General features: G+C 59.3%; 39 protein-coding genes, 1 tRNA gene and 1 pseudogene (1 of these 41 only partly in view). 20 read left to right on the forward strand and 21 right to left on the reverse strand.

Going from position 1 to position 57,671, the window contains the following annotated elements:
- A partial coding sequence (locus ATHL_RS14590; protein ID WP_162787730.1) for a hypothetical protein occupies positions 1-1,987 on the forward strand: 1,987 nt, incomplete at its 5' end.
- Between the two features lie 128 nt (positions 1,988-2,115).
- On the opposite strand, the gene ATHL_RS14595 is transcribed toward ATHL_RS14590, so the two are convergent.
- Together ATHL_RS14595 and ATHL_RS14600 are read right to left on the reverse strand one after the other, a co-directional pair.
- Positions 2,116-4,509, reverse strand: a complete 2,394-nt coding sequence (locus tag ATHL_RS14595) for a glycoside hydrolase family 2 TIM barrel-domain containing protein (protein WP_062195425.1) — start codon at positions 4,507-4,509, stop codon at positions 2,116-2,118.
- Positions 4,510-4,523: 14 nt separating this feature from the next.
- Positions 4,524-5,177 carry a TetR/AcrR family transcriptional regulator gene (locus ATHL_RS14600; RefSeq protein ID WP_062195426.1) on the reverse strand — a complete coding sequence of 218 codons (654 nt, stop codon included), beginning with the start codon at positions 5,175-5,177 and terminating at the stop codon, positions 4,524-4,526.
- A gap of 197 nt (positions 5,178-5,374) precedes the next feature.
- On the opposite strand from ATHL_RS14600, the gene ATHL_RS14605 reads away from it, so the two are divergent.
- Both ATHL_RS14605 and ATHL_RS14610 read left to right on the forward strand, forming a co-directional pair.
- Positions 5,375-7,714, forward strand: a complete 2,340-nt coding sequence (locus tag ATHL_RS14605; protein WP_062195428.1) for a glycoside hydrolase family 2 TIM barrel-domain containing protein — start codon at positions 5,375-5,377, stop codon at positions 7,712-7,714.
- Between the two features lie 59 nt (positions 7,715-7,773).
- Positions 7,774-8,655, forward strand: a complete 882-nt coding sequence (locus tag ATHL_RS14610; RefSeq protein WP_201797990.1) for an LLM class F420-dependent oxidoreductase — start codon at positions 7,774-7,776, stop codon at positions 8,653-8,655.
- Here ATHL_RS14610 and ATHL_RS14615 read toward each other — a convergent pair.
- Positions 8,652-9,509 (reverse strand): MBL fold metallo-hydrolase, encoded by an 858-nt coding sequence (locus tag ATHL_RS14615; protein WP_062195431.1) that lies wholly within the window; start codon positions 9,507-9,509, stop codon positions 8,652-8,654. The genes ATHL_RS14610 and ATHL_RS14615 overlap by 4 nt on opposite strands.
- A 117-nt stretch (positions 9,510-9,626) precedes the next feature.
- Between ATHL_RS14615 and ATHL_RS14620 the strand changes: the two genes are divergently transcribed.
- From ATHL_RS14620 to ATHL_RS14635, 4 genes are read left to right on the forward strand one after another with little or no spacing between them, the layout of a single operon-like run.
- A complete protein-coding gene (locus ATHL_RS14620) occupies positions 9,627-10,076 on the forward strand; it encodes a Fur family transcriptional regulator (RefSeq protein WP_162787731.1) in 450 nt (149 codons plus the stop codon).
- Positions 10,077-10,114: 38 nt separating this feature from the next.
- Positions 10,115-11,041 (forward strand): metal ABC transporter substrate-binding protein, encoded by a 927-nt coding sequence (locus tag ATHL_RS14625; protein ID WP_062195434.1) that lies wholly within the window; start codon positions 10,115-10,117, stop codon positions 11,039-11,041.
- Between the two features lie 41 nt (positions 11,042-11,082).
- Entirely contained in the window at positions 11,083-11,901 is an 819-nt protein-coding gene (locus ATHL_RS14630; RefSeq protein WP_062195435.1) for a metal ABC transporter ATP-binding protein, read from the forward strand.
- Positions 11,898-12,752 carry a metal ABC transporter permease gene (locus tag ATHL_RS14635; protein ID WP_062195436.1) on the forward strand — a complete coding sequence of 285 codons (855 nt, stop codon included), beginning with the start codon at positions 11,898-11,900 and terminating at the stop codon, positions 12,750-12,752. Before ATHL_RS14630 ends, ATHL_RS14635 begins: the two co-directional genes overlap by 4 nt.
- On the opposite strand, the gene ATHL_RS14640 is transcribed toward ATHL_RS14635, so the two are convergent.
- A complete protein-coding gene (locus ATHL_RS14640; protein ID WP_062195437.1) occupies positions 12,749-13,159 on the reverse strand; it encodes an FmdB family zinc ribbon protein in 411 nt (136 codons plus the stop codon). The two genes, ATHL_RS14635 and ATHL_RS14640, sit on opposite strands and share 4 nt — an antisense overlap.
- 51 nt (positions 13,160-13,210) lie before the next feature.
- On the opposite strand from ATHL_RS14640, the gene ATHL_RS14645 reads away from it, so the two are divergent.
- Together ATHL_RS14645 and ATHL_RS14650 are read left to right on the forward strand one after the other, a co-directional pair.
- Positions 13,211-13,855, forward strand: coding sequence for a guanylate kinase (locus tag ATHL_RS14645; RefSeq protein ID WP_062195438.1), 645 nt, complete (start codon positions 13,211-13,213; stop codon positions 13,853-13,855).
- Positions 13,852-14,643: a rhomboid family intramembrane serine protease gene (locus tag ATHL_RS14650; protein WP_062195440.1), complete on the forward strand. Its 792-nt coding sequence runs from the start codon at positions 13,852-13,854 to the stop codon at positions 14,641-14,643. Before ATHL_RS14645 ends, ATHL_RS14650 begins: the two co-directional genes overlap by 4 nt.
- Positions 14,644-14,689: 46 nt before the next feature.
- On the opposite strand, the gene ATHL_RS14655 is transcribed toward ATHL_RS14650, so the two are convergent.
- Positions 14,690-20,647, reverse strand: a complete 5,958-nt coding sequence (locus ATHL_RS14655; RefSeq protein WP_062195441.1) for an Ig-like domain-containing alpha-2-macroglobulin family protein — start codon at positions 20,645-20,647, stop codon at positions 14,690-14,692.
- 188 nt (positions 20,648-20,835) lie between these two features.
- Here ATHL_RS14655 and ATHL_RS19770 point away from each other — a divergent pair.
- Positions 20,836-22,131: pseudogene (locus ATHL_RS19770) on the forward strand (preprotein translocase subunit SecA); the annotation flags it as partial.
- Positions 22,111-24,894, forward strand: coding sequence for a preprotein translocase subunit SecA (locus ATHL_RS19095; protein ID WP_420807576.1), 2,784 nt, complete (start codon positions 22,111-22,113; stop codon positions 24,892-24,894). The pseudogene ATHL_RS19770 and the gene ATHL_RS19095, both read left to right, overlap by 21 nt.
- Positions 24,895-24,907: 13 nt before the next feature.
- Here the strand turns inward: ATHL_RS19095 and ATHL_RS14665 are convergent, their stop codons facing one another.
- The 5 genes from ATHL_RS14665 to ychF all read right to left on the reverse strand — a co-directional run bounded on the left by ATHL_RS14665 (position 24,908) and on the right by ychF (position 31,725).
- Positions 24,908-26,134 (reverse strand): NAD(P)-binding domain-containing protein, encoded by a 1,227-nt coding sequence (locus ATHL_RS14665; RefSeq protein WP_062195448.1) that lies wholly within the window; start codon positions 26,132-26,134, stop codon positions 24,908-24,910.
- A gap of 210 nt (positions 26,135-26,344) precedes the next feature.
- Positions 26,345-27,358: a fatty acid desaturase gene (locus ATHL_RS14670; RefSeq protein ID WP_084001512.1), complete on the reverse strand. Its 1,014-nt coding sequence runs from the start codon at positions 27,356-27,358 to the stop codon at positions 26,345-26,347.
- 112 nt (positions 27,359-27,470) lie between these two features.
- Positions 27,471-29,111 carry an FG-GAP repeat domain-containing protein gene (locus ATHL_RS14675; RefSeq protein WP_062195449.1) on the reverse strand — a complete coding sequence of 547 codons (1,641 nt, stop codon included), beginning with the start codon at positions 29,109-29,111 and terminating at the stop codon, positions 27,471-27,473.
- Positions 29,112-29,185: 74 nt separating this feature from the next.
- A complete protein-coding gene (gene gatB, locus ATHL_RS14680) occupies positions 29,186-30,643 on the reverse strand; it encodes an Asp-tRNA(Asn)/Glu-tRNA(Gln) amidotransferase subunit GatB (protein WP_062195451.1) in 1,458 nt (485 codons plus the stop codon).
- 11 nt (positions 30,644-30,654) lie between these two features.
- Positions 30,655-31,725 carry a redox-regulated ATPase YchF gene (gene ychF / locus ATHL_RS14685; protein WP_062195453.1) on the reverse strand — a complete coding sequence of 357 codons (1,071 nt, stop codon included), beginning with the start codon at positions 31,723-31,725 and terminating at the stop codon, positions 30,655-30,657.
- Between the two features lie 54 nt (positions 31,726-31,779).
- Here ychF and ATHL_RS14690 point away from each other — a divergent pair.
- Positions 31,780-31,861: transfer RNA gene (locus tag ATHL_RS14690), tRNA-Leu, on the forward strand.
- 54 nt (positions 31,862-31,915) lie between these two features.
- Here ATHL_RS14690 and ATHL_RS14695 read toward each other — a convergent pair.
- Together ATHL_RS14695 and ATHL_RS14700 are read right to left on the reverse strand one after the other, a co-directional pair.
- Positions 31,916-32,746: an acetate and sugar kinases/Hsc70/actin family protein gene (locus tag ATHL_RS14695; protein WP_162787732.1), complete on the reverse strand. Its 831-nt coding sequence runs from the start codon at positions 32,744-32,746 to the stop codon at positions 31,916-31,918.
- A 6-nt stretch (positions 32,747-32,752) separates the two neighbouring features.
- The gene (locus tag ATHL_RS14700; RefSeq protein ID WP_062195456.1) at positions 32,753-33,391 is read right to left on the reverse strand and encodes a sulfite oxidase-like oxidoreductase; all 639 of its coding nucleotides are present in this window, start codon (positions 33,389-33,391) and stop codon (positions 32,753-32,755) included.
- Between the two features lie 140 nt (positions 33,392-33,531).
- Here ATHL_RS14700 and ATHL_RS14705 point away from each other — a divergent pair, with 140 nt between their 5' ends.
- From ATHL_RS14705 to ATHL_RS14720, 4 genes are all read left to right on the forward strand, one after another.
- Positions 33,532-35,229, forward strand: a complete 1,698-nt coding sequence (locus ATHL_RS14705) for a GAF domain-containing sensor histidine kinase (RefSeq protein ID WP_062195461.1) — start codon at positions 33,532-33,534, stop codon at positions 35,227-35,229.
- The gene (locus ATHL_RS14710) at positions 35,226-35,936 is read left to right on the forward strand and encodes a ubiquinone/menaquinone biosynthesis methyltransferase (protein WP_162787733.1); all 711 of its coding nucleotides are present in this window, start codon (positions 35,226-35,228) and stop codon (positions 35,934-35,936) included. Before ATHL_RS14705 ends, ATHL_RS14710 begins: the two co-directional genes overlap by 4 nt.
- 106 nt (positions 35,937-36,042) lie before the next feature.
- A complete protein-coding gene (locus tag ATHL_RS14715) occupies positions 36,043-38,676 on the forward strand; it encodes a methyl-accepting chemotaxis protein (RefSeq protein WP_062195464.1) in 2,634 nt (877 codons plus the stop codon).
- Between the two features lie 109 nt (positions 38,677-38,785).
- On the forward strand, positions 38,786-39,796 hold the full coding sequence (locus tag ATHL_RS14720; protein ID WP_062195540.1) for a mannonate dehydratase: 1,011 nt from the start codon (positions 38,786-38,788) through the stop codon (positions 39,794-39,796).
- A 28-nt stretch (positions 39,797-39,824) separates the two neighbouring features.
- Here ATHL_RS14720 and ATHL_RS14725 read toward each other — a convergent pair whose 3' ends face one another.
- The 5 genes from ATHL_RS14725 to ATHL_RS19385 all read right to left on the reverse strand — a co-directional run bounded on the left by ATHL_RS14725 (position 39,825) and on the right by ATHL_RS19385 (position 47,368).
- The gene (locus ATHL_RS14725; protein ID WP_062195465.1) at positions 39,825-40,460 is read right to left on the reverse strand and encodes an HD domain-containing protein; all 636 of its coding nucleotides are present in this window, start codon (positions 40,458-40,460) and stop codon (positions 39,825-39,827) included.
- A 45-nt stretch (positions 40,461-40,505) separates the two neighbouring features.
- Positions 40,506-42,881, reverse strand: a complete 2,376-nt coding sequence (locus tag ATHL_RS14730) for a tubulin-like doman-containing protein (protein ID WP_062195467.1) — start codon at positions 42,879-42,881, stop codon at positions 40,506-40,508.
- Positions 42,878-44,125, reverse strand: coding sequence for an imidazolonepropionase (gene hutI, locus ATHL_RS14735; RefSeq protein WP_062195469.1), 1,248 nt, complete (start codon positions 44,123-44,125; stop codon positions 42,878-42,880). Before hutI ends, ATHL_RS14730 begins: the two co-directional genes overlap by 4 nt.
- A 79-nt stretch (positions 44,126-44,204) precedes the next feature.
- Complete coding sequence (locus tag ATHL_RS14740; RefSeq protein ID WP_338024798.1) at positions 44,205-46,769, reverse strand: S8 family serine peptidase; 2,565 nt, start codon at positions 46,767-46,769, stop codon at positions 44,205-44,207.
- A complete protein-coding gene (locus ATHL_RS19385; RefSeq protein WP_062195472.1) occupies positions 46,652-47,368 on the reverse strand; it encodes a hypothetical protein in 717 nt (238 codons plus the stop codon). Before ATHL_RS19385 ends, ATHL_RS14740 begins: the two co-directional genes overlap by 118 nt.
- A gap of 141 nt (positions 47,369-47,509) precedes the next feature.
- Between ATHL_RS19385 and ATHL_RS14745 the strand changes: the two genes are divergently transcribed.
- The 4 genes from ATHL_RS14745 (at position 47,510) to ATHL_RS14760 (ending at position 52,077) form a co-directional block, all read left to right on the forward strand.
- On the forward strand, positions 47,510-48,046 hold the full coding sequence (locus ATHL_RS14745; protein WP_062195473.1) for a 2'-5' RNA ligase family protein: 537 nt from the start codon (positions 47,510-47,512) through the stop codon (positions 48,044-48,046).
- Between the two features lie 81 nt (positions 48,047-48,127).
- Positions 48,128-48,448: an Asp-tRNA(Asn)/Glu-tRNA(Gln) amidotransferase subunit GatC gene (locus tag ATHL_RS14750; RefSeq protein WP_062195475.1), complete on the forward strand. Its 321-nt coding sequence runs from the start codon at positions 48,128-48,130 to the stop codon at positions 48,446-48,448.
- 11 nt (positions 48,449-48,459) lie between these two features.
- Complete coding sequence (locus tag ATHL_RS14755; protein WP_062195476.1) at positions 48,460-50,043, forward strand: amidase; 1,584 nt, start codon at positions 48,460-48,462, stop codon at positions 50,041-50,043.
- Positions 50,044-50,100: 57 nt separating this feature from the next.
- Complete coding sequence (locus ATHL_RS14760; protein WP_162787734.1) at positions 50,101-52,077, forward strand: hypothetical protein; 1,977 nt, start codon at positions 50,101-50,103, stop codon at positions 52,075-52,077.
- On the opposite strand, the gene ATHL_RS14765 is transcribed toward ATHL_RS14760, so the two are convergent.
- The 4 genes from ATHL_RS14765 to ATHL_RS14780 all read right to left on the reverse strand — a co-directional run.
- Positions 52,024-52,602 (reverse strand): hypothetical protein, encoded by a 579-nt coding sequence (locus ATHL_RS14765; protein ID WP_062195480.1) that lies wholly within the window; start codon positions 52,600-52,602, stop codon positions 52,024-52,026. The genes ATHL_RS14760 and ATHL_RS14765 overlap by 54 nt on opposite strands.
- A gap of 81 nt (positions 52,603-52,683) precedes the next feature.
- Entirely contained in the window at positions 52,684-54,030 is a 1,347-nt protein-coding gene (locus tag ATHL_RS14770; protein ID WP_062195481.1) for a nicotinate phosphoribosyltransferase, read from the reverse strand.
- Between the two features lie 229 nt (positions 54,031-54,259).
- Positions 54,260-56,185 (reverse strand): hybrid sensor histidine kinase/response regulator, encoded by a 1,926-nt coding sequence (locus tag ATHL_RS14775; protein WP_062195482.1) that lies wholly within the window; start codon positions 56,183-56,185, stop codon positions 54,260-54,262.
- Position 56,186: 1 nt separating this feature from the next.
- A protein-coding gene (locus ATHL_RS14780; RefSeq protein ID WP_062195484.1) for a response regulator crosses the window boundary here: on the reverse strand, positions 56,187-57,671 show its 3' portion. The gene runs 204 nt beyond the window's last position; the window shows 1,485 of its 1,689 coding nt (coding positions 205-1,689); its start codon lies beyond the right edge, outside the window; it ends in the stop codon at positions 56,187-56,189.

Here is a 57,671-nt window from a genome sequence, read left to right on the forward strand (position 1 = left end):
CCCCTGCACACCCCCCGCCTCAGAAGTTATTGCACCCCAGCATGATTGCAATGAAAGAGGCCGCCCCCGCCGTCGACCGTCCAAAGAACAGATCACCGATATCCTCAAACACATTCCCGGCATTCACCCGGAGGATTTTCACAAACCCAAACAGCGTTCCGGAAAGAAAGCCAGTGATCTATGCTGTGATTTGCCCACCGCAGATGCCATCTTGCCGCTCATGGTAGAAATTTTCGACCGCTTCCGTGCCGAAGATCGGCCTCGCGCCGGCTTTGAAGAGTATGTATATGCCGGGCTCGGAAAACTCGATTCCCAAAAGCTGGAAGCGCTGGAAGCAGGCTTTGAGGGGTACCGGAATCTATCACCCCGGTTACGGGATTGTCTTTTCTCCGACCATCTGGCCAGGAAAATTCGTGAAGATGGGGTGAGCCCTGCCGAAGTCATCGAGGCTTTCATTCAAGAAGGATTGGCCTACACCGGACAGGTTCTTTTCTCCCATTCCAAAGGAGTAATGGGTCCGGGGCAGGTACGAATGTGGGATGCAGTTCTCCCGCCAACCCCCAACGGCTCTCAACAGCCCCGCATTTTCACCGGCCCCTGGCCGTGGATTACGGCTATTCGCCCGGACATCGGAGATTATAAAGAATACGGGAACAGGGCCAGTTATCAAACCTTATTTTCAACCCCTCCCTACACCTTTCAGCCCTATCAAATCGCCCGAGATTGTCAGGTTTCACAGAACCCCAATAAACCCGGTGAATTAATTGCCCGGTGCGTTCCTCAAACCCCGCCCCCTCCTCCACCAGGGGCCCTGTTTCCCAGCTTCTGTGAAGGGGGCGAAGACTACACCTACAACGGTCAGTGTTTGCAATTTCCGATAGTGGAGCCCGGTGCCACCATTGGCATTCGGGGGTTTAACTTTATTACAAGTACTGTCAGGGTATGGTTTGAGAACAAAGATACCGGGCTGAAAATATCAGTTGATGGAGCACCAGTTTTTGGAGATCTGGAAACTCCCGTGAAGGACGAACAGGGACATGTCATTCATGACTGGCGCGTCTCTGATACCGTGGTGGTTACCTTACCCAATGCGCACCCTAATCAACCAGGGGCTCCATTACCACCTGGCCTTTATACAGTCACAATCGAGGTGGATAATATACTGTCGGCAGTTTATGCCGGTGGAGTTGCTCCACGCCTGAAGACCAACGCCCTGATTCTCCAGATCGAACCTGACCCAAATGTCCACTTTCACTTCTGGAGTGAGCAGGGTCATTGTTACGAAGAAACCGATGGGCTGGGTTCCGATGAGATATGGTTCGATGCCTGGGTAGCCCATCTGATCCCTGCAACCACCCCGACCGGAAAGCACACATTGCAACCAGTGAAACACATCGAGTTCGACCGCGCCGCATGGGATGATATGGATTCGGGAGAAGATGCCGGAGGATACAGTGCAGACTTTTGGAACGGTTCTTTTAACCGCGGTTTCATGGTTGCCGGATTGATCGGTTTTGAAGTAGACAGTGAAGCCGCCGCCCGGGACCAGATTCGCGATTTTGGCTCGGCATTTGTCCATTATCTGGAGAGTATCTGGTCAGGGGCGCTTGCTGCAGAAGGAGCTGCTGCTTCAATTGCTAAAATGATCTCTCTCACCCTGACGCAGGGGTTAATCGCGCTCGCGGTCATTGCGGCGATTCTTCTGATTGTTGGGCTTGCATGGGCAAGCTGGGCACCAGCTGACCGCATCGCCATGGATCTGATCACCCTCAATGCCCGCGCCGCATGGAATCTTACCAGCAAGAACGGGCAATTTCCTCCAGTAGAAAGGTATCGGTTCGAGGAAGTGACTACCAGCCACAACCCCAGACCCAAGACCACCGATACACCCTCCTCAGTACGTTACGTGACAGAACATCGTTATACCACCCCGGAGGATGGCGAAGATTCAGACTACGGGATCACCTTTTTCCTGACCCGTGGATGAACGAAGGATAACCAGGAGAGATGTCATAATCTGAACCATCTCCGTTTCAACGATCAAAACAAGGTCTGAGGAAACCAGCCGGACCCTTTAAAGCGAGTCTGGCTGGCTTCCTCATCATTCTTACCCGATCACTGCGCTTGCAGCCGCAATGTGGTATCTTTCAAACCCTCGGCGCTGGCTTTCAGCACAATCTCCCCGGCCTGGCCGGTGGTGCGCACCACGGCCATCAGACGGCCCTGGTAAGCCTTACGCTGGTTTCCAACATACGGCTCTTCTGAAACCGGGTTGGCCGAGCCTACAGCGATCAGCTCACCTGCTCCCTCAACCTTCAGTGAAACGAGCGTATCGGCATAACGAACCACCGCTCCCTCACGGTCAACAATTTCCACAGTCACGTAGGCCAGGTCACCATACTCAGCCCGGAGGGCAGCGCGGTCGGGTGTTGCCCGCAGCGCAAACGGATCGCCGGTGGTCTTCAGGCTGGTTCTGCCCGCCTCCTGGCCATGGCGGTAGCCTATGACCTCCAAAACACCGGGCTGGTAGGTCACTTCAAAGGCCACTTTGTTCTCACTGGCCGCCCCGGCCGGTTTTCGCCCCACAGAGACGCCATTCACCAGCAGTTCCACTTCATCATCCACTGAGTACACATACACCAGCGTTGGCTTACCCTCAGAACCTGGGAAGCTCCAGCTGTCGATCACCGGTTCCCACCCCCACGGGCTGAAAGTGATCTTTTTCCCAAAATGCCGGGGGTCGAGCACTGCCAGGAAAGGCGCCTGCCGCACCCCCCAGAGGAGATCGCGGAAGTACGATTGCGGGCGTTTGAAACCACAGATATCAATATCACCGCAATTGGCCAGATGATAGGGGTAGGGGGCGGCAAAGCCTGCGTCTTCGTCAAAAGACACCCGTCCAATCCCCGCTTCACCCAGATAATCTACCGCCGTCCAGACGAAATCTCCGATCACGTAGGGCAAACGAAGAGTCGCATCCCAGAAGGCAAACGCGCGGTGCGGAAAAGTCTCGGTGCCGCAGATCACCCGCCCGGGGAATTTCTGGCCGTCTGACTCGTACCGCCTAACCAGGTAATTGTAACCAACCACGTCCAGAATCTCATTGAAGGGACGGGTTACCCTTCCCCAGCGGTCTTCCTGCTGGTCGGCTGAACCGGACTCGAGAAGTTCGAAAATATTATTAACCCCACCCTGCGCCATCAGAGGGATAAAATCTTCAAAGAGCGCTGGCACTGCCGAGGTGACCGGGCGGGTTGGGTCAAGCGAACGCACAAAATCGGCCTGCTTCTTCGCCCAGGTATAACCGTCGGATGCGCCCGTGCGTTCTCCGACCTCATTCCCGATGGACCACATAATCACAGAAGGATGATTGCGGTCGCGTTTTACCATCGACTCGGTATCGCGTTGCCACCAGTCCTCAAAATAGAGGTGATAGTCATTCGGGTTCTTCCCCATACGCCAGCAGTCGAAGGTTTCATCAATGACCAGCATCCCCAGCCGGTCACAGGCATCCAGAAATGCCGGAGCAGGCGGGTTATGGGCACTGCGCACCGCATTGAAGCCCGCGGCTTTCATCAGCTCAATTTTGCGCTCCTCTGCGCGGTCATAGCTGGCCGCACCCAGCAGCCCGTGATCGTGGTGGACGCAGCCCCCTTTGAGCTTCAGAGGCACACCGTTGAGGCGAAAGCCCTGTTCGGCATCTACGGCGATGGAGCGAATGCCAAAGGGGGTACGCTCAACATCCAGCACCTGCCCGTCAGCCAGCACCTCACTCACCAGTGTGTAGAGGGCAGGTTGTTCCAGCGACCACAACGTTACCTGCCGCACCAGCAGGCTCTGATCGACCTTCACGGTCTGGCTGGCTTCAAGCACCACCGGGCTTTCCACCTGACCCATCACCCGCCCCTGAGCATCCAGCACACTGGAGCGCAGGGTTACCCGTTCGGCAAGGGTCGAATAACTGGTAAGCTCCGTGGCCACCTGCACGGTAGAAGCCGCCGGGTCTGCCACAGGCGTGGTAACAAAGACCCCCCAGGGGGGAATGACCACTTTTCCACCCACCCGCAGCCAGACGTGCCGGTAAATGCCCGTACCGCTATACCAGCGGCTGTTAGGCTGGGCACTGTTATTGGCCACCACCGTGAGGGTATTCTCGCCTTCAAAGATAAGATAGGGGGTAAGGTCCACCACAAAACTGGTATATCCATAGGGGTGCAGGGCCACCACGTTCCCGTTGAGGGTGACTTCGGCGTTCATGTACACCCCTTCCAGCTCCAGCTGAACCCGTTTGCCCTTCCAGTCTTCCGGGGCGGAGAACTTTTTGCGATACGTGACCACACCACTCCAGGCATACCCACCGCCGCTTCCCGTAGGGTAACTGGCGTTTCTGGGCCGCGAGATCGAAGCATCGTGCGGTAAGTTCACCGGCTGCCACTGAGCCATCATCGCGGCAAACATTCCGCTCTGGTCGGTAAACTCCCAGCCTGAATCAAAATTCGTTTTAATCATGGTTCCCTCTCTTTTCAGGTGGATTCTGGTTTTAATCCGCGAATGTAGGTGCGGTAAATTTCCCGGTAGATTTCCAGGGCCTCATGATGGAACTCTCCGCGAATGTTCTCTTCCAGCAACGCCAGGCGGCTGATAACGCCGTTGATCAGGTTTTTAATCGCCACGGCGGCCAGTTCGGCATCCAGATCAGGGCGAACGGAGCCATCGGCCATTCCCTCACGGATCAACTGCGCCTGCAGAGAATACGCTCCCGGCCAGATTTCTTCTACCATCTCCCGCAGACGCACGGCGTTGCCCTCGCGGGCATAAAGATAGTTAAACTGGGCGATGAAACGCAAATGTTCCGGTGATGTCTCCAACAGCTCCTCGTAAAGGGCGAAGGATCGTTCGATTTTTTGCAGGCCGTTCCCCCCGCGTTGTAACACCTCTTTCTCCATCGTCTCCCGCATTTCTCGAACGATCTCCCGGAAGACCGCCCAGGCAATTTCTGGTTTGCTGGAAAAGTACTCGTACAGAGTCACGCGCGAAAGCCGGGCCTCTTCGGCAATGCCGGCCAGGGTCACCCGATCAATGCCATGCTGGATGAAGAGCTTCTCAGCCGCGGCGAGGATACGCTTCCGCTGGTTCTCTCGATGACTCTGGTAAATTCGGGGAGATTTGATATTCATGGTGTGGCAAATGCTATTATAATTCAAATTACAACATGCAGTAAAATTTTTAACAGCGTGTACGTTTTCAGTCCCGTGAAAAAGTAAGCTTCCAGAGACGAAGGGGCTTCAAGGAATACATCCTCATCCCGTGAACGTCTCCAAAGTCCGCAAAAACAGACTCATTTCCTTCTCATCCCCGCTTTTCAGGAGTTTTTATGATCAGACAATCCTTCAACCACGATTGGCGCTTCAAGCTCTACGATGGAAAACCTCTGAGCTGGTGGCGCCAGCCCGATTATTCCACCTGGCGCACCCTCAACCTGCCCCATGACTGGAGCATCGAGCTCCCGCGCAACCCCGACAGCCTTTCTGGCAGTTCCGGGGGGTACTTCCCTACCGGGCGCGGCTGGTACCGCAAGACCTTTACCCCACCGGAGGAGTGGCGCGGGAAGAAGGTCTACCTCGAGTTCGAAGGAGTCTACATGAACGCCGAGGTGTGGCTCAATGAGCACTACCTGGGGCGCCATCCTTACGGGTACACCAGCTTTTTCATGGAACTTACCGATGCGCTGGAATTTGGCAAAGAAAACGCCCTGCGCGTGCAGGTCGATAACGCCAGCGAGCCCAACAGCCGCTGGTATTCAGGCTCGGGCATTTACCGCCCGGTCTGGCTCCTCGTTGCCGATCCAGTGCATGTGGCCCCCTGGGGTGTTTATGTGACCACCCCCCAGGTGACCCCTCAGGCGGCCTTAGTGCAAATCCACACCCGTGTCCTCAACCAGCGCGAAAGCGATCACACCGTCACTCTGCGCTCCCGCATCCTCTCCCCTTCCGGTGAGCAGGCCGCCCTCGCCGAGAGCATCACCCCCATTCCGGCCATGGGCGAACACGAATTTTCTCAGACCCTGAAAGTAACCGATCCCCGGCTCTGGTCGCTCGAAACTCCCCACCTCTACCAGGTAGAAACCGAGGTGTGGGTCGACGGAACCCGTGTGGATTCGGCAACGACATCTTTTGGCATTCGCAGTATCGAATTTGACCCCGAAAAAGGCTTCCTGCTCAACGGACAACCCGTACTGCTCAAGGGCGGCTGTGTTCATCACGATAACGGTGTGCTCGGTTCCACTTCTTTTGCCCGCGCTGAAGAGCGCAAGGTCGAAATTCATAAAGCCAGCGGTTTCAACGCCATTCGCTGCGCCCACAACCCCCCTGCACCGGCTTTTCTGGATGCCTGTGATCGCCTGGGAATGCTGGTCATCGATGAGGCCTTTGATTGCTGGCGCGAAGGTAAAAACCCCTACGACTACCACGTGGTCTTTGATGACTGGTGGCAGCGCGACCTCGACAGCATGGTTCTGCGCGACCGCAATCATCCCTCCGTCATCATGTGGTCGATCGGCAACGAGGTTCTCGAACGCGATGGCCGCGGCGGTGGCGCACAGATTGCCGCCATGCTGGCCAACCGCGTCCGTCAGCTCGACCCCACCCGCCCGGTCACTTCAGCCATTTGCGACATCTGGGGCTCCGACGGGAAGTACACCTGGGAAAGCACCGACGTGGTCTTCGCCAGCCTGGATGTAGGCGGCTACAACTACCAGTGGAAACAATACCGCCCGGATCATGAACGCCACCCGCGCCGCATGATGATTGGCACCGAATCCTTCCCCATGGAAGCCCTGGATAACTGGAATCTGGTCGAGGAAGAAAGCTATGTGCTGGGCGATTTCGTCTGGACGTCGCTGGATTACCTGGGAGAGGCCGGTATCGGCCGGGTAGAATACGGCGAACCGATCACCTCCTTCCTGCCAGGGTACCCGTGGCATCAGGCTAACTGCGGTGATCTCGACCTGTGCGGTTTCAAACGGCCCCAGTCCTACTACCGCGACATCGTCTGGAAGACCGGCACCCGCCTCTATATTGCCGTGCATACCCCCGCCCCCGAGGGCAAAGAAGCGCACATCTCGCGCTGGGGCTGGCCCGACGTCTGGCCGAACTGGAACTGGCCCGGCCACGAAGGGCAGACCTTGAAGGTGGATGTCTACTCGGCCTGCGAACAGGTGGAACTGTTCCTCAACGGACGTTCGCTGGGGGTAAAGCCTTCCAGCAAGGCCGAGCGCTACACGGCCACCTTCGAGGTTCCCTACGAGCCTGGCCAGCTCAAAGCCGTTGGGCTTGAGGGTGGCAAACCGGTAGCCGAGGCCGTAGTAGAAACCTGCACTGAGGCCGCCGCCCTGCGCCTGACCCCCGACCGCTCCACCCTGCGTGCCACTGACGATGACCTGAGCTACGTCACTGTGGAAATTGTGGATGCGGCAGGGCGGGTTCACCCAACCGCTGACCGTCCGGTGTTCTTCACCGTTCAGGGCGAGGGAGTGCTGGCCGCCGTGGGCAGTGCCAACCCCATCAGCGAAGAGCCCTACCGTGGAAACATGCGTACCCCCTACCGCGGGCGTGCTCTGGTAGTGGTGCGCACCACTGGCAAACCCGGAGAGATTATCCTGCGCGCCCAGGCCGATGGCCTGACCCCTGCCGAGGTGACTCTCAGGGCCGGTTAATGGCATGGTTCTCACGCCGGGTGGAGGATACCCTCCGCCCGGCTTCTTCAAAGAGGTGCATGATGCGAGTGGGAGTGATTTTTCCGCAATTCGAGTTTGGAAATGACCCGGCGGCCATCCGCGACTACGCCCAAACCGCTGAGGCTCTGGGCTACACCCACATCGGGGCCGATGACCATGTCATCGGGCCAAACCCGCAGCGCCCCGGCGGCTGGAACGGCTGGGTTACCTTCCGCACGCCGTTTCACGAACCCTTTGTGCTCTTCAGCTTTATGGCCAGCATCACCCGGCATATCGAGTTCGAGACGTGTGTTCTCCTCCTTCCCCAGCGGCAAACTGTGCTGGTAGCCAAACAGGCCGCCACGCTCGACGTGCTCAGCGCCGGGCGGCTGCGGCTGGGGGTCGGCATCGGGTGGAATATCATCGAATACCTTGCGCTGGGAGCTGACTTTCACACCCGCGGGCGGCGCGTAGACGAGCAAATTACCCTCCTGCGCCAGCTCTGGACACAGCCCCTGGTTACCTTTGAAAGCCCCCACCACACCATTCCCGATGCTGGCATCAACCCCCTGCCCGTACAGCGCCCCATCCCCATCTGGATCGGTGGACAATCTGAAGCGGCCATCCGGCGGGCGGCCCGGCTGGGAGATGGCTGGATGCCACTCTATCCTAACGCCGAAGAGGCCCGCCCTGGCCTTGAGCTTCTTGACCGTTATCTGGCCGAGGCTGGCCGCAGTCGGGACAATTTCGGGCTGGAGGCCCGCATTCCTTTCGGCGAGGGCAACCCCACCACCTGGGAGCATCTCATCGAGGGCTGGCAGAAGGCCGGTACCACGCACCTTTCTTTGCTCACCACTTCCTGCGGTTTTACCTCCCCGCAGGAACACCTGAACGCCCTGCGGCATTTTGCCTCAGCCATCGGGCTTTCGGCTACAGGTTAATCCAGCGGCACCATCTGCCAGGCAGGCAACCAGCCCACCCGCACTCCACGCTCTCCGGCCCAGCGCTCCAGCGAGTCCAGCACAGGGCGAATATCATCCATCCAGCGCGGCATGGGGCGGGGGAGAAGCTCAAGCGGGCGGAAAAAGTCATCGTAATGAAGCGGGTAAATCACCTTCGCCCCCACCGCTCCGGCGGTCTCTGAAAAATAGGCGCGGCGGTAGCTATCGGGATGGCGGCTGAGCATGGCTATGGAGATCATCGCAATCTCTGCGCGAATACCGCTCAGAGCGCCCCTCACGAACCCCGCGCTCTCCTGAATCAGCAGGTTTTTCCCGCTCTCGTGCTCGATGAGCAGGCTGAAACACCCGCCATCTCTGAAGGCCCGCGCCCGGGCCGGAAACTTCAACGGCGCGGTGATCTCTCCTGCCGCCGCATTGGGCAGTACATGCCTGGAGGGGTAAAACGTGACGCGAAACGCGCCAAAAACGAGAGGCTCCCCCGGCATAACCACCCTGATCTGCGCCTCAGGCAGGCCATAACCCCGCGCAAGGTTGGCCGTCGAGGACGACCCCACCACCAGCGCCCCGCTTCGGCGAGCCACCTCGGGCGCATCCAGGGCATGATCATAATGCGAATGCCCCACCAGCACCGCCTTCAGATCGGTCACACCCGCCCGCGCAAGCCCCTGTTCAACCTGCGTCGCATCGGGTGCCAGCCGCCCCAGCAACACCCGGTGAAGGGCCGGACGGCTGAAAAACCCATCCGTGAGCAGACGGGTGTCTCCGTCATCCAAAAGCACACTGGTGACGCCCAGAAAACCAGCGCGCAATTCCTTCCGCGATGAACTTTGCATCCAGCCAAGTGTAACACAGCCAGCCTGCTCTTTACGGGGCTCTGTTTGGATGAGCACCCCTTGACAGAAAGGGAAGACCCCTTTAAAATGAAAATGATTTTCATTTTCGAGACGCCCATGAACACTTTACCTCTGGAAACCACCCTCACCGACTGGTTGAACCGCCTGCAGGAAAGCGGCTACCGCAGTACTGACCGCTGCGAGGCCATCGCGCGCGTCATCCTTTCCAGTCAGCGTGCCCTTGACCCCGTGGAAATTTTCGATGCCGCCCGCGCCGAAATCCCCGGCCTGGGGCTGGTCACCGTGTACCGCACCCTGCAAAAGCTCGAGGAACTCGGCCTCATCCAGCGCCTGCACCAGGAAGAGGGCTGCCGGCGGGTGCTCCCTGCCGTAAAGGGACACCAGCATTTTCTGGTTTGCTCTTCCTGCGGCATGGTGCGGTATTTTGAAGGGGATAACCTCGCCCCGTTATTTGAAGAGATAACCCGTCAGACGGGTTTTGCCATTCAGAATCACTGGCTCCAGCTTTTTGGCCTCTGTCCGGCCTGCCGCGCGGCCAGTGCTTGAGCTTCATTCTAAAGATATTGTTTCGATCAGGAATCGCCATGAAAAAGGTTTTCATTTTCATGCTTCTCGTCACCCTGCTCTGGGGGAACGCGGCCTGTCAGCCGAAACCTTCCACCTCTCCCCACGCCTCCGCTTCTCTCAAAGTCCTGGCTGTGGAGACCTTCCTGGCAGATATCGCCCGGCAGGTGGCCGGAGACCGTCTTTCAGTAGAGTCACTCTTGCCCATCGGGCTCGATCCACACGCTTTTGAGCCCACCCCGCAGGATGTGGCCCGCATCGCCGACAGCCAGGTGTTAATCATTAACGGCGCCGGTTTCGAAACCTGGTTGCAGAAGGTGCTCCAGAATGCCGGCGGCCAGCACCTGGTCATCGAGGCTTCTGCCGGTCTCACCCCGCGCCAGCCACAGCCCGGCGAACCCCCCACCGATGAACACGAGACCGACCCTCACTTCTGGCTCGACCCCACGCTGGTCATCCATTATGTAGAAACCATCCGTGATGGCCTGATCCAGGCCGATCCATCGGGCAAAGAGGTGTATACCGCCAACGCCGCCGTCTATATCGACCAGTTACGCGCCCTGGATTCCTGGATCCAGGAGCAGGTAAACACCATTCCCCCGGAACGGCGGATTCTTGTCACCAACCACGAGAGCTTTGGTTACTTTGCAGACCGCTACGGGTTTCGCATCCTCGGCACACTGCTCCCCAGTGTGACTACGGGCGCCTCTCCATCTGCCATGGAACTGGCCAGCCTTGCTGACCATATTCGCCAGAGCGGTGCTCCGGCCATTTTCCTTGAGACTGGCGCCAACCCCCAGCTGGCTGATCAGATCAGCCGTGAGACTGGCGTGAAGGTGGTGAGCGGCCTGTTCACCCATTCCATCACCCCACCAGACGGCCCCGCCCCTTCTTACCTGGCAATGATGCGCTATAATGTGACTGCCATCGTCACCGCTCTGCGCTGAACTCGCCGGGAAGCATTCTGTTATCCTCAAGAGGAACCCCTGTGACTGATCTCGACCTCACCCAGCCCGCCCGCCTCGATCTTGAAGACGTGAGCGTAGGCTACAACGGGAAAACCATCCTGCAGAACCTGACCTTTCAGGTTCCGCACGGGCATCGCGTGGCAGTCGTCGGGCCAAACGGCGCGGGTAAGTCTACCCTCTTCAAGGCGCTGGTCGGGCTTTTACCCCTCCGCTCGGGGAAAATCCACATTCACGGCCAGCCGCTGGGGCGCCACCACGATTGTGTGGCCTACGTGCCCCAGCGCAGTGAGATCGACTGGCGTTTTCCGGTCACCGTGGAAGACGTGGTGATGATGGGGCGCTACGGCCACACCGGATGGATGCGGGCCCCTTCCCGCACGGATCGCGCCATTGTGCGGCGTTGCATGGAACAAATGGGGATTGCCGACCTGGCCAGCCACCCCATCGGAGACCTTTCGGGCGGACAGCAACAACGTGTTTTCCTGGCACGCGCACTGGCTCAGGAACCACACATCCTCTTGATGGACGAACCCTTTACCGGTGTGGACGCCACTACCCTGGAAACCGCCCTGAACCTGCTCGATGACCTGCGCACACGCTCGGTCACGGTTCTCGTCTCAACCCACGACCTGACCATGGCTGCCCAGCGTTTCGACGAGGTGCTCTTACTCAACCGCCGCCTTATCGCTTACGGAGCGCCTGAAGAGGTCTTTCAGGCCGAGAATATCCGAACGGCTTTTGGCGGGCAGGCTCTCACCATTGACGGCGTCATCGTCACCGATCAGTGCTGCCCCGGAGAAGAAGAGCATTTCCATCTCCACCCGGGAGGACAACGATGATGCAGTGGTTCCTCGCCCCCCTGGGGTACACCTTTATGCAGCGCGGACTGCTCGCCGCCCTCATTGTGGGTGTGGTCTGCGCGGTGATCGGCAGTTACGTGGTCTTACGTTCCATGGCCTACCTGGGAGACGCCCTGGCCCACGCCATTCTCCCGGGGGTGGCCGTGGCTTATCTGATGGGAGGGAATCTGACGCTCGGCGCCCTGGTGGCCGCCATCCTCGTGGCCCTGGGAATTGGCGCCCTCTCACGGCAGGGCACGATTAAAGAAGACACGGCCATCGGCATTCTCTTTGCCGCCGCTCTCTCTCTGGGTGTGGCGCTCATCTCCTCCATCCGCTCTTACGCGGTTGACCTCAGCCACATCCTTTTCGGCAATGTCCTGGGCGTCAGCGATAAGGACTTAATCCTCACCGCTCTTCTGGGAGCGGTCATCCTCCTCACCATTCTGCTCCTTTACCGCCCCTTCCTGGTGCTCTCTTTCGACCCGGTGCTGGCCACCACCCTGCGCCTGCCCCGCGAGCTTCTGCGCAACCTGTTACTCGTGCTGCTTGCCCTGGCCATTGTGGTCTCTCTGCAGACGGTTGGCGTGGGGCTGGTGGCAGCCATGCTGGTGACGCCTGCGGCCACGGCATATCTTCTGGCGCGGCGTTTACCGGCGATGATGGCACTGGCGGCGCTCTTTGGGGCACTCTCAAGCGTAACAGGGATGTATGCCAGCTACTACCTGAATGTAGCCTCCGGAGCGGCCATCGTGCTCACCGCTACGGCCTTCTTTTTACTGGCTTTCTTCCTGGCCCCACGCAAAGGGGTGCTCTGGGGGTGGGTGCACCGCCTGCGCCGCTCTGATTAATCCAGGGCGAAATCATCATCGCCGCCCAGGCCCTCTGAGCTTTCTCCGCCCTCGGCCAGTTCAGGCAGTTCTTTTTCGATCTCCTCGGGGCTTTGTCCGGCTTCCAGGCGGTCGATCACCTCATCAAACTCAGGCCCCATGTCTTCTCCGGCTTCTCTGCTCATCTCACGCATCATCCGCCCCAGGGCACGCGGGTCGTCTTCCAGCCCGGCCAGGTTAGAAGGATCTGCCAGGCTTTCCAACCGGCTTTCTTCCGAGCGGGCGATCCGCACGCGGTTAATGCGGCGCTGCACGTTCTCGCTGTGGCAGTGTGGACAAATGGCTGGCTTTTTTCCATATTCCGCGTAAGTGAAGAAAAGCGAAAACCGCCGCCGACAGTCGAGACAACGATACTCGTAAGTGGGCATGAAACCTCCGAAATCAAGAGTTGCGCTTTTCTATTATAATCAAGCCAATCTATGAATTCTATAAACGAACCGAACCGCGAACATCTTTCTTTTGACCTGTATCATCCACAGCCTCTGGTGGTGGTGATTTCAGGCCCGTCGGGAGTGGGGAAAGACGCCGTGCTGAAAGCCATGCAGGCACGCGGACTACCCTATCATTTTGTGGTCACCATGACCAGCCGCCCGCCCCGCGAGAATGAAGTCGATGGGGTAGATTACTTCTTCACCACCCGCGAGCATTTCGAGGAGCTCATCCGGCAGGATGAGTTCATCGAATGGGCGCTGGTGTATGAGGATTACAAAGGGGTGCCGAAATCGCAAATTCGCCAGGCCCTGGAAAGCGGGAAGGATGTTATCCTGCGCGTGGATGTACAGGGAGCGGCCACCTTCCGCAAGCTGTGCCCCGAGGCTGTGCTCATCTTTCTCATCCCGCAGGACGAAGCCGAGTGGATGGAACGCCTGAAGAACCGGAAAACCGAAACCCCCGAAAGCCTGAAATTACGTCTGGAAACCGCCCGCGCCGAACTGGAACGGCTGAACGAATTTGATTATGTGGTGGTCAACGCCAACGACCGCCTCGATGAAGCCGTCGACACCATCGTGGACATCATCAACGCCGAACACCACCGCGTACACCCGAGAAGGAGCTGTCTGTGAGCCTGCCACCCTATTCAGGCGATGAGCCCCAACCACCCCGGCCCGCTTCTGAGGGGAACGAGCTGGGGCAAATCCACCCCGTTCAGGTCATGGTGCGGCTTCCTCAGGTCAGCCCCATCGTCACCTATCTGATCCTGGGGATCACCATTTTTGTCTTTCTCCTCCAGTTGATCAGCCAGAACCTGCTGGGAGCCGATTACCCCCTCGCCCTGGGAGCCAAGGTGAACACCCTGATCCGCCAGGGAGAAGTCTGGCGGTTTTTTACCCCCGCTCTCCTGCACGCGAGCATCTTACACATTGGCTTCAACATGTACGGGCTGTGGATCTTTGGCCGCAACCTGGAACGCAGTTACGGGCACCTCCGTTTCCTGCTCCTCTACGGGCTGGGAGCGTTTGCCGGAAACGTGCTCTCCTTCCTCCTTTCCAACAAGCCCTCGGTGGGAGCCTCCACCGCCCTTTTTGCCCTGGTAGCTGCCGAAGGGGTGTTCATCTATCAGAACCGGCAGATCTTCGGGCGGGAGCGATCCACCGCCATGTTGAGCAATGTGGTCATGCTGGTGGCAATCAATCTCTTCCTTGGACTGCGCCCCGGCATTGATAACTGGGGGCACCTGGGCGGCCTGATCGGCGGGGCGGTCTTTGCCTGGCTGGCAGGGCCTCAGTTCTTCGTCGCCGGAGAATACCCCCAGCTTCACCTGGCTGACCGCCGGGAACCGGTTCAGGTATGGACGGTGGCCGCCCTTGAGGCCCTGGCGCTCGCGGCTATCGCCGCGGCCGGAATTCTCTGACAGCAAACGGGGTTGCTCCCACCCAAAAGAGCAACCCCGTTCTTTTTTATCGGAAGATCAGGAGATCTCCCTTGCTCCGGCCTTCCACCTCAGGGAAGTAATACTGATAGGCGTGCGCCGGGATGACCTGAAAATCTCCGGCCAGTGCCGGTGAAAGGCGGTACACGAGGGTGTAACTGCCTGCAGGCAGGTAGGGGGCCACCCAGCGCACCCGGTCATCATAGACCTGAGCCTGCCCAAAATACCACCAGCCCCACCCACTGCGGAAAGGTGCCAGCAAGTCGTTTTCGGGCTGGGGCAGGTCAGGGGTGGCAAAACCCTGGCGGCTCGTTTTCAAATTGGGGTTGATGATCTCGGCTCCCGCGGGAATAAAATCTTCCACCACCACGTAGTACAGGTCTTCCGGAAGGGTGAGTGTCAGGCGCACCACCAGCCCGTCAGGGTTACCCACCTCGGCTTCCTGCACCGGAGCACAGACCTGCGCGCGGCAATCCACCCCGCCGCGGAAGTACTCCCGCTGGAGGAAAATGCCGCGTGAATAGGCCGGGGCCTCAGCCGCGGCGCGGCTCACCTGCAGATAAACGCGGTAATAAAGGCGCCCGTTGCCTGCCGTGCGGCTGATCTCCAGAGCGTTGGGGGCATCGGCCAGCAACTGGCTCAGCGGCGCAGTGACCGTCACCCCCTTGAGCGCCCCCTGCGGGCCATCAACGTTTCCGCTGGCAAAGAGCCCGCCGTTCAGGTCGGCCTGATAGGAATAGCTGGCCTGCAAATCTCCGGTGGATTGGAGCGCCTGGCTGAGACCCAGCAGGCTCCAGGCCGAATCGTAGCTGGAACTCCAGCAACCAGAGGGACGCCGGTGGAGCACCAGGTAGCGCACCGCGTCGGTGAGCAGTGGCGAAGCCGGATCGACGGAAGCCAGCGCGTACACGACCACCGCCGTGGTGTAGATGGGCGTGGCCCAGCTGCGCCAGCTCACTTCACCGGTCTGCCAGTGAGCGCCGGTGGCACTGCGTTGAGCCAGGCCCGCCAGGTCAGAAAGCAGCGTGCGGGCACGTTCATCTCCAGGTTGGATACCCTCCAGAGACATCGCCAGCATGGCCTTGTTCCACGGCGTTAACCTCTCGCGCAGATCGTAAAGAGCATCGAGGTTAAGATCGGTCATGCCGCTCTGTTGCAGGGCAAAGGTCACCAGAACTTCATCATCGAGGACTCCCCCGGAGACTTCGGGGCGCACCGACACCAGCGTCGCCTTGAGGAACTGCTGAGCACGGTTAATTGCGTCGGCGGTGACGAAGAAACCACCCTGAGAAACCTGATGAAGGGCAATCAGTGCGTATGCCGTCAAACGGCGATCACTCTTTTGATCGGTCACCCCTCCCCAGCTCCACCCGCCATCGGGTCGCTGCCATTGAAGCAGGTGGCCAAGATCCTGGCGAATGGCACGCTCCAGAGAGCTCTGCAGGTCTGGCGCCTGTAAATTGAACCCCTTAAGCGCGCGGTAGGCAGCGGCATTGGCCATTAACCGTGAAATTACCGGCTCGGTGAAATCTGTGGGGAAGGCGTCCATAGCCTTCAACCCCTGCAGAACTGTAGAAGCCAGCGAAGGGGTTAACTCAAGGCGTAACTCACCACCCAGCGGGGTGAAGCTGCGCGGCAGACTGACCACTTCGAGGCGCTTCCCACCTTCTGCCAGCAATCCGGCAGTGGCGTAGGTCTGGGTGGCCGTATAGCGCAATACCGGCAGGGCGCCCAGTTCGGTATGGGTCACGTCCTCCAGATCACCCGAAGCCGCCCGGAAGATCGGATCGACCGAGGGAACATCCTGTACAGTAGCCCACCAGTCAACCCGTTTGCGGCTGTTTGGCGGTACATCCACCTTCTGAACCGTTTCCACCCCTTCATCCAGGGTCAGACCGGGAGCCTCCATGCTCACTTCAACCCTGAGCGGCGCGCCGGTGTTATTCTGCACCACTGCGCCGAGCTGCACATGATCACCTACCACCAGGAAGCGCGGAGTGACGGGGCGCACCAGCAAGTCACGGGTGACGATAAGCTCTACCCGGGCCTCGCCAATCTGCATTGAGGCGTTCAACCCGCGGATGTCGGCCACCCAGGTCGTCAGGTTATCCGGCAGGCGAATTTCCACCGAAGCCAGCCCGTCTTCGTTGGTCTCCAGGGTAGGCACCCACAGTGCGGTATCTTCAAAGCGGGTACGTACTCCCGGAGAAACAGCCGCCTCTCCACCTCCGCCACCGCCCCGTCCCGGAGCGGCCGCGGCCTGTAATCGGCCAGAGTAAACGGTCAGGTTAAGGCTGGTCTGCACTCCCAGGGGTTGATTGCCGTAAAAGGCCTCAAAAATGGGCAGGCTGTTCGGATCACTCAGGGCAAGCACGGCTTTATCCACCAGGGCAAGCGAAAACTCACCCTGCACCGGGCGCCCTTCCGAGTCGGTGGCGCGCAAATTCAGACGCACCGTATCCCCCGGCCCGGCCTGCGGCGGGGTAAAGGAAGCCTCCAGCTTCAGGCGGAGTTCATCGGGGTTCACCGTCACACCCAGGTAGCCCTGCCGGAAGTCAGGTTTTCCATCCTGGGTACGCCCCATCAAAATCACCGAAACATAGATATTGGGCGCGTCGATCGATTCCAGCGGAAGGCGGAATTCATACAGAGCTTCGTTGACCTCTACCACATACGTGCGCATCACCCGGCTCCGCTCTACCGAAACCAGCGCCAGTGCCCCCGCCCCGAAGGGGTTGGGAATGCGAATGCGGGCGGTCTGTCCGGGGCGGTATTCGGTGGCATCGGCTTCAAGGCGCAGGCGTTGATTGGGCAGGGTCGGCCAGGGGGCCATCCCCGGACCGCTCACCCACACCAGCACCTGGGTGAGCGCCCCTTCTCCGCTCACCTCCAGCTGGTAAGTGCCCACTTCCGGCGGCGTAAAGGCCACCCGCGCACGCCCCAGCGCATCGGTCCGCAGGTCACTGCTGCCGACCTCCGTGAGCACCTTGCGATAAGAGGGATATCCAAACGCCGACTCCCCCTCAATGTCCCATTCCACCCGGCTGAAGACCGCCCTTAACGTATGCGCACCGGCGGGCTGGTTGGCCCAGTCGAACGTCTGGATCGCGAATCCAATCTCTTCCCCCGCCTGAACACTCCAGGCCTCAGGCCGCACCCCGATATAAAAACTGGAAGGGTGCAGGGTCGCTTCTGCCCGGGCGCTGATCATCTGATTACTCTCATCCTGTGCAGTGAGTTCAATTACCAGCTGGCGCCGGTTGGTCAGGGAAAGCTGAGCATAAGCTTCAGCCGGAATCAGAATCTGAAGCGTGCCATCGGCGCCGGTCTGCCCCTGTCCCTGGGCCACAAACTGCCCCATCCCGGGGGCGAAGAAGTCGGGCGGATAGAGCCAGGAATCATCCATAGCGCCCGATTGCATATTCTCAGGCAAGAAAACCCAGTCCGGGCGTGCGTAGAGCTGCCAGTTCACCGACAAATCGTTCACCGGCGCACCAAAGTAATACTGAGCCCGCACGTTCACCGCAAGTGCTTCTCCGGCCTGATATTCGGGTTTCTCAAAGGCCACCTGCAGGTCAAACGCCGGTTTGCGATATTCTGCCACCTGCACCGGCAAAGAAGCCTCAGGGCTGGTGGTCTGAAGGGTGTAATACCCGGGCTGGGCATCGGCAGGCAGATCAAAACTGCCATCGGCAGTGCCAAGCGCCGAAACCGGTAGCCGCAGCGTAACCAGAGGTTTCTGTTCAGGCTGAGTGTAATCGTAAGGGGGCAGAACTTTCACCTCCACCTCACCCTGATCGAGCGGGGTATAGCGGGCATTTTCTTTGTGCTGCAACACCACCTTAAAATGAACCGTCTGCCCGGGCCGATAGATGGGACGGTCGGAGTAGAGATAGACCAGATTGCGGTCTGCTTCAACCTCAGTGGGAATCCCCAGTTCCCAGGCGTTCAGGCCCACGCTCATACTGCGTGAAACGAAGGCAAAAAGTGCCTCTCCGGGGTTGCCCGAAACCGCATACACATCTTCATACGGGTTGTCTCGCGCTGGCAATTCTGCACTGCACAGGCCATCTGCGGCGGTCACACAGGCCGCCAGCCGCTCACCGTTGGGGTTCAAAAAGGTGAGCGGCAACCCTTCGAGCGGGGCCCGGGTGGCCAGGTCGACCGCCCAGATCACTGCCTGCCTCTGGCTGACTTTAAGCGTCAGGTGAACCCGGCTGACTACCAGCAGGTAAGAGTTTTCCGTTTGCGGGGGCATTCCTGGCGCGGCAATCTTAAGGTGATAGAGACCCGGGGCAGGCGGCTGACCCGCAGGATCGAGGGGCAGTTTTTGCGGGGTACTGCGGTTGGGGGGCACCTCAAACCCGGCACTCCAGCGCTGAACATTCGATCTCCGCAACACCCCTCCGAAACTCTGCTGTTGAATAAAATCCGTCACCGAAAGTGTGCCCCGCTCAAGCTGTGCCTGGCTCAGGTTGGTTACCCGCACATCCAGCGTGGCCTGCCCGGCGGGGACGAAGATAGCCGATGCCCCAACCTGCATGATGGGAATCACCAGCGAAGGCGGGGGTGTCTCGGTAGTCACCTGAAGTTGCACCACCTGCCCCAGGGTTCCGCCCCAGCGATCGCGCAGGGCGGCATCCAGTGTGATGGTGTACGTGGTAGAAGGCTGGAAAGCTCCCTCCACCGCCACCCCATAATGATCATACGTTGGGGTAACCCGCAGGCTGCTGATAGAGGGCTCCACCCTTACCAGAGCTTTCAGATCCTGATCGGCCAGCGGGGCCGTCAGATTGATGACATAAAAAGCCTGGCCATAATTGGCGTTGAGCAGTTCGCCGATCGCCGGAGAAGTAGATTCCACCGCCAGCGGTGGGGTTGTCTCAATGGTGAAGCTGGTATCCACTCCTATGGAAGCACCGCCCAGGCTACGCGCCGCCGCTGAAATCACCAGCATATAATGTGCACCGCGCGCCAGCAGCACCTGGGGTTGCAGGGTTACCTCATTGCTTTCTTCGTTCCATTCCCAGCTCAGGGGTGTACTCCTGCCGGCGTCGTCCAGCAGGCGCAGATTCTCTTCCACACTCTGGCGATCCATCGGCTGGTTAAACGTCACCGTCACCTTGCCGTCCAGTTCCAGCTTTGATCGGTCACCCCATTTCGCCCCCACCACGGCAGGCAAAGCGGTTGAGAAACTCCATTCTTCCGGTTGCAGTCCTTCCAGGCTCAGGGGCACCCCATCACTGCTGGTCAGGCTCTGGTTGAGAAGCACGGTATAGCGCACACCACCCGCCAGCGCCGGTTCAGGGTAAAAGATGTAAGTGCTGGTATTCAGCCACTCTCCCCTGCCGGGAGCTTCGGGCTGAAGGGTAAAGGCCGCCGGGGCCGCCGCCGGATCTTCTCCCAGAGGAACCACCGGGCGGTTAAAGGTCACCACCACGGCGGCGGCGGGGTTGGCATCGCTCACGCCGGGGGCGGGAATGCGTTCAGCAACCCGCAGGCTATCGGCCACCTGATAGGCAAGCTCAACCTGCTCCTGAAGCGCCTGCCCGTTGGACGCACGCGCACTCGCCGCGAAAGTCAACTGCAGTGAAGCCCCCGCCGGGAAGGGCTGATCTGAAACAAAACGCACAGTTGAGTCATCCAGCCATTCAAAACGGCCCGAAAGCGGCGGCTGGCCCTGCAGGGCCGCCTCGACAGAAGGGCGATCCATTGGCTGATTGAAGAAGAACACCAGCGGAGAAGTGGGCGAAATTTCGCTCCCGGGCGGCGGGTCGGTTTCGACCAGCACCGGCGGAAGGCTCGATTGGGCGAGCGGTTTTCCACCTGCTGCCAGGGCCGGTGTGGGGGTTGGCTCTCCCGATGGCGGCGACTCGACCGCCTGCCGCCCGAGGGGAAACAGAGAACAGGCCAGGCTGACTGCCACCAGGGCGGCAAGCACAGGATAAAACCGGATAACAACCGGGAACCGGCGTGAAGGGGTCATCGGAGCTCCTCGAAACATGGACAACTTAAATTCATTATACACAGCCTGTAAAGCACAGACGCATCGGCCCCATCACAGGTTCCCGCAATCCAGAACACCTTGCGTTGTTAACCTCACTCCGTTTTTTCGGCCTGCGCTATGCTATAATCCCTCCCCAGAGATTAATCGAGGAACGTATGCTGAAACAAATTGTGAATTTTCTGGGGGGTGACCCCAATAAACGAGAACTGGAGAGGCTCTCGCAGATCGTGGAGCGTATCAATGCGCTGGAGCCCGAATACGAAAAACTCTCCACGGACGCCCTGCGCGCCAAAACCGACGAGTTCCGCGCACGCCTGAAGGCCAGCCTCGAAGCCGGGCAAAAGCTTCAAGAAGCGCTCGATGCCCTGCTCCCCGAAGCCTTTGCCGCCGTGCGCGAGGCCAGCAAACGCACCATTGGCCTGCGCCCTTATGACATCCAGCTTATCGGTGGTATGGTATTGCATGCCGGGAAGATCGCCGAAATGCGCACCGGCGAAGGAAAAACGCTGGTAGCCACCCTCCCGCTTTACCTTAATGCGCTGGCCGGGCGCGGTGCACACCTCGTCACCGTCAACGATTACCTTGCCCGCCGCGATGCCCGCTGGATGGCTCCCATTTACCACGCGCTGGGGCTTTCGGTAGGGGTCTTACAGATGGCCGCGCGCACCGAGAATGGCCGCAAAGCCTTCCTCGTCGACCTCACCCTCGAATCGCCCCACGAAGACCAGCACCAGCTGCGCATGGTTCACCGCCGCGAAGCCTACCAGGCTGATATCACCTACGGCACCAACAGCGAATTTGGCTTCGATTACCTGCGCGATAACCTCACCATGAGCCTGGAAGAACGCGTCCAGCGCGGGCATTACTACGCCATCGTTGACGAGGTGGATAACATCCTCATCGATGAAGCGCGCACCCCGCTGATCATCTCTGGCCCGGCACAGGACGACTCGGCCAACTACATCCGCATGGCGCAGGTGGTGCGCCAGCTACGCCCCGAAGACGTGGAAGTGAACGAAAAAGACCGCTCTGTCAACCTGACCGAGCTGGGTGAGATTCACGTCGAAGAATTGCTGGGCGAACCCCTGCGTGACCCCGACCGCCCCGAAGACATCACCCCGCAGCAGGCACGCTTGATGGGTTATCTGGAGCAGGCCCTGCGCGCGCAATATCTCTTCAAACGGAATAAAGATTACCTCGTTCAGGGCGGGAAGGTTGTCATCATCGACGAGTTCACCGGGCGGCTCATGCCCGGGCGGCGCTGGTCAGACGGACTGCACCAGGCGGTGGAGGCTAAAGAAGGCGTCAAGGTAGAAGCCGAGAACGTCACCTACGCCACCATTACCATTCAAAATTACTTCCGCATGTACGAGAAGCTGGCGGGCATGTCGGGTACGGCCCAGACCGAAGCCGAAGAGTTTTACAAAATCTACAAGCTCGACGTGCTCCCCATCCCGACCAACCTGGAATATCAGGCATCGCGCCCCAACTCTCCCTACATCATCATAGACGCAAAGGACGAACAGGGCTACCGCTACACCTATTACGCCCACCGCGATGATCCGCAACGCCGGCCGGTCTTCTGGAAGCGTAAGGACTACCCCGATGTGGTCTATCGCACCGTCGAGGCTAAACTGCGCGCCATCACCCTGGAAATTCTTCACTATCACATCCTGGGGCGCCCCCAGCTGGTGGGCACCACCTCGGTGGAACACTCCGAACACCTTTCCAACCGGCTGGAAGCCGATCTCTTGCGCCGCCTGATGTTCGTGCAGATTCTCCGCGATCTCTATCAGGAAATCAACAAAGTAGAGATCACCGAACGCGCCATTCCCCAGCTTGCCCCCCTGAACAAACCCCTCGAACAGCTGGAGGTCAACGAAATTCGCCAGCTGGCGCGCAGTCTGAACATCCCCATGTCCTTCAACCTCGAAGATCCTGAGAACATCGCCCGCCTGCGCCGCATCTTAGAAATCCCCCCCGAAAACGAAGAACGTATGATCCGTGCCCTGCAGGGAGGCATTCCACATCAGGTGCTTAACGCTCGCAAACACGATGAAGAGTCGCGCATCATCGCCCGGGCCGGTGCCTTTGGCGCCGTGACCATTGCCACCAACATGGCCGGGCGCGGTGTCGATATCAAGCTGGGCGGCGAGCTGGATGAAGAAATCCTCGGCGATACCAACCGCGTGCTCGAACGCGCCGGTTACGACGCCTACAACATGACCAACCTCGAGCGCCGCGATGCCCTGCTCCGCATGAAGCCCGAGGACTTCTCTATTTACGAAGAACAGGTGCGCGCCTTCCTCCAATATATGGACGAAATGGAAAAGGTGCGTGAACTGGGCGGATTGCACGTCATCGGCTCTGAACGCCACGAAGCCCGCCGCATCGATAACCAGCTGCGCGGACGTTCAGCCCGCCAGGGCGACCCCGGTTCCTCGCGTTTTTACCTCTCTCTGGAAGACGACCTGATGCGCCTCTTCGGCGGGCAACAGGTCACCGGCCTGCTGGAACGCCTCAAAATTGACGAAAGCATCCCCATCGAGTCGCGCCTGGTGGGGCGCCTGGTGGAGCAATCGCAGGAACGGGTGGAAGGCTCGAACTTCGATGTGCGCAAGCACCTGCTGGAATACGATGATGTGCTCAACGCACAGCGGAACCGCATTTACGAACAGCGCGACCGCGTCTTCACCAAAGAAGACCTCAGCGAAGACATCGAAGAAATGCTGCGGGTTGAGCTGCAACAGCGCATTCCTCAAGAACTCAACAACCCCGAAGGCCCCTGGCGCCTGCTGGCCTACCTCGAAGACATTCAGCCGCCCATCAGCTGGAACGATCTGCGCTACCCTTCCTTCACCATGCGCCTGCTGATCAGCGAAATTGAACGCCGCAAGCCCGCCGAGGGGGCTACGGCGGCGCATCTGCGCCGTGTGCTCCTCGAACTGGCCGAGAATGCCTTCGCCGCTGAGCGAGAGCACGTGATGAAAAGCTTCAATGAGCTGCTCGATAAAACTGCCGGGACGATCGAAGAACAGCGAAAAGAGCGCCTCGACAGCCTCGATGCCTTCTTTGAAACTCTGGAAGACCGCCTGGAAGGGGAGCAACCCGTCAGGCCGCAGGAACTGGCCGAGGAACTGCTCACCCTTGCCCGCTTACCAGGAACACGTCTGAGCAATGAGCAGGTTCGCTGGCTGACGCAAGACCCGCAACGCCTGCGTGAGGCCATCGAAGCAATGATCGACACCTACCTGCTTAACTTCAACGCCAGCCGCATGGTCGCCGCCCTGGAACGGCGAGTCGGCGAAAGCCTGAACCTCCGTCCGGGTCAGCTCAACGGCATGGACTGGAACGAGATCGCCGATACGCTGGAACGGGAGGCCGAAGCGCTCTTCGACCGTATCCACGAGCGCCTCTTTGGCCCGGCCGGGCAAATTACCCGTGACCTCGATTCTGCCCTGGAAAAGACCGATGACTACCTCACCGAACCCGACCAGCTTCTCGACCTGCTGTCGATGATGGCCACCGGATCGCGCCTGGTATTCGACCGCAAAACGCACCGCCAGGGGCTGCTGCAAACCACCCGCCTGCGCTGGGTGTACCTGGCAGCGCAATTACTCGGTGAGGTCAGCCCTCAGGAAATTACCCGCCAGGTGCTGGAACATCTGGAAGGTGCAGGGGAAGTGCTTCAACAAATCTTTGGCGCGGTAGATGCCATGGTTCTGCAACAGAACCGCGTTACCCTGCGTCAGACCGACCCCCGCCTGCACACGTATTTCAAAGATGCCCTTGGGGAGGAAGAATTTGAGCAGGTGGCCGACCTGCCGCTGGAATCCCTGAGTGAGGAACAACGCGAGATCGTTGAATCGGTGCTTGGCTGGTGGCGGCAAAACGAAATTTACCGTCAGCTCCTCCTGAGCGCCATTTCCGAGCTCTGGGTCGATTACCTCACCCGGGTAGAGGCCTTGCGCGTTTCCATCGGGCTCGAAGCCTATGCCCAGCGCGACCCGCTGGTGCAGTACAAGGCCCGCGCCTCCGAAATGTTCACCACCCTGCTCAGCGAAATTCGCTCGGCGGTCATCATGCGCATGTTCAACCTTCGCCCGCGCCAGGCAGGCGCCGCTCCTGCCGCTGAAGGGGCAATGGCTCAGCCTGCCCCTGCAGTGAGCAATACGCCCGCCGGGTCAAACGACCGCGGCACCAAAAAGAGGCGCCACCGGCACTAGCTCGGCCCTGGCATCACTTGCCGGTGATTTTCCGGGCCACAAAATAGGCCTGCTCCCCCACCCCGAGCAATAACCCCGATTTTTGGCCCGGAAGCCAGGGCATGCCGCAAAAATAAAGCCCCCTGGAAGAGGTTTCACCGTTCTGAGAGCGCGGGAAACCCGTTTCATCAACCACGGGGAACTTCACCAGGCTGAAATCGAAGTCATATCCCATCGCCCAGATAAGCGTGGTGACTCCGGCGTCTATAAGGTCGAGCTCGTTCATCGAAGGCGTTTCATACCCATCTTTCAGTTCTGGCACCGTTTCGGCGGGAGCCTCCAGACCGGTCAACCGGATATACCCGTCAATGCGCTGGAGCAGGTTTCTTTCAAACTGATCCGAAAAGGCCAGGTTTTCTGCCAGGTCTGACGCAAAAAAGACCCTGCCAGCCAGCGCCCCCTGAGCACGGCCAAACAGGTGCATCCCATCACGGGCAAACCGGTGCAGGTTCAATGTGTGGCCGCCATCCCTGCCCGAAACCAGCGGGTTCGAGGCGAATCGCTCCTGCGGAGAGCGCAGCTGTGCTGAGGTGCGATCCAGTAATCCAATCAGACTGGCCCATTCATAAATATCCTTCCCCCGAAAGCGGCGCGGGGCGCGCCCGGCCCGCCCGGTAGATAGATACACCTCACGACCAGATTGCAGCAATTCTTCGGCGATCTGACAGCCCGATTGCCCCGACCCCACCACCAGCACTGCCCCCGGCGGGAGCGCGGAGGGGTTGCGATATTTCCCGGAATGAATCTGGAAGACAGATTCCGGCACCTCGCGGGCCCATGGAGGGATGGCAGGCTTCTGGAAAAGCCCGGTGGCAATCACCACCTGTTTCGCCCGCAGCCTCCCCAGGCTCGATTCCACCCGATACCCCCCATCATCGTCTGCCTCCACTTTGTCAACCCTCACCCCGAACTCCACCGGCAGCCGGTTGACCCGGACATAACTCTCAAAATGTCCCACGATATCGTCTCGCGGCATAAAACCATCGGGCGAATCACCCCTGTATTCCGCGCCTGGCAGGCGAAACGACCAGTTAGGTGTCACCAGCGTAAAGGAATCCCACCGGTCATCCCTCCAGGCATGGCCTGCCTGAGACGCCTGCTCAAGGACAACGTGCTCACGCCCTGCATTGGTGAGAAAATAGCTGACGGCCAGCCCCGCCTGCCCGCCGCCCACAATCACGGTTTCGATTTCCCTGTCCATGGGTTCTCTCCAGTTGGATATATATAGATATTATTGATCTATAATTTCTGATTATACCCCTCCTTACGGATCTCCAGAGAGCCTGCGCTGGCATTTTCGGGAACTTCTGGTGCACCCGAACGGGAACTCAGGATCGCTCACAGCCCCGCTTTAAAACCAGAAGCCCGGAAAGGGAGAACTTTCCGGGCCGGTATCTGCCTCTATTAAGAATTATCCGAGGATATCCTGGAAGGCCACCATGCGATTGTTGTTCGCCTCATCAATCAATTGCAGCCGCACCATGCGCAGTGCTTCAAGGAAGCCAATTTCTTTGACCTCCTGCTGGAAAATGGGGTTGCTGGCATAGCACGCCTCCAGCCGGTAGTTGGGAATGCGTGGGCTGAGGTGATGGATATGATGAAACCCTATGTTGCCGGAGAACCATTGTAGCACCCGCGGCAGGCGGTAGAAGCTTGCCCCGCGTAAGGCCGAGGCCACATAATTCCATTCGGGGTCACGCGCCCAGTACACCCCTTCAAACTGGTGCTGAATGTAGAACAGCCAGATTCCGAACATCCCCCCCAGCCAGAAGACCGGCAGTTGCACAAGCAGGAAATTCCAGAAACTTCCAAAAAGCAGGCTGAGCCCGCCAATGTAAAAGACCAGCGCAACGTTTGTCCAGATTACACTCAGCGTCTCCTTCCGCGAAAAGCGCGGCGTGGCAAACCGATGATGGATGAAAAACATCCATAACGGCCCCAGACCGAACATGATGAACGGGAACCGGAAAAGCTGATACGCCACCTTCTCCACCCAGTGCTTGGAGCGGTATTCTTCCACGGTGAGGGTCGTCACATCGCCAATGCCGCGTTTATCCAGGTTCCCACTGGTGGCGTGATGAATGGCGTGCGACTTCCACCACTGTTCTGACGGGGTAAGCGTGATCACCCCAAGGAAGAAGCCAATCCCTTTATTGGCCTTTCTCGAGGGCGTGAACGAGTTGTGCCCGCAATCATGAAAGAGGATAAAAGTACGGATGAGAAAACCCGCCGCCGGGATCGCCAGGATCAGCGTTAACCAGTAAGAAACGCGCAAACTGAAAAACATCGCCGTAAGCAGTGCGAAATAAGGCAGGATGGTGTTGATCATCTGCCAGATCGCTGGCTTCCAGGCCGGGGTCTGATAGGGAGCGAGCAGGGGGTTGAGCTCCTTCATAGTGGGGAGAGCAGAGGGAGAATCAGCCATAAGATTGTTTTCCTTTCAGGTCAATATTGTAGCTTTTGTCCCCGTTCTCCACATCCCCCCTGAGGGCTATTTTCCTCACCCCCCGGGATATGACCCCGCCAGCCAGGGCATATTACCGGCTGCCCGTCCGCGCCAGGTTGCCGCGCCCGGTGGGCCACTGCAGGTTACACGCCCCTGATCCGGGCAGGTCGTACACCAGCACCCCGGAATGCGCCGAGTTGATCACGGCTTCAAGCTGGGGGTCACTGTCCACGTTCGCCAGTGTTGGCGCCGCCATGGCGCCATTCCAGCTGGCGTTGAACCCCGCCGGCAGGGATACTTCGGCGATGACCTGGCCAAGATAGTTCAGCAGGTGCAACTTCCCCGTCTGATTGCTCCCCTTCTCCACCCACGAGGTGAACAGCACTTCCGCTTTGCCATCACAATCCAGGTCGGCCACCACCGGCTCAGAGGCGAAGCGTTTGATCCCTTCAGAGGCTCGGAACACGGCATACGGCCAGGAACCGTGTTCGCTTTTATCCAGCCAGAAAGCATGCACCCGGCCATCGTACGAAGCAAAAAGCATTTCCTGCCTGCCGTCGCCATCCAGGTCTGCTACCACCGGGTTCGGCTCGGCGCTTTCGATCACATTGTAGTCTTCTGCAATGGGCGCACCGGTATCCACAGGGATATTCGTCCAATCGAACTCCGAAGCTTTAAAGCGGGTACGGTCGGGGTTGAAAAGGAAGAGAGCCATGTAACGGCTGGGCGGGTACCCCGCTTTACAGTCCACCATATTTCCCACCGTGACCACCTCACGCGATCCATCCCCGTTAACATCGGCAATCACTGCCGGGCCATCGGCAAAATTCGCGCGATAACTCTCTACCCGCACCCCATCGCAGGCACCCCAGCCGCGCAGCTCGGTCGCGGCGCTCTCCCATACACCCACCTGTCCCCAGGTTTTCCCGCCGTAAATACCCCCCGCCGGTAGAGACGTGCCATCCGGTCGATAAGCCTGGATGTAATGTACATCGGAGGGAATCACCAGCTCGAGCCTCGCATCCGAGGTGTCCAGGTTGCCGGCGGCCCCGTTAGCGTTATAGACGCCCCAGGCATAGCCATCGTTGCGGGTAAGCTGCGGCCAGCCACCGCGCAGGGTGCCGTTGGCATTGTACACCCAGGTATTGGTCTTGCTCCCGACCGCAGCAGTGACGATGACTTCGAGAGAACCCCCATCACCATCAAGGTCAGCCACCAGCAGGCCGCGAAGCTCAGCCGTAGTGGGGCGTTGCGGCCAGCCGGGTTTAAAACGCCCGTTGAGGTCGTACACCGCCACCCAGCCCCCCGAATGCGCCGTGACAATCTCCGGCTGACCCGTGCCATCCACATTGGCCACCGCCACCCCGGGCCAGGTGCGCCCGACGTTAGACACACTATCGAAGTTCTCGGTAGTGTCATGCCCCGAGCGGGTGCGCCAGAGAATCGCCCCCGAATCACCATCGAACGCCCAGATGGAGTACGCCGAAGCGACAATCTCCCCTTGCGGGTCGGCATCCAGGTTGACCACCGCCGGAGAAGAATACCAGCCGGTCTCGCACCAGGAAGAATAGCATCCCAGCCTTTGCCACTTGAGCACCGGTGCGCTCAGCGGGTTGATGATGAGGGGTAAATATTGAACGTACGGGGGCGTCGTCTGGGCCGAAGCCAGGGTGAACAGGGCAAAAGCCAGGATCACAAGAAGGCCGGGAGAAAACGTCGTTCGGCGCGTCATAGAATCATCGTATCACACCGGTTTCGCTCCAGGTGAGAAAAAATTCTCATCCACCCTTCAGAGGGCCGCTTCTCTCAGCGCTTCAGGGCTTTTAACTGGCGCTGGAGCTCTTCCTGCACCACCTGGGGATTGGCCCGGCCCCTGGCGGCGCGCATCACCTGCCCGTAAAACCAGTTGGCCACCGTCTCTTTCCCGGAGAGGTATTTTTCCACCTCCGCCGGATTGGAGCGCAGGGTTTCCCGCACCAGATCAGCAATCCACGCGGCATCCGAAACCTGCTCCAGCCCGCGTGAGCGGATAATTTCAGAAGCATCCGCGCCGCTCTGGAGCATTTCGGCCAGCACCGCTTTGCCCGTGTTCAGGGTCACCGTCCCCTGCGCCATGAGATCCAGCAGGGCGGCCAGCCCCCGGGGAGAAACCCTGATCTGCCCGAGCGATTGCCCGCTCTGATTGAGCCAGGCGAAGAGTTCGCCAGTAACCCAGTTGGCGGCCATGCGGGCCGGTGCAGAACGCAATGCCGCCGCTGTGGCTTCAAAATAATCGGCTACAGCAGGATCATCCACCAGCAGGCGTGCGTCTACCACGGGCAGGTCGTACTGGCGCTGAAGCCGTTCCAGCCTGGCCCAGGGTAATTCTGGCAGTGCCGCGTGCACCGAGGCAATCCATTCCTCCTCCACCACCAGCGGGGGCAGGTCAGGTTCAGGGAAATAACGATAGTCATGCGCCTCTTCTTTACTGCGCTGTGAAAAGGTCACACCGGCGGCCTCGTCCCAGCCCACGGTTTCCTGAGCCACCGGCAAACCTGCCTGAAGGGTCTGGGTTTGCCTTTCGATCTGGTAGGCCACCGCGCGTTCGAGGGCGCGGAAGCTGTTGAGGTTTTTAATCTCCACCCGCGTACCAAAACTCGAACTGCCTTCCGGGCGAATGGAGATGTTCGGTTCAATGCGCAGCGCGCCCTTTTCCATATCACCGCTGCTGGCTCCCACGTAACGCAGTACAGCGCGCAGGGCCTGAGCGTACGCGCGCACCTCTGCCGCACTGTGCAGATCGGGCTCAGAGACAATCTCCAGCAGGGGCACCCCCGCGCGGTTGAGGTCAACCAGAGAATACTCTTCGCCATCCTTCCGCACGTGGGTCAGTTTACCGGTGTCCTCTTCCAGGTGCACTCGCCGGATGCGTATCTCACGCCAGCCGGTGGGCGTCTCAATCGGCAGGCGCCCCTCCACGGCCAGCGGCTCCTCGTACTGTGAAATCTGATACCCCTTGGGCAGATCGGGGTAAAAGTAATTTTTACGTGCAAAAAGGCTCACCCGGTTGACCCGACACCCCAGCGCCAGCGCCACCCGCAGGGCCAGCTCCACCGCCTGACGGTTAACCACCGGCAACACCCCCGGTAAACCTGAACACACCGGGCAGACGGCCTCATTGGGGCGCGAACAGGTGGGATCGACTACCGGGCAGGCACAGAACATCTTGGTACGGGTGGCCAGCTCGGCGTGAACTTCCAGACCGATTACAGGTTCGTAGCGCATGGTTGGGTCTTTCAAACGTTGAAGCGAATGTTCAGGATATCCCCATCCTGGACGATGTATTCCTTACCTTCCAGGCGTAATTTACCATGGGCTTTAACTTCGTTCATGCCGCCCAGAGCAATCAGATCATCATAAGCCACCACCTCGGCACGAATGAACCCCTTTTGCAGGTCAGTATGGATGACACCTGCCGCCTCAGGAGCGGTGGCACCGCGGCGCACCGTCCAGGCGCGGCATTCATCCGGCCCCACGGTGAAGAAGCTCTGCAGACCGAGCAAATCATACGAAAGACGAATCATCCGGTTGAGGCTGGGCTCCTCAATGCCATACTCTGCCAGGAAAACCTGGGCCTCCTCCGGCGGAAGCTGGGCAATTTCCATCTCCAGTTTTCCCTGTAAAGCCACCACCTGGCTGTGCCGATGAGGATAGTGGATCACCGGTGGGGTCTGCCCTTCGGAGAGGTTGAGCACCACCAGCATCGGTTTGCGGCTGAGAAAGCCAAAGCTCGTCAGCGCCTTTTCTTCTTCTGCATCCACATCCACGTCACGCAGGGGAATTTCTTCAGCCAGCGCCGCCCTGAAACGCTCAAAGAGGTTTAATTCTCGCTCGATGACAGCACGGTCACGCCCGCCGCCTTTTTTCTTTTCATCGGCAAGGCGCTCCAGCTTCCGCTCCACTGAGATAAGGTCGTTGAGGATCAGCTCACTTTCCATGCTGGCGATATCCCGCACCGGGTCTACGCTCCCGGCCGGATGCGGCACGGCATCATCCTCAAAACAGCGTACCACCTGAATGAAGCCATCCATCTGCGTAAGCTGATTGAGCAACGCTCCCGAAATCCCCGTCTTCGCGGCACTGCCCTCCAACCCGGCCACATCGGCATAGGTAACCTTGGCATAAATCGTCTTTTTGGGTTTGAACATCGCCGAGAGCCGGTCAACACGCGGATCGGGCACATCCACCACCGCGGTATGCACCTCAATCTTCCCGGCAGAAAGGCCGGTGGGCTGCGTGCCGCGCGTCAGCGCATTGAACAGTGTGGTTTTTCCCGATTGGGGAAGGCCGATAATGCCCAGCTTCATGAGAACGAAATACCTTGACCCTTCCGTTGAATCTGTTTATACTAACATCAACCTGCCGAAGTGGCGGAACTGGCATACGCGCGCGACTCAAAATCGCGTTCCGAAAGGAATGTGGGTTCGATTCCCACCTTCGGCACAACCCCTCTCAGATGAGGGGTTTTTTGATGCGCTCAGGACACCGGAAATTGTATCACAAACCCTCTGCCCAGAGCAGCGCACCCAGGGCCGTGCCCATGCCGGGGCGCTCAGGAACGTATATTGTAGCCTGATAATAACCGGCCACCTCGTTGAGCACCCGCCGCAGAGAAGGCAAATCTACCAGGTGACCGATGACCACAATCGGCTCCAATCCCTCGGCACGGGCGGCATTGATGGCCACCACTGCAATCACCTGCCCCACCAGCCGCACCAGAGCAGCGGCCAGGTCGGGCTGGCTTAACTCCAACGGCTGGCGGGCGAGCCTCCCAAAGTTGACCGCGTTGGCGTCTGGCGGCAGGCGGCCCACAGTCCCGCCGACGGCTTCTACCAGCGTGAGATCAGCCCTGTTGGGGTCGCCCGCGAGCGCCAGGCGGTCAATTTCAGGTGCATCTGCTGTTCCTACCAGCAGGCGGCCCAGCCCCTGCAGGGTGCCGCCTCCCACCGCAATGCCGGTGATGTGCGTACAGTCGCGCCCACGTGCCGCCACCATGGCTGTCCCCGAACCGGCGCTCACCACCAGGGCGCGCTCTACCCCGGCCAGCGCCAATCCACCCAGGCCGATGGCCTGTACCTCCGATACCCCCACGATCTCCACCGCGTCAAAACGCGTCGCCAGACGGCGATATTGCCCGCCCGTCACAGCGATCTTCGCAGGCTGGCAACCCTGGGCTTGCAGGGCATTCAGAGCCGCTTCCATTTGCCTTTCCACCGGCTGACCGTTGGCCGGAAGGCGTACATGCCCGTACGTATCTCCCTGATGGAATACGATATCAATATTGGTGATCCCCAGATCAATGGCAGCCAGCATGAAGTTCCTTTCCACCCATCCTCAGGCGTACCGCTCCTCTTTCCAGATGTCGGCCTCGTTGTGGTAACCGGCCTGCTCCCAGAAACCCGGTCGGTCTTCTGCCATAAATTCCAGGCCGCGCAGCCATTTGGCGCCTTTCCACAGGTAGGGGGTTTTCAGGTCACTGCGGCCAGGAATGGCCCCCACCACTCCCCGCAACGGGTATCCGTGTTCCGGTTCCAGGGGCTTCCCATCATAATGGGTGGCGAGTAAAAAGTTCTCCTGCAGAACCACCTCCAGAGGGAGATTGGCTGTATAACCATTCTCGGCGTGCTGCATCACGTAGCGCGCGGTGGGTTTAAGCTTCACCAGCCCCAGCTCCATCAATGTCCGCACCAGAACGCCCTCCCACAGCATATCGAACTGACTCCAGCGGGTAACACAGTGTAAATCCAGCGTCACCTGGCTGCGCGGAAGCTGGTTGAACGCCTCCCAGGTGAGGCGCAGGGGCTGTTCCACCTCACCCCACACGCGGAAATCCCACGTCTTCGGGTCAAAGGTGGGCACCGGCCCGTAATGAAGCACCGGGAAGCGGTTGGTCAGTGCCTGCCCCGGTGGCAAACGCCCTTCTTTGCGTTTTTCCTCCTCATCCTTCTTGCGCCTTAAAATACTGTCCAGCATAAACCACCTCCAATTGAGGCTGATTATACGGTTTGCCGCTCAGAAAAGAAAGGTAAACCCTCAGGATTTCTCCCTGGCCGGTGCCAAAGCTCTGACAGGTTCGTCAAGAATTGGGTATTTTCGGGTAAAATATCGTTATTATGGAACCTGGCCTGCTGACCCGCGAACAACTGGAAGAACGCCTGGCAGCGCTTCACCGCGCCAGCCTGGAACTGGTTCAGGAAATTTCTCCCGAAGCGCTCATGGAACGTATTGCTACCCTGGCCATGGAACAGGTAGGGGCGCAGTACGCCGCAGTGGGCATCCTCAACGAAGAAGGCCAGCTCGACCGCTTCATTCCCATCGGTATGAGCCCTGAAGAAATCCGCCGCATGGCCCATCCGCCGGTTGGCAAAGGCCTCATTGGCGCCCTCATGCGCGGTTCGAGCACCATTCGTCTGGCCGATCTCACCACCGATCCGCGCTCCGCGGGCTTTCCGCCTCATCACCCCCCCATGACCTCCTTCCTCGGCGTACCCATCCGCCGCGGCGAAGAACAGCTCGGCCAGATTTACCTGACCAACAAGCTGAACGCCCCCGAATTCACCGCCGACGACCAGGTGGTGATTGAAATGCTGGCCTCGTATGCGGCAGTTGCCCTGTTTAACGCCCGTCTGGTGCAGCGCCTCACCGAACGCGAGAGCACCCTTACCCGCCGTAATGAGAACCTGGCCCTGCTCAACGACATGGCCCAGACTCTGGCCTCGTCGGCAGATATCGACACCATGATCGACCGGGCGCTCACCCAGGTGATGGATTATCTGAAACTTGAAGCCGGAGAGATTTTCCTCCGCCATGACGATGGCAACCACCTCAGGCTGGCCGCCCATCGCAGTTCAACCCTCCCTGCTCTCTGGTCAAAAACCGAATTCAGGTTCGGTGAAGGTATCATCGGCCAAACCGCCGCCAGCGGCCAGGCTCAGCGCCTCGATCTCCCTGCTCTTCGACCCAGTGCTGATGAAAACCATCACTTCCTGAACGAAGCCATCCTCCAGAGCACCGTGCGGCAGATTGCCTGCACCCCGCTCAACGGGGCAAGCGGGGTCTTCGGAGTACTTTGCGCCGCCTCCAGCCACGAAAAAGCCCTGGACGAGCTTGAAATGCAGTTCCTTTCGGCGATCAGTTTCTGGGTGGGCACGGCCATCGAAAACACCCGCCTGAATGTGCAACAGCGCCGCCTGGCCGTTCTGGAAGAACGCGAACGCATTGGCATGGATCTGCACGATGGCATCATTCAGGATATTTACGCCGTCGGGCTCACCCTGGAGCATGCCCGCCTGCTCCTCGGCGATGACCCCGCCGCGGCGCGCCAGCGCATCGACCAGGCCATTGCTGACCTGAACAGCACCATCCGCGACATCCGCGCCTACATTCTCGACCTGCGCCCGCGAAAACTCCACGAAGAAAACCTGATGGACGGTTTGCGCCGCCTGGTGGCGGAATTCCGTGCCAACACCCTGGTAGACGTCAACGTGAGCGGCCCCACCCCCGAAGAAGCCAGCCTCATCCCCCCTTCTGCCGCCGTGGCGCTTTTTCACATCTGCCAGGAAGCGCTGGCCAACATCGCCAAACACGCTCACGCCAAGCACGTGCATGTGAGCCTGTGGATGACCAACGAACGCGCCGTGCTTGAAGTCAGCGATGACGGGCGCGGCTTCGATACGAGTAAAGTCCAGCTCACCCTGGGTCACGGCCTGAGCAACATGCAGACCCGCGCCCACAACGCTGGAGGGGATATTGAGTTAACCTCCGAACCGGGCGCCGGCACCACCATCCTCGTCTGGGTTCCGTTGCATTGAGCCTTTCCCTCCCCCCCGAAGAAGAACGCGCTCGCGCTGTTCAGCGCATGTTCTCCCGCATTGCCGCCCGTTATGACCTCATGAATCGCCTGATGACCGGGGGAATGGACCTTGCCTGGCGGCGAGAGGTCATTCGCCGCGCCGCCCTGCGCCCCGGAGAACGATTGCTCGACCTCGGCGCCGGTACAGGTGACCTGGCCCGCGAAGCTCTGCACCAGCAGCCACATTGCCGGGTGGTCGCCGCCGATTTTACCCTTGCCATGATGCTCGCCGGGAAAACGCGCCCCCCTGCCCCTTCGGCCTGGGTGGCCGCCGATGCCCTCCGTCTGCCTTTCCCCGATGCCGCCTTCGATGCAGTCGTCTCTGGCTTCCTCCTCCGCAACGTGACCGATCTGCCGCAGGCTCTACGCGAACAGATGCGCGTCCTGCGCCCGGGAGGGCGGTTCATAGCCCTCGATACCACCCGTCCACGCCCCGGCCTCCTTTCTCCGCTGATCGGCTTTCACATGCACCGCATCATCCCTTTCCTCGGCGGCCTGCTCACCGGCGACCGCGCCGCCTACACCTACCTGCCGCAGACTTCTCAGCACTTTCTCACCGCCGAAGAATTGCTTTCCCGCCTGATCGAAGCCGGGTTCACCGGCGCGGGCTTCCGCCGCCTCAACTTTGGCACTGTAGCCATTCACTGGGCCACTCGCCCCGCCTGAAACTCCCTTTTTTTTTCATCTGCCCATCGAATTTATCCCATCTTTATAGATTTTTTATCCCCTCTCCATGCAAAATAACCTTATTGAATGTGTGAGGAGGGCCTGAATGATGTCTTGGATTCGCAACCTTGGGGTAAGCATAAAAATCATCCTGGTCATCGGGGTCATTTTGCTGTTAATGATCGCCGTCGGCCTGAGTTCAATCATCGGGATTAGCCGGTTGCAGGGCACCGTCAGCCGCCTGGTAGATAACCTGGCCGCTGAGCAACGGCTGATTGACGATCTGGTGGTGAGCGAAGCCACCCTTACCGGAGCCGCCAACCGCTACCTGGCCTCTCCCGGTGAGCAGGCCATGCAGGCCTATGAGCAGGAATTGACCCGCTTTCAAACCTTGCTGGAAAATGCCTCTTCCCGCATCACCAACCCCGAGCGGGCAGAAAAGGTGCAGCAAGTATCAGAACAGCTGACGGCCTATACCGATGGATTCAAAGCCGTCCAGATGCAGATCAACGTGATTCAGGCCCAGATTAAGCAATTTTTCGGGGCCATCGGGCACAGCACGCAGGAAATGATCGACCGCATCCCCGAAGCGGTGGAGGCTACCACCACAACCACCACAACCACCACCACTACGTCTACCACCCAGACCGCTGAGCCGGTTGTGCCGCTGACGCCTCTTGAGGAAGCCCAGCTGAAACTGGAAATTCAAAAACAGGTGGCTAAAACCAGCAGCCTGGTGGCAGAACTGCGCCAGGATGTGAGCCGATACTTCATCGAAGGGAGCGCCTCGCAGTCCCTCAAGGACTTTGACAATCATTACAACCAGACCCTGAGTGCCCTCGACCAGCTTAAAGAGCTCAAGCTAAACACCGCTCAGCGCAACCAGATCACCAACGTCGAACAATCGTTGAGCATGATCGACCTCGGCTTTGAGAATATCCGCAGCCGCCAGGATGAACTGGCCCGCGTGAAAGCCGAACAGATGGACGCCACCGGTGATCAGCTCCGCACCCTGCTCGACGAACTTTCGGCCAGTGTTCGAAGCGATTACGAAGCCGAGCAAAAAGCCAGTCAGCTCCTCACCCGCAATCTCCAGACGATGCAGATGATCGTGCTGGTGGCGGCGCTGGGGGTGGGGCTGGCCTCAGGGCTGGCTCTGGCCCGCAGTATCCGCAACCCGCTGGTACGCCTGGCTTCCAGCGCGCGCCAGATTGCCGAGGTAGACCTGGCTCACCTGGTCGATGAAATGCGCCTGATGGCCAGGGGAGACCTGACGCGCAGTGTAGAAATTGCCTCGATGGAACTCCCCGTTACGAGCCAGGACGAGGTAGGCCGCATGGCCCAGGCTTTCAACCGGATGAACGATCGCCTGCAGGAAATCGGGCGGGTATTCAGCGAGCTGAACCGGAACCTGAGCCGGGCCATACGCGAAGTGGCCCTGAGCGCTACCGACCTGGGAGCCGCCTCACTGCAACTGGAGCAGGCCTCCATGGGCGCTTCTCAGGCCACCGGGCAGATCACCACCACCATTCAACAGGTGGCACGCGGCGCCGCCGAGCAGGCCGATGAATCGAATCGCATCGCTGCCGCCATGATTCAGATGAACCAGGCCATCGAAAACGTCACTGCTGGTGCCCGCGACCAGGAAAAGTCAGTGGAGATGGCCAACCGCGTCACCACCGAAGTGGGGCAAATGATCGAGCAGGTGGTACGCAACACCGAAGCCGTCCAGCGCAGTACCGATGAAGCCACCCGGGCCGCCCGTGAAGGCGCCAGGGCGGTTGAATCTACCATTCAGGGCATGCATACCATCCGCTCACGGGTGGGGCTTTCGGCGCAGAAGATCCGGGAAATGGAACAGCAGTCGGTCAAAATTGGTGATATCGTCGAAACCATCGAAGACATCGCCTCGCAGACCAACCTGCTGGCGCTCAACGCTGCCATCGAGGCGGCGCGCGCCGGAGAACACGGCAAGGGGTTTGCCGTGGTGGCCGATGAGGTGCGCAAGCTGGCCGAAAAAGCCGCGCTTTCGACCCGTGAAATTAACGGGCTGATCAAAGATATTCGTAAGGCGATCGATGAGGTCACTCGCGCCATGCGCGAAAGCTCGAGCGAGGTAGAAACCGGGGTAGAGCTGGCCAACCATTCGGGAAATGCCTTAAACGCCATTTTGAAGGCCATTGAGGCCGTCAATACCCAGGCAGAAGAGGCCGCGCGGGCTACCGAGCAGATCAGCCGCACTTCCGGGCGCATGGTTGAAGTGATGGATGCGGTCGCCACCGTCATCGGAGAAACCACCGCCGCCGCAGAGGCCATGGCCGCGCAGTCGGGCAAGGTGAACCAGGCCATCGAGAACATCGTCAGCGTGAGTGAAGAGAACAGCGCCGCCGTCGAAGAAGTCAGCGCTTCCACCGAAGAGGTGCTCGCCCAGGTGGAAGACGTGCATCATTCGGTGCGAAACCTGGCCGAAACCGCCCGGCACCTCGAGGCACTGGTTTCACGTTTTCGCCTCAACGGGCATGAACTTACCGCCGCACCCGGGGATGCCCCCGCTGAAGAACCCCTTCCAGAGGCCCTTTCAGAGGAAGAAACCGGCGAAACCGTACAGGGAGAAATAGAGGTGCAGGAAGCAGTAGAGGCACAGGAAGAACAGGAAGAAATAGAGGCCGAAGATGAAATCATCGAAGCCCCTCCGGAAGAGGCAGAAGAACCGCGGGCAGAGGAAACCCTCGCCCCATAAGAGAACCCTGCTCAACCGGCCTGAAATAGTGTGGGAGTACAATTAAATCCGGGTTACCATGCCCGGATTTTTTCGTGAACCTTTTCCTCAGAAACAGGGAGTAGAGACAATGCCAGAGAACCAAAAGCTTCCCCCGCCAGGGATGAAAATCGCCATGCAGGCTTCACCCGAACCTACCGAAACCGAATTGCAGTGGATTCGCCAGATGGGGCTGGAATACGTGGTGCTATGGACAGGCGGTGATAAAGCCAGCTACGAATATTATGCCAGCCGAAAAGAACTTTTTGAACGGGCCGGGCTGAAGATCTACGGCTTTGGCAGTTTCAGCGTGCACAACCAGGACGCCATCGTCCTCAACCTGCCCGGGCGCGATGAAAAAATTGAGGAATACAAAACCCACCTGCGGAATCTGGGGCGGGCCGGCATTCCCTACACCACCTATGCCCACATGGCCAATGGTATCTGGAGCACCGAACGCGAGCTCACACGCGGCGGCGCTCCGGCGCGTGCCTTTGACCTGCAAAAAGCCACCACGGGCTACTGGGTGGGGCGTGAATACCACGGCCCCCTGACCCATGGAAGGCGGTACTCAGAAGAAGAAATCTGGGATAATTTTGCCTACTTCATCCGGCAGGTGGCGCCGGTGGCCGAGGAAGCCGGTGTGCGCATCGGCATACACCCGGATGACCCACCCGTGCCCGAGCTGGGTGGGGTGCCGCGTTGCATCTTCAGCAATTTCGAGGGTTACCGCCGCGCGCTGGAACTGGCCGACAGCCCCAATGTGGGCATCTGCCTGTGCGTGGGTTGCTGGCTGGAAGGCGGCCCGGCCATGGGAAAAGACGTCTTCGAGACCATCCGCTATTTTGGAGAGCGGAAAAAGATCTTCAAAGTACACTTCCGCAATGTCGACCGTCCTCTGCCGCACTTTGTCGAGACTTTCATTGACGACGGCTACATGGACATGTACCGGGTGATGAAGGCCCTGCGCGAGGTAAATTTCGACGGCGTTTTGATTGCCGATCACATTCCCCTCATGGCCGACGACCCGCGCCTGGGCACAGCCTATACCATCGGCTACATGAAAGCCCTGCTGGAGCGGGTAAACGCAGAAGCGCAGTAACCGCCCTGAACGCAAGTGCGGTTCCGGTCTACTGACTTCCGTCCATCTCCAGCATTAAGCGCTGAAAGAACCCGTCCAGGTAGGCCTCACGCCCGGCGGCCAGAGCGCGCGCTGCGGGAGTGAAGAGGCGTTCTTTCACCCGCCGCAGTTTGAAAAGGTATTCGTGGTAAGCGCTGTGCGGCTCGCCGGGTTCCTTCTCTCCGCTGGCAAGGAACCGTGCTGAAGGTTGAGCGTACACCGGCTGATGGTTGAGGGCGGCGTAGGCCACCACACGGGCTACCCCGATTGCCCCGAGCACGTCCAGTTTATCGGCGTCAAAAAGCACCCGGGCTTCGGGAGTGCGCGGCATTTCACCATCGCCGCGATAACGATGCGCCCGAATGCAATGCTGTACTGCGGCAATCCGCTCCGCAGGCCAGCCCTCAGCCGAAAGCACTCCGGCGGCAAATTCTGCCGAAGCCAGGTGATGTTGCTTGCGGCCCTCACTGCCGGGGCTGGCACCGCTGGCGTCATGAAGCAGGACGGCAGCGCGGAGAATATCCATATCGGCCCCTTCAGGCGGGCCAAGGCGCTCGGCAAGATGATAAACACGCAGGATATGGTCGAATCCATGCACCGCATCGGCTGCGGCATACCATTCTCTGGCCTGTTCTATAGTTGGCATGCGCCGGATTGTATCAGAAGCTCATGCACCGGGCAAGCCGTACACTCAAATCTTCCAGAGGATGAAGGGGCGCAGCGGTGAGAGGTCTCCGGCCGGCGGCTCGCTCTGATGGAAGGTAAGCAAATGATCCAGGCTCAACCCGTCAAAGTACCGGAAGAGGGTCAGCCGTTCCGGGTTTTCGGTCTGGAAGACGTATACATCTCCCAGGTGATGCTGTAATTCCCCGAGCAGGGTTTGAGAATAAGTAGAAGTGATCGCAGAACCAGCCGAAGGGGCAAAGAGGAAATTCCGCCGCGCCGGTATCGGGGTGAGCAAACGCACCGCGGGTGTAGCACTGGCCACCAGGCGGTTACCCAGATGGTCAGCGCGGGGGTCGAGATAATGGAGAAAGCCCAGCACCGAATTTTCGGGCTGGCTGGCCAGCAGGGCTTCGGTGAAGTGCCACGTGAGAACGCGCATCAACAACCCGGCCAGCTGTTCGGCACTCAACGCGGGATCATCCAGGGCCACCTTCTCTCCCTCCCGGGCAGGGTCGGCCACCCGGAAGGGTAAGGTCTGGTTGGGCACTGCCGGGGATTCCCGGTCGGCCAGCTCTTCGATGGCCAGCGCCAGCTGCATGGTAAGCTCCTGGCGGAAAGCATCGAAGACCAGCCGTGAACGCCGGGTTTCATACCCCTGGTCAAGCACCAGCTGTTGTACGCGAATCGCCGCCTCGAAACGCTTCTCACGCTCCAGCCGCAGTGACTGGTCGAGGGCCATGTTATACACACTGTCTGAAATCAACGCCAGGGCGTTCACCAGCCGCTCCCCAAAAATCAGAAGCTGGTGCGTGAGGGAATGCATCAGGCTGGCCGAGTCCAGGATCCCCCGCAGGATGGTCTCCCGTTGTTTGTACTGCGCCTGTAATTGCCGGGCCTGGATATAGCGCTCCTGGGCATCCTGGGCCGCCTGCGGCATGAGGCGCCCAAGCAACGAATCGCGGCGCTGTTCCCAGCTCCGCCGCGTTTCCTGCAGGGTGCGCAGGAGCGACTCGTTCTCTGCCGATTCTCCCCGCTCACGCCAGCTTTCCAGCACCGAGTCGAGGTCTTGCATGTAGGCCGCCAGAGCCTGTTCAAGCTTGCGCAGATATTCAAACGGAGCCCCCAGCCGGGGATCGGGGTTGGCCACCCGCCGGGCGACCTCTTTGAGGAAAACCAGCCCATGCCGGTTAATCAGCGGCTGAAGCGGCTCAGGGAGGGCATTCCCCTGCGAAAGCAGGGCCTCAGCACCTTCACACTGGAAAAAGATCGCCTTCCATTCATCCAGGCCACGGCTCTCCATGGCTTGCAGCGCTGCCCGGCGTGCCGGCTGATCGCGCCGGGCCAGCAGGTCGGCCTGACGCATCACCTCCTGCAGGATGCCCGAATGATGAGGTTCGGTAATCCAGAATTCCAGCTTGCCGTAAGGGTCATCCGGGCGGAGGTGAAGCGGCTCGGCCAGACGCAGAGGGCGGCCCGTGTTGGGGTCTTTTTCCAGCGGCAACCAGTGATCGAGCGTGCCGATGATCAGGCGTTGAACGGCTTCTTCCAGCGCGATCCGTCCCGGATAGAGCAGGGTGAACACCCCGAAGGTACTGAATACCTGTGTTCCCTGCACCCCGGCGAGCTGAGCGGCCTCTTCGAGCACAGCACTGGCCTGCGGGTCGAGCTGACAGAGGATGCCCTCCGCCGTCAGTGGAATTGCCCCGGCTTCGGGCGCTGTGTTCAACTCCTGCCCCTCCACCACCTGCACCGAGTCCAGCGGACGGCGGGTGAGCACTCCCGGCAGGCCTCCCAGAGGTTTGCCGCCATACAACGAGGCTCCCTGTTCCCACGAGCGCTCACGCTGCCACAATTCCAGCTCTCTCAAGACCACATAATGCGTCAAACGGTGCGCCTGCGAGGGGAAAAAGGCGCGTTCGAACGCCTCTGGAGTGAGCAGAATAGCATGGATGCGAACTTTAATGCGGTTACCGGCCAGATGCCGGACAAGATAGGCCATATCCACCAGCCATGCTGATCCGGTGGCGCCAAAGGACGAGCTCACCAGGAAGACATCCGCCTGAGTCACCCCGGCTCGAGAGAGCGCATCCAGCTGCGTGGCCAGCGCCCGCAAAACCGAAGAGTTGACCACCCCCTGCTTCAGATCAGCCAGCAGGGCCGCACGCGCCACCTGCCGCACCGGAGCACCGGCCGGCGCTTCCACCGGAGCGACCTGAACTAAAAAATGATACGATTGCGGCAGCCTGCCCGTAGCCGGAACCGGTTTACGAAGGTCAAAAGCCAGCAGACGGATCGAATCGGGCGGGCGGTTCTCGGCGCTGGCCGTGAGAACCTGGCGCACACGCTCCACAACGCGCGTGCCCACCCCTCCCAGACCAATCACCAGCCCGCCACGGCTCATACCACCACCTCGCCCCGTTTGATAACCCGTTCCACCAGATTCCCACCAAAGCGATACCCCAGATGACGGTAATCGGCCACCGAAAGCACCACGAGATCGGCCTGCTTGCCCACTTCCAGCGAGCCGACCCGATCCGACATCCCCAGCGCAGCCGCCGCGTTGATGGTGGCCGCCGCAATCGCCTGCGCGGGAGTGAGATGAAGGTAGCGGCAGGCCAGAGCAATGGCAAATTGCATATTCTCACACCAGGCCGTTCCCGGGTTAAGATCGGTGGCAATCGCCAGCAGGCCATCGGCCTCCAGGAAGGGCCGCACCGGCGGATAGTGCGCCTCAGCCAGCCCAAAAGGCGTGCAGGGCAGAGCCACGGCCACCGTATCGCTCTTCGCCAGGGCACGCCATTCTTCCGGCGAGGTCTTCACCAGATGATCTGCCGAGGTCGCTCCCAACTCTACTGCCAGCGCCGCCCCTCCCAGGTTATCAAATTCATCCGCGTGGATTTTCAGGGGAAAGCCGAGCCTGCGCGCCTGTTCCAGGATGGCCCGCGACTGCTCCAGAGAAAAAGCCCCCGTCTCACAGAACACATCCACAAACGGCAGATGCCTGCCGGGGGCATGGCTGGCCCACCACCGCTGAACTGCCGGCAGCATCTCCTCCCAGACCAGATGGGTATAGGCCTGCGGGTCGTCCCGGTACTCGGGCGGAATGGCATGTGCTCCGAGAAAGGTGGGACAAATCTCCAGCGGCCCTTCGGCATCGAGGCGGAGTAAAACTTCCAGCTGTTTCAACTCGGTCTGCACCTCCAGGCCGTAACCGGTTTTGGCTTCGGCGGTGGTGGTGCCATACTGGAGCATACGCCGGGCGCGTTCGCGGGTTTGTGCCAGCAAAGCTTCAATCGAAGCCTGGCGAGTGGCCCGTACGGTAGATACAATGCCCCCACCTGAGGCCATGATTTCCATGTATGTTTTGCCCTGCAGGCGCAATTCAAACTCAGCGGCACGGTCGCCAGCCCAGACCAGGTGAGTATGCGGATCGACAAAACCCGGCATCACCACCTTCCCGTGGGCACTGATCGACGGCTCATCGGGATAGGCGGCAAGCAGTTCAGCGCTTTTCGCCACCGCGGTGATTTTCCCCTGGCGCACGAGCACCCCGCCGTCCTCCAGGATGCCGAGCCGGCCCAGGTCTCTCCCCCGCTGAGGCCCCCCCGCCAGGGTGAGTAACTGCGAGGCGGAGTGAATCAACATACTTTCATTATAGCCCTCCCTCCAAGCGAACACCCCGCCTGCGGGCGGGGTGTTATGAGATTGCAAGGTAAGGCCGGGCTTACCGAGCGATCACCGGCAGGTAGCTGTTATAGAACTCCACCCCCAGCGGCACGATGAGCGCCTGGCCCGTCCCCGGCCTGCCATTGTAATCCACCACCATCATACCTCTGGGCCTCGCCAGCCAGAAGCCCGCCGAATCGTTCAACCCAACCTCCAGCGTAACCGGTGCGCCGGTGGAAGGGGTGAAGTCGCTCAGGCCCCAGACAAACGGAGAGCGCATGTAATCAAACACACCCGCCGGGGTGCTGTCCATGGCTCCACTGCTGTCGTAGCTGAAGAACTGGTAACCAAAATCACTGCGGGAGAGCGGGATCCAACCCACAGGCACATACCATTCCGAAAGGCCCGAATTGAAGTCGCCATAAATGAGATATGGGCTGGCCAGGAAGATGCTGGGCTGGCCGGAGGAGGCAGTCATATCGGTGAGGAGCACGATCCATTCATTGGTCTCATCCCCTCCGCCAAACCAGCCATAGTTAAAGTTCCACAACACATACTCGGTCTTTCCATCGCGGTTGGTGTCGATTGCCAGGTCAGTCTCATCGAAGTACGGTTGCAGGGTATGCACGGACCCCCACTTCGCAATACCTACTCCCAGCATATCTCCATAGGAACCACTACCAACATAATCGATGCCTGCGGCCCGTAGATCAGCCATATCGTTCACCTCGGGCTCATTGCCGTCAATCACCAGCGCCGGCCAGGCCCACAGGCTTGCCGTCGCCGGGCCAGTGTTGGTATAGGTGACCTGAGCATCAGTGTTGTTGACCACGCTGATGCTTTTGACGGCTCCGCTTATCTCACTGAGGGTGCTGTAGGGGCGCGGGACGAAATAAAACGGCAGCCGCACCGTATTGCCCCCTCCCTGCGGGGTGAAGGTGATAAATCCGTAATATTCTTCCATGCTGGCATCGAATGCCACCGGCAGAAGCGCCGGGTTGAGCGTGAGCGTCACCGGCACCCCGACCGTGCTGCCTGCCGGTACCGTCACACTGGTGGGCACCCCCAGCGTGGCACCCGTCATCTGCGGGTCGCTGAACTGCACCGATACGTCGTAGGTATGGGCGGTGGCATCGAGGTTTTCCAACCGAACCTGTTTGGCCTCTGGCGCCACATAGGCAGAAGAGGTGTCTCCCACCTGCACCACGCCCCAGCTCAGGCTGACGAGGTTGGCATCTCCGGTGGCGAGAGTGCGGGTGAACACGGCCGCTTCAGCATCCACGCGCCCGGCGCCGGTGAGCGGAACTTCACCGCCCACGTCCACCGCCGTGCTCATCAGCGCCGCCTTCACCTTTTCGGGGTTCCAGCCCGGGTGCGCCTGACGGACCAACGCCGCCACACCCGTCACGTGGGGCGCCGCCATAGACGTGCCGCTCATGCTGACCCCGCTCTTTCCACTGCCGATCGCCGCGGCATAGATCAACACCCCCGGCGCCGAAAGCTCCGGCTTGAGCTTCGAATCGTACCCGCGCGGCCCGCGGCTGGTAAAGCTGGCCGTAGCATCCGGGTCGCCCCATGCAAAGGTCGCCGGCTGAGAGTCAGGCCCCACCGTCACCTGGGTATTGTGGAAACCTTTCAACATCAGCCCGTAACTGCGCAGGGTATGCCCGGCCGGCAGGGTCGCCGTGCCGGTTGCCATCGAGATAAACTCGTCTGCCGCCGCCGCATGGTTGTAGATGATGACCCCTTGAGCCCCCAGAGCCGCGGCATTGTTAATCTTTGTCTGAAAATAACACTCTTTTCCTCCTCCTCGCTGGATGAGCGCAATAGCACCCGTGAGCGCCCCGGGAATTACACCGTCGGTGGTGCATAACTCCCCGGTAGCCGCATCGCCATCCACAGCATCTACATCGACGAGCGTCGCCGTGATGGCTGAATTAAACGGATTGGCCGGCTGGTAAGGCACCTGCTGGGTGCCATTATTATATTGAACTCTGGGCATCGTCACAGAACCGGTCGTAGTCGCCGCCACCGAAATCGCCGTATCGGCCACTGCCGGTGCTCCGGTGATGTAGGAGCTGTTTCCCTCATTCCCGGCTGAGGTGACCACCACCGTACCCAGCGAGGAAATCAGGTTCAGGGCCACCTGTTCGGGGTCGTCTGCCGAAGCCACGCCCCAGACCGAACCCAGCGACATATTGATCACATCCACCCGGTCCGAAAGGTCGCCGTCTCCGTTGGGGTCCATCGCCCATTCCAGGGCGTTGATCACCAGATCCGTCGAGCCCGAAGCCCCAAAGACTTTGAGCGCATACAGGCTGGCCCCCGGGGCCACCCCCGCCCCCACCAGCACGTTACTGCCTTCTTTCACCTCCAACCCGGCAGCAATCGAAGCCACATGCGTACCGTGGCCATTTTCGTCCAGAGGATCGGGGTCAGGCGCGGGAATGGCCGCCGTCGGATTACTGGCGTTGTAGTTTGTACCGGCAAAATCATACCCGCCGATCACCTTTGCCGTCGGGAAGCTCCCCGCTTCCACGATTCGGGGATTGTTCCCCGCATAGGCCGAGGGTGTCCCCGGGCCGCCAAAGCTGGCGTGGGTGTAGTCAATGCCCGTATCGATCTCCCGTTGTAGCCGGTTGGAACAGCATTCCAGACGCTCGGCGCGCCAATCAGGGGCACACTGGCTACCAGGTCAATCGTATGACGCGGGGCGCGATGGACGGCCTTTACCCCGGCCACCTGGCGCAGAGCGTTGATCTCACGGGCATTGATGCGCACAAGTACCCCGTTATACACCCGGGTGTACTGCCCGAGCACCACCCCGCCCCGTGCCTGCACCGCTGTTACCAGAGGGGCCTGGGCCTGCCTCAACATATCGGTATACTGCTTTTGTTCCGTAGAACGCATCGGGGTACCCGCCCCACCGGCGGCGGCCATGCGCTTGCTCAAAGCCGGTTTTTCCATTTCTACGATCACTGAAACCGGCTCATCCACCACATCCCACAGAGCGGCGGGGATGGGCCCGTTGTATTTGGAAAGAAATTCTTCTACTGTCATCCCGCCCTGGAAGGCATCTTTCACTTCCCCGGGAACTTCACGGAGCTCCCGTCCCGGCGGGAGCGTCTGGGCTGCGATGACGTGTGCCCCAGAGGGCACAGGTGCAAGGAACAATGAAAGGACGATCAGCACACTGATCGCCGGGAGAAAAACTCTGCGCATTGAACCCTCCTGAAAAAGAGACCGATGAGTGAAACTGCAAGGCTTTCTCTATTATCCTCAAAACCGAGGAATCGTCACAAAAAAAACACCCCCTGATTTCCTTAAAAGTGCAATTCGGCTCACCTCCGGTATAATCATAGTATGCTCTTTCCGCAGGCAACCTCTCTCTGTATCATCCCGCCAGCTGAAATGTGCGATGAAATCGACTCACTGCGGCGGCGTTTTGGCCACCCGGCAACTTACGTGCCCCCCCACATCACTCTGGTGTACCCGCCTTTCATTCCCCCGGAGCGCTGGCCCGTGTTTTGCCTGGAGCTGGCAGAATTTTTCACCCAGACCCCACCTTTTGAAGTAACTTTACACCGCATCGAGCGTTTTCATGGCCTCTCCATGGCCCTCTGGCTCGTCCCCGAAGACCCTGCTCCGCTGATCGCCCTGAGCCATGGCATCCGTCAGCGCTTCAGCGGGCCCATTGAACCGTTACCCCCCGATTTTCTTCCGCATCTCTCCGTAGGCTCCTTTGATGACCTTGCTTCCCTTGAAGCCGCTCATCACGCCATCGAGGCGATCTGGGAGCCTCGAACCTTCATGGTTGATCGCCTTTTCTACCTCGTCCAGCAGCCCGGCGGGGGGCTCTGGGCCGTACGCGGCTACCTGCGGCTGGGGCAAAACCCCTGAGCCAGAAACCCACTCCTCGCACCACAACCTGCCAGTTGGCGGTATACTTGAAGGAACTTAACCACAGCCCGGAAAACCACAATGACCGAAGCCATTTCGCCCGAAATTTTTGACCACCTCGTCGAGCTGGCAGCGCTGGAATTAACCCCCGCAGAAGCCACCTACCTCCGCCAGCAGCTCAACCACCAGCTCGATGCCATCGACCAGCTCGAGTCCATTCCCCTGGACGCCAGCCTGCCCATCACCTCGCACGGCGTGCCCTACACGGCTCAGATCAGCCAGCCGCCCCGTGAGGATACCTGGCAGCCCTACCCCGCGCCGGACGAAATTCTCGCTCAATCACCGCAATTCGAAGATGGCTACATCATCGTTCCCGATATTCCGCACACCTCTCTGGAGTAGGCAACCTCATCATGGAACTGTGTGACCTCACCGCTCGAGAACTGTCTGGCCTGCTACGCCAGCGCAAGGTTTCTGCCGTCGAAATCCTCGAATCCTGCCTGGAACGCATTGGCCAGGTGGATGGCCGCCCGGGGTCGCTCGATGCCGGCCCCCTCACCCCGGAAGACGAGCAAAAAGTCCATGCTTTTATCACCCTCACCGACGACCGCGCCCTGCAACAGGCACGCGAGGTAGACCGGAAACTGGCCGCCGGAGAAGACCCCGGCCCTCTGGCAGGTATTCCCTTCACCGTAAAAGACATCTTCTGTGTGCGCGGCACCCGCACCACGGCGGCATCCCGCATCCTGGCCAATTACATCGCCCCCTACACCGCCACACCGGTCGAACGGCTGGAAGCGTCTGGCGGCCTGATGCTCGGCAAAGTCAATTTGGATGAGTTCACCTACGGTTCTTCGAGTGAATCCTCGGCTTTTCAGCCCAGCCCGCGCAACCCGTGGAATCCTTCCCGCGTGCCCGGGGGGTCGTCCGGCGGCAGCACTGCTTCGGTGGCCGCCGGGGAAGCCGTGCTCAGCCTCGGCACCGACACCGCCGGTTCCATCCGTCAACCGGCGGCTTTCTGCGGGGTGGTGGGGCTCAAACCCACCTACGGGCGTGTCTCACGCTACGGGCTGATCGCCTTTGCCTCTTCACTCGACTGCCCCGGCCCCATCGCCAGAGACGTCACCGGTGCGGCGATGATGCTTCAGGCCATGGCCGGGCCCGACCCACGCGATGCCACCACTGCCGACCTCCCGCCAGAAGATTACCTCAGCCAGCTGGAAGCCGGGGTGAGGGGATTGCGCATCGGCCTTTCACCCGATTATTTCCGCATCACCTTCCCAACCCCGGATGGCGGCTTTGAGCAACAGCCCCTGCCGGTAGAGATCGAGGCCAGCGTTCGCAAGGCCGCCGACCTGCTGCGCGCGCTGGGCGCGGAGATCATCGAAGACGTCCCCATGCCCAACACACGTTATGGCATCCCGGCCTATTTCGTCATCAGCCGGGTAGAGGCCGCCTCGAACCTGCACCGCTACGACGGCGTCAAGTACGGTTACCGTACGCCCGAACCGGTGGCCGATCTGCGCAGCATGTACCGCAAGACTCGCGGCCAGGGCTTTGGAGTTCAGCCCAAACTGCGTATTCTGATGGGAATGTACGTCTCCGCGGCGCAGTACAGCGAACAGTATTACCAGCGTGCTCTGCGCGTGCGCACACTCATCCGGCGCGACTTTGAAACCGTCTTCGACCCGCAGGGCCCCTACCGCCTGAATGCTTTGCTCACCCCCACCACCCCCACTGCAGCCTTTGCCATGAGCGCCGTATATGGCGACTCGGTGCTCATGCAGTACGCCGACCAGCTCACCGTGCCTGCCAACCACGCTGGCATTCCGGGGCTTTCCATACCTGCCGGGCTCGATGCCGAAGGCCTGCCGCTGGGAATTCAACTGCTCGGCCCCGACTTTTCTGAAGCCACCCTGTTACGCATCGCCCGCGCTTACGAGCAGGCCACCGAAGCAGAGGTATGGAGAACACAAAAACCAGCCGTTCTCTCTTGATCCATCCATAATCCACAGGGGGGATCTATGCTGTTTTCCAAGCTGAATATGCATATCATGAACCCTTCAAAAAAGGTCTCATACCTTCTGGAGATGGGAATCATTGTGGTTTGGGCGTTTGCAGCGGGACGGGCATTGTTGGATTTTCGCCCTAATTTCTGGCCACCTGGAGCAGAGTTTCCCCTCTCTATTCGTGAAAATTTTTTCTGGCCCAATTTTCTGCGGTGTGGAGTATGCGCCTTGTGGAACGGTAACATGAACGGTGGTTACCCGGCTCTAATAGACCTGCAGGGAGCCCCTCTCCATCCGCTGATGGCAATTCCAACCCTGTTATTCGGTGTGATTAATGGGGCGAAAATCACCATTATATTGGGTCTGGCCTTGGCAGGCTTCGCTCAGTGGTGGATCGCATATTTACTAGGGCTGGGAAGGGTTGCCCGTGTTTGGTCAGCATTAATTGCCGTGGTTGCCGGGTCAGTCACAGGGAAAATGGAAGACGGAATGGTCACCCTGGTACTTTCTACAGCCTGTGCCTCATTGGTTATACCCGCAGGAATGAATCTCGCCAGGAAAAACAACCTGCGATCCATTTTAATCCTGTCCGTCACTCTGACATCTATGGTGATGTCAGGGCAAGGTTATCTTCAGATTGGTACATTCTTAAGTACCTTACCTGCCTTGCTGATCCTGTACATAACCACCCCAACAAGAAAAGAAGCCTTCCGAGGCATTCTCCTGGCTGGCATTTTCACGGTATTAATGGCAGGGGTCTTCCTTGTGCCCTTATTGCACCATTTAGGGAGTGTTATTAAAGACACGGACGGCAACTTTACCTCTGTTCAGCCTCTCGAGTATTTGCCATTGAACCTGGTGATTCGAGATACCGATTATTATTATCAAAACTCCCTCCAAAAATTGCCATTTCCATACCTGTATGTCAACTATATCGGATGGGTGCCAATCTTTTTATCAATACTTGCCTTTCGACTTATTCCCAAAGAGCAGCTAAGGACTTTATTTTTCTTCTTGGTTGGTATTTTGCTGGTTTATCTGAATAGCGCCATGATTCTGCCAAAATGGTTTTTTGGTATGATTGCAGAGAATTTTTTGATCGGTATCCGCCACCCACCGTTATTCGCCGGACTGGCTGTACCCTATATCCTTGGTCTTAGTGCATGGGGATTGGACCTCGCCCTGCACAAAGGACCTTTCATCTATCTCCATGGGGAAAACCTGGTCACCCCGAAAGTGCGATTAAGCTGGGTCATTTTAGCCATCCCATTAGTCTGGGCCGCTTTTTCTGCCTTTAAGTTTGGCTCTTCATGGTTACAGCCTGTTCAGCAACCCCAAGAAGTCGGACCAGTGCTTAACGCCATTAAAATTTCATCCTCCGAATGGGTCCAGTTACCGGGCAGCGAGTTATACTGGAGCGTCTTTGCCACTCAGAGGAACATAAAACTGGCAGATTCATTTCATCCCTGGCATCTTCGCGACCGTCAAATGATACCCCCGGCAGGTATCAAAGCCGAACGTATTTCTTCAGAAATCACCCAACCGGCTACAGGCTTGGTGATTTTTGGCATATTAATCCAAGAAGATCCGCAAATTCATTACGCAGCAATCACGTCACAGGATGAAAACACTATTCCCTGCAAGGCTTCGTCTATCGGTGGGTGGATCAGGGTATTCTGCCAATCAAACCAGTCTGGAACCTTAACAGTCTTTGAACACTCCTGGCCAGAATGGAAAGCCTGGATCGATAACAAACCTGCCCAACTGATAGAGGGCGAATGGTTGCAACTCGAAGTGCCCTCTGGCAGGCACCAGATCACCTTCCGCTACCTGCCCTGGGATGTGCCTTCAGGGCTGGCGCTCACGCTCATCGGTTTTGGGTTGGCCGCCTATCTGTGGAAAAAAGAGGCCGCACCAGATCAAACCGGCAGGAATGAGGGCGGCCCACCCCTGCCGGTTACCGGTCAGTCAGCGCAGGAGCATGGCCGCACCCAGGCCGAAGATGGCCAGGATGCCACCTAACACAGCGGTGATGATGAGCTGCACAATCAGCGCCACCACCACGCTCACAATCACACCCACCCAGTCCATACCGGTGGCCTCACGGATAGAAAAGAAGTAAGCCACCAGCCCTGCCAGGCCCGCCAGCAGGGTCACAGGCGAGAGCAAGCACGCCAGCGCCGGTGTCATGGCCGAGAAAATTCCCAGAAAACCGATCACCCGCCAGACGTTGGCCAGCCCCATCGCGCGAGCCAATTCTTCAAAACTGGCCGTAGCCTTGAACATCGATCGCCCCACCCAGCTGACCAGGAAAGCCGAGAGGGCAAAACCCGCAATGGAAAGTAACGTGCCAAGAATGACGGTGATTAAAAAACCCAGGAAGCCGCGCTCACCGCGCAGGGTAGCCGCACTGCTTCCCAGCGTGGCGATAAAATTCACCACCAGCACAATCAACCAGGCATCGGTAGTGAACTGAGCGTCTCTCGCAGCATCGGCATACACCCCTTTGCGAAACGTAAACGCACCCACAATCCGGTCGGTGAGCATCCTTTCCTCCTTGAAATCAAACATGAATGGCAAACAGGTTGATTATAGATGAGGTCTTAAAAATCAACCTGCAAAAAGAACTCACCAGACGCGTTCCAGGTCAGGGTTATCCAGGGCTCTGCGCCCCACTTTGGCCATGTCAATCCACTGCCCTTTGACTTTAATGCGTACAACATCCGCGGTGAAATCGGTGACCGTAGGGCCGTGGTTATCGAAAAGGGAAGAGCCTACCGCGTAAATATCTGCCGGCACTTTGAGTCGCTCAAAGCGCTGGATCTTTTCGGGGTTGAACCCGCCCGAAACCACAATCCGCACACTATGGCAATAAGCCCGGGCACGGTCGTGCCACTCAGCAGGGAGATCCCAGCCTTCCCAGGCAGTATCCAGCGCCTGCCGCACCAGGAAGACCAGCCGCGGGTTCACTCCCAGGTCAAGCTGAGGATCGCCCAGCGGAGGGACAGAGACGTCGCGCAGACTGCCGCTGGTATCCAGCCGCACCCCATACAGGCGGTAACGCTCGGCTTCCTCAGGCTGGCCGGCTTCACACAGCGCCCGATACCGTTCGAACATCTTCCGGCACACCAGCAGAGAGTCGCCGACACAATCGTTATTGAAGTCCACCAGAGCAATCCGCGGAATGCTCACCGGCAGGACCTCGGCAAAAGCCAGCATGGCCTCGGCCGTGTCTCCCAGAAAGCTGGCAATCGCCGCATGCGCCACCGTGCCACCCCCTGCACCCCCCCACCAGTCACCCTGAGCATCTGTAGAGACAAACGGCCCAAGCGTGCTGGCGTAATCCATATTAAAACGCTGTACCGCAATGTTATACGCATAACCGTCAGCGGCCTGCACTTCATGCACATCAAACCGCGCCGGGAAGAACAGCACCGGTTTTCCCCGTGCGGCGATCAGCGTCTCGTACACATTGGTTGCCACCCGGCTGGCACGGGTGAGAATGCCCAGGGTGGGGGTTTCCAGAATGGCAAAATCACGGTAACGCCCGCGCACACGGATCACCGGGCGCACATTCAGCGGGTCACCATTGCCATTGACAATGGTTCCATCGTGCACTGCCCACACCTGCAAATGGTCTGCAGTATTGACAAACTCGCCATGCTCATTGAAGTACCCCGTGCAGTGGCGCAGCATGGTGAGGGCTTTATCTACCCCCACCACCAGTGTGGCCCCGGGGCGGCGGGTGAACCACTGCATTTCAACCTCGATGTCGCCCACGGCAATGCCTTCTGGTGAGAGCCCCGGCGGCAGGTGGTGATGATCTCCCCGGTAGGTATACCCCGCTTTCGAAAGCGCCGAGAGCATGGTGGCAATATTGGTAAAGTATTTATCCGTATACCAGCCCCGGCGCATCCGCTCGATATCCAGTTTGAATGTGGTGTTATCTAACCGCCGACCGTCGAATATACTCATAGGAGACTCCTGGTAAAGCGCGAGACTTTGTGTAAATTGTACACTATTATACCCCTTTTCCCATGTCCGTCAAACAAAAGAAACCTCTCCCGCAAGAAGTCGGTGACATGGTCACCTCCGCCGCAACCCTTTCACCCTCTGATAAAAAATTCCCCGCCCTTCAGGCGGGGGATTCAGGGGCACCTGGCTATCTCTACCCGACGAACAACCAGGCAGGTCTGTGTGAAAGTTACGCGCGGTTCAACGGCAGGACAATGGTAAACGTGGTGCCTTTTCCTACAATCGAATCTACCCACACCCGCCCGTGGTGGTTTTCCACGATTGATTTAACAATGGCCAGCCCCAGCCCCGTGCCCGACATTTCAGGTGCGGCGTTGCTGGCGCGGTAGAATTTATCAAAAATATAGGGCAAATCGAGCGCCGGAATGCCAATCCCATTATCGCTCACCTGCAGGATAATCTGGTTCTGCTCAACGTGCCCCGAAACGGTAATCGTCCCGCCCTGGGGGGTGTATTTGATGGCATTATCGAGCAAATTATCCACCATCTGGCGCATCTGCACGGGGTTGGCCAGCAGACCCGGCAGGTCAGGCGATAATTGAATTTGCAAATGATGCCCTTTTTCACCAAGTTGCTTGCGCATGCCATCGGCAGCGTAATGGATAATCTGATCCAGATGCACGGTTTCCATGCGCGTGTCAAAGCCCGCTTCGATGCGCCCCAGATCAAGCAGGTCGTCGACCAGGCTGGTAATGTTGTGCACACTCACCTGTACCCGCCGGATGAAGTCGCGCTGAAGGTCATTGATGGGGCCGGCCCGCTCAATTAATTCAACGTATCCCAGAATGGCCGTAAGCGGCGAGCGCAGGTCGTGCGAAACCGTGTGAACGAAATCGCTTTTAATCTGGTCAAGTTTCTTCAGATTCGTGATGTCGCTCAGGGTGAACACGTACCCCACCTCAGGAATGGGCGAAAGCTGCACACTGAAAACCCGCCCGTCCTCTACGGTCACCTCGGTGCGGTTGGGCGTTCCCTGGCGAGCAGACTCAAGCAATTCGAGCAGAGCCGGCTGGTTGAAAATTTCTCGCAATGGCCGCCCCGAAAGGCGCTCTTCTCCCAGCCCGAAAGCCTGACGTGCCACCTGGTTGACCAGGAGCAGCCGTTCATCTTGATCGATCAGAATAACCCCATCGCGCACTTCTGTGAGAACAGTTTCCATTTTTCGACGCTCGGCAATGGTATCGGTGAAGAGGCGGGCATTTTCGATGGCGATCACTGCAAACTCGGCCAGCGCTTCCAGAAGGCGAGTATGGTGCTCGGTGAACGGCAGGCGATTCTGGCGGTTATCTACCCCCAGCACCCCGAATACCTGCCCGTTGATCATCAACGGCACATAAAGCAGGCTCTGCACCAGATAGGCCGTCTTGATCTTCTGGGGGGTGTTTTCATCCAGCAACACCGATTGCCCGTTACGGATCACCGACCCGGCCAGGGTATCGGTGACGGGGATGCGGAAAGTGCGCACAAACTCTTCCTGAAAATTTCGCGCCGCACGCATATAAAGCTCGCCGGTTTCCTCATCCAGCAACAGCAGGCTGCCTTCTTCTGCGCCGGTTAGCTCAACCGCCGCTTCGACAATCGAACTCAGCACATGATCCAGATCCAGCGAACCGGTAATGGTTCGGCCCAGACGAGTAAGGGTCTCCAGCTCATTCAGGCGCTGCTGCAACCCTGCCGTCACCCGCCGCGACTCGAGCAACACCGCCTCTTTCCGCTGCCGGGCGAGTTCCAGGCTGTTGCGAATCGCCCGGTTGAGGTCTTCAGCCCGCAGGGGCAGGCACAGGTATTCGGTGATCCCCAGCCGCATGGCCGCTTTGAGCACTTCGGTTGATTCCTGCGAAACAAAAAGGATGATTGGCGTAGCCGGGAAACGCCGGATGATCTCGCTGGCCAGACTCAGCCCTTCACTGTCAGGTAGTTTTTCCCCCAGAAAGACCAGCACCGGGTTAATGCGCGGGAGAATCTCCATCGCATGGGCGCGGTCTGGTACCGCCTGCACCTCAAAGCCCATCGACTGGAGCATGCGCTCCAGTAAAAAGGTCACCTGGGCCTCCGAAAGGATCATCAGAATGAGATCACGGTTCTGGGTTGTCATTTCAATTTTTTCGCCCCGGTTGTATGGATTGGGTCAGTGGCAGGCTGAAGTAAACCGTCATCCCCTGACCCGGCGAATTTTCCAGCCACACTTTTCCACCCAGGCGGGTGAGCACTTCACGAATCACCGCCGGTCGAATACCTACCCCGCCGAAGTGCCTCCCCTCACTCGTTGAGCGGGTAGTACGCTCGAAGAAACGTTCCGCCTCTCGCGGATCAAGGTGTACTCCAACATTGCGAAAGGCCACCTGAGCCTGCCGCTGTGGGGTCTTTTCCAGCCGAATGATGATCTGTCCGCCTTCTGCTCCATATCGAATGGCTTCGCTCATCAGCCCGTGCAGTACCTGCCCCAGCACCCGCGCCTCCACCCCCACAACCACCCCTTCGGGGGGCAGGTCGGTGGTTACCACCAGGCCGGCCTGCTGGGTGAAGGGCCGCGCCCGTTGCACCACCTGCCGGATAAGCTCATTCAGGTTAGAGGTGACCCCTTCTGACCCGGCGGCAGAGGATTGCAGGGGCTGAATGGCCTCCACCACGCGCTGGAGTTGATCCAGCTGGTCTTGAATAGCCGCCAGCCATTGCCGCTGATCAGACCGCCAGCGAGCGGTTGGATCCTTGCCTAATTTTCCCAGCGCCGCTGAGGCCGCAGCCACCGGCCCGCGCAGTTCTTCCTGAAGGGCCAGCAGAACCTCCTGATTGATCTGCTCCCCCATCCGCATCTGCTCTACCAGAGTCTGCATGGAACGGGCTCGCTCTTCGGCGGCCCGGAAAAGATGGGCATTAATGACGGCGATAGAAGCGTAATCGGCCAGAGCTTCAAGCAAATGCTGCTCGCTGGAACCAAAAGCCACAGGTTGGCGGCGGATCATCGTCAGCAGACCGATCACCGTATGCTGGGTTTTTTTCTGAGCTTTGATAGGTGCAATCAACGCCGATTGCCCCAGGCTGGAAACCTTGAAGCGTTTGAGGGGTTCACCGTGGATGGTGAGCGTTTCGGCAGAAAGCGCCACCAGTTTACTGATGCCATCATCCCAGGGCTGGCCAAAAAAACCTTCCAGCGAAGCAGGCAGATTGGCCGCCGCAGTCAGCACGAAAGGTTTTTCATCGCTATCACGCATCAGCAACCAGCCAAGGTCTGCACGGGTGACCTGAACCGCCGCTTCAAGGATCTGATCCATCAGAAGCGTCTGATCCGTAATCGAAGTGACCGCCTTCCCGATGGAAAAAATGGTGGTCAACTCGCGCACTCGCGCCTGCAATTCCTGGTTGGTTTGCTGGAGCTGCTGACTGAGGCGTTCGCGTTCACGCCGCTCATGCACCTGCTGGAGCACCCGCTCCACCGCCGAGACCACCTCAGCCTCGCGCACCGGCAGCAGCAGGTAATCGGCGGCTCCCAGACGGAAGGCCTGCACAATATCCGATTCCTGCCCGCGCTGCGCCAGCAATACTACCGGGGTTTGCACCCCCTGCGATTTGAGCGCCACAAG

Source organism: Anaerolinea thermolimosa, assembly GCF_001050195.2.
In the GTDB taxonomy this organism is placed as follows: domain Bacteria; phylum Chloroflexota; class Anaerolineae; order Anaerolineales; family Anaerolineaceae; genus Anaerolinea; species Anaerolinea thermolimosa.

Coding starts and splice junctions, on each gene's coding strand:
- ATHL_RS14640 (WP_062195437.1), bottom strand. CDS start 13,159: ATGCCCACTTACGAGTATCGTTGTCTCGACTGTCGGCGGCGGTTTTCG.
- ATHL_RS14765 (WP_062195480.1), bottom strand. CDS start 52,602: ATGCTCACCGACCGGATTGTGGGTGCGTTTACGTTTCGCAAAGGGGTG.
- ATHL_RS14715 (WP_062195464.1), top strand. CDS start 36,043: ATGATGTCTTGGATTCGCAACCTTGGGGTAAGCATAAAAATCATCCTG.
- ATHL_RS14700 (WP_062195456.1), bottom strand. CDS start 33,391: ATGCTGGACAGTATTTTAAGGCGCAAGAAGGATGAGGAGGAAAAACGC.
- hutI (WP_062195469.1), bottom strand. CDS start 44,125: ATGTTGATTCACTCCGCCTCGCAGTTACTCACCCTGGCGGGGGGGCCT.
- gatB (WP_062195451.1), bottom strand. CDS start 30,643: ATGCGCTACGAACCTGTAATCGGTCTGGAAGTTCACGCCGAGCTGGCC.
- ATHL_RS14675 (WP_062195449.1), bottom strand. CDS start 29,111: ATGACGCGCCGAACGACGTTTTCTCCCGGCCTTCTTGTGATCCTGGCT.
- ATHL_RS14620 (WP_162787731.1), top strand. CDS start 9,627: ATGAACACTTTACCTCTGGAAACCACCCTCACCGACTGGTTGAACCGC.
- ATHL_RS14775 (WP_062195482.1), bottom strand. CDS start 56,185: ATGACAACCCAGAACCGTGATCTCATTCTGATGATCCTTTCGGAGGCC.
- ATHL_RS14665 (WP_062195448.1), bottom strand. CDS start 26,134: ATGGACAGGGAAATCGAAACCGTGATTGTGGGCGGCGGGCAGGCGGGG.
- ATHL_RS14645 (WP_062195438.1), top strand. CDS start 13,211: ATGAATTCTATAAACGAACCGAACCGCGAACATCTTTCTTTTGACCTG.
- ATHL_RS14755 (WP_062195476.1), top strand. CDS start 48,460: ATGGAACTGTGTGACCTCACCGCTCGAGAACTGTCTGGCCTGCTACGC.
- ATHL_RS14600 (WP_062195426.1), bottom strand. CDS start 5,177: ATGAATATCAAATCTCCCCGAATTTACCAGAGTCATCGAGAGAACCAG.
- ATHL_RS14770 (WP_062195481.1), bottom strand. CDS start 54,030: ATGAGTATATTCGACGGTCGGCGGTTAGATAACACCACATTCAAACTG.
- ATHL_RS14670 (WP_084001512.1), bottom strand. CDS start 27,358: ATGGCTGATTCTCCCTCTGCTCTCCCCACTATGAAGGAGCTCAACCCC.
- ATHL_RS14595 (WP_062195425.1), bottom strand. CDS start 4,509: ATGATTAAAACGAATTTTGATTCAGGCTGGGAGTTTACCGACCAGAGC.
- ATHL_RS14625 (WP_062195434.1), top strand. CDS start 10,115: ATGAAAAAGGTTTTCATTTTCATGCTTCTCGTCACCCTGCTCTGGGGG.
- ATHL_RS14720 (WP_062195540.1), top strand. CDS start 38,786: ATGCCAGAGAACCAAAAGCTTCCCCCGCCAGGGATGAAAATCGCCATG.
- ATHL_RS14655 (WP_062195441.1), bottom strand. CDS start 20,647: ATGACCCCTTCACGCCGGTTCCCGGTTGTTATCCGGTTTTATCCTGTG.
- ATHL_RS14730 (WP_062195467.1), bottom strand. CDS start 42,881: ATGAGCCGTGGCGGGCTGGTGATTGGTCTGGGAGGGGTGGGCACGCGC.
- ATHL_RS14745 (WP_062195473.1), top strand. CDS start 47,510: ATGCTCTTTCCGCAGGCAACCTCTCTCTGTATCATCCCGCCAGCTGAA.
- ATHL_RS14605 (WP_062195428.1), top strand. CDS start 5,375: ATGATCAGACAATCCTTCAACCACGATTGGCGCTTCAAGCTCTACGAT.
- ATHL_RS14615 (WP_062195431.1), bottom strand. CDS start 9,509: ATGCAAAGTTCATCGCGGAAGGAATTGCGCGCTGGTTTTCTGGGCGTC.
- ATHL_RS14725 (WP_062195465.1), bottom strand. CDS start 40,460: ATGCCAACTATAGAACAGGCCAGAGAATGGTATGCCGCAGCCGATGCG.
- ATHL_RS14750 (WP_062195475.1), top strand. CDS start 48,128: ATGACCGAAGCCATTTCGCCCGAAATTTTTGACCACCTCGTCGAGCTG.
- ATHL_RS19385 (WP_062195472.1), bottom strand. CDS start 47,368: ATGCGCAGAGTTTTTCTCCCGGCGATCAGTGTGCTGATCGTCCTTTCA.
- ATHL_RS14635 (WP_062195436.1), top strand. CDS start 11,898: ATGATGCAGTGGTTCCTCGCCCCCCTGGGGTACACCTTTATGCAGCGC.
- ATHL_RS14705 (WP_062195461.1), top strand. CDS start 33,532: ATGGAACCTGGCCTGCTGACCCGCGAACAACTGGAAGAACGCCTGGCA.
- ychF (WP_062195453.1), bottom strand. CDS start 31,725: ATGAAGCTGGGCATTATCGGCCTTCCCCAATCGGGAAAAACCACACTG.
- ATHL_RS14610 (WP_201797990.1), top strand. CDS start 7,774: ATGATGCGAGTGGGAGTGATTTTTCCGCAATTCGAGTTTGGAAATGAC.
- ATHL_RS14760 (WP_162787734.1), top strand. CDS start 50,101: ATGAACCCTTCAAAAAAGGTCTCATACCTTCTGGAGATGGGAATCATT.